The organism is Ramlibacter sp., assembly GCF_036383835.1.
GTDB lineage: Bacteria > Pseudomonadota > Gammaproteobacteria > Burkholderiales > Burkholderiaceae_C > Ramlibacter.
The window spans coordinates 1-54,465 of record NZ_DASVNN010000035.1 but is presented as its reverse complement, the minus strand read 5'-3'; the positions used below and the strand labels follow the sequence as shown (position 1 = coordinate 54,465).

The following is a 54,465-nucleotide window of genomic DNA, read 5'->3' as shown; positions in this document are numbered from 1 at the left end:
GAAAGGCAGCGGCTGCGCCAGGTGCGGCGCGTTCTTCAGCAGCGTGGTGCGCTCGTGCAGGGCCTCCCGCACCAGGGCGACGTTGCCCTGCGCCAGGTAACGCACGCCGCCATGCACCAGCTTCGTGGCGCGCGACGACGTGCCCTTGGCGAAATCGTGCGACTCCAGCAGCACCACGCGCAGGCCGCGTGCCGCCGCGTCCAGCGCCACGCCCAGGCCGGTGGCGCCCCCGCCGACGATCGCGAGGTCCCAGGTGCCGCCCTGCGCCAGGCGCGCCAGCAATTCCTCCCGCCGCGTCGGCGCGGCGCGCTGCTGCGTGCCGCTCAAATCGTCCAGCCCTTGGCGCGGTTGACGGCGTCGCGCCAGCGCGCCAGCTTGGCCAGGCGCTGCGGCTCCGGCAGGCGCGGGTGGAAGCGGCGATCGACCTGCCACTGCCGCGCGATCTCCTCCGGATCGCGCCAGAAGCCGGTCGCCAGTCCCGCGAGATAGGCCGCGCCCAGGGCCGTCGTCTCCGTCACCACCGGACGCACCACCGGCACGCCCAGGAAATCCGCCTGCATCTGCATCAGCAGATTGTTGCGCGAAGCGCCGCCGTCGACCCGCAACTCGGTGAGTGCGAGGCCGGCATCGCGCGTCATCGCGGCGAACACGTCGGCGCTTTGCAACGCGATCGCTTCCAGCGCCGCCCGCGCGATGTGCGCCCGCGTGGTGCCGCGCGTCATGCCTACGATCGTGCCGCGCGCGTGCGCATCCCAGTCGGGCGTGCCCAGGCCCGCGAAGGCCGGCACCAGGTACACGTCGCCGGTGTCGTCGACCTGCTGCGCCAGCGCCTCGACCTCCTCCGCCGACTGGATCATGCCCAGGCCGTCGCGCAGCCACTGCACCGTGGCGCCGGCCATGAACACGCTGCCTTCCAGGCAGAACGCCAGGTTGGTCGGTCCGGCCGGACCGCGCCAGCCCACGGTGGTGAGCAGGCGATTGCGGCTCGGCACGCGCTGGCCGCCGGTGTTCATCAGCATGAAGCAGCCGGTGCCGTAGGTGTTCTTGGCCATGCCGGGCGACCAGCAGGTCTGACCGAACATGGCCGCCTGCTGGTCGCCCGCGATGCCGGCGATCGGCAGTTCGGCGCCCAGCACCGAAGCGTCGGTGTTGGCGACCACGGCACTCGAAGCAACCACCTGCGGCAGCACGTTCGCCGGGATGCGCATCAGCTTCAGCAGGTCCTCGTCCCAACTGCCGGTGCGCAGGTTGAACAGCATGGTGCGCGAGGCGTTGCTCGCATCGGTGACGTGCAGGCGGCCGCGCGTGAGTTTCCAGATCAGCCAGCTGTCCACGGTGCCGAAGGCGAGCTCGCCGGCGTAGGCGCGTTGCCGCGCGCCCGGCACGTTGTCCAGGAGCCATTCGAGCTTGGTGCCGGAGAAGTAGGCATCGATGATGAGGCCGGTCTTCTGCTGCACCCGCGCGGAGTGGCCGCGCGCCCGCAGCTCGTCGCAGCGGCCGGCCGTGCGGCGGTCCTGCCAGACGATGGCGTTCGCGACCGGCTCGCCGGTGGCGCGCTCCCACAGCAGCGTGGTCTCGCGCTGGTTGGTGATGCCGATGGAGGTGATGTTGTGCACCCCGCCGGCGGCCTCGATGGCCTCCTGGGCCACCGCGAGCTGCGTGGTCCAGATCTCGTTGGGGTCGTGCTCCACCCATCCCGCTTGCGGAAAGATCTGCGTGAACTCGCGCTGCGCCTGGGCGACGACCTGGCCGGACCGGTCGAAGACGATGGCGCGCGAACTCGTCGTCCCCTGGTCCAGGGCAAGAACGTATTTCATGGCCCGGCAGCGTAACGCATGGCCGAAGGGTGATGGGCGCTAGACTCCCGCTCCCATGGCCCGTTCGTCGCAGTTCCAACGCTCCCGCCGCACGTTGCTGCGAGGCGCGGGCGCCGCCTGCGTCCTGGGCGTCACCGGATGTATCTCGCGTCCCGAGGTGCAGCCGCGGGCAGATCCGCAACACCTGCGTTTGTTGGGCGAGGCCACCTTGCCCAACCGAATGCAGTTCAAGGACACCACCGTGGGCGGCCTGTCTGCGCTGGACCACGACCCCGCCAGCGGCCTCTGGGTGGCCCTCAGCGACGACCGCTCCGAGCTGCAGCCGGCGCGCTTCTACACCCTGCGCGTGGACGTGTCCGAACGCGGGCTGCGGGTGGAACCGCTGGACGTGGTCACCCTGCGGCAGGCCAATGGCCAACCCTTCCCGCCCCGCAAGAAGGGCGGCGAGGTGGTCGATCCCGAGGGACTGCGCATCCTCCCCGGCGGCCAGCGGCTGCTCTGGACCAGCGAAGGCGACGAGCGCGTCAACCAGCCGCCGGCGCTGCGCGAGGCGCGCATCGACGGCAGCCACGTGCGTGCGTTCGCGGTGCCGTCGATGCTGCAGTTCGGCCGGCCGGGCACCGGCGCGCGCGCCAACCAGACCTTCGAGGGCCTGGCGCTGACGCCCGACGCCCGGATCGCCTGGGTCGCGATGGAAACGGCCCTGCAGCAGGACGGACCGGAACCCGGCATCGGCCGCCCCGGCGGTCCCTGCCGCTTCACCGCGTTCGACGTGGCCGGCGGCCGCGCCGTGCGCCAGATCGCCTACCTCCCCGATGCGATTCCGCAGGCACCGACGATTCCCGGTGGCTACGCCGACAACGGCGTGAGCGAGATCCTGATGCGCGACGCCCACCGCATGCTGGTGCTGGAGCGCGCCTACAGCATGGGCGCGGGCAACTCGCTGCGCCTGTACGAGATCGACACGCGCGCGGGCAGCGACACGCTGGCCGTGGCCGAACTGGAACATGGAAACCACCGCGCGGCGCCCAAGCGCCTGGTCGCGGACTTCTCGCACCTGGGCCTCTCGCGCCTCGACAACACCGAAGGCATGTGCTGGGGGCCGCGCCTGGCGAACGGCCGGCGCACGCTGGTCGTCGTGAGCGACGACAACTTCAGCGCGCGGCAGGTCACCCAGTTCGCCGCTTTCGAATACCTGGAGCCGACATGAGCAAGAACACCGGCCGCATCGCCTTCATCGGCGGCGGCAACATGGCCAGCGCCATCATCGGCGGCCTGATCCGCCAGGGCCTCGCGCCCGCCGACATCGCCGTCGTCGAGCCCTTCGCCGAAGCGCGCGCCCGCCTGCGGCAGCAGTTCGGCGTGGTGGCGGACGAACACGCGGGCGCAGGCCTGGCCTCCGCGGGCCTGGTGGTCTGGGCGGTGAAGCCCCAGACCTTCAAGGATGCGGCGGCGCAGGCGAAGGCGCACGTGCACCAGGCGCTGCACCTCAGCGTGGCGGCCGGCATCCGCTCCGGCAGCATCGCGCAGTGGCTGGGGACGGAACGCATCGTGCGCTCCATGCCCAACACGCCGGCGCTGGTCGGCAAGGGGATGACGGCACTTTTTGCGCGCGCCGCCGTGAACGACGCCGACAAGCAGCGCGTCGAGCAGGTGATCGCGACGACGGGCGAGCACCTGTGGGTCGGCGAAGAGCAGCACCTCGACGCGGTGACGGCACTGTCGGGATCGGGTCCGGCGTACGTCTTCTACTTCCTCGAGGCGATGGTGCAGGCGGGCGCCGAGCTGGGGCTGTCGGCCGAGCAGGCGCGACGCCTCGCCGTCGGCACCTTCGCCGGCGCCTCCGAGCTGGCGCGTGCCTCGAGCGAGCCGCTGCAGGTGCTGCGCGCGCGCGTCACGTCCAAGGGCGGCACGACCCATGCCGCGCTCACCTCGATGGAACAGGACGGCGTGAAGGCGGAATTCGTCAAGGCCCTGCACGCCGCATGCAAGCGCGCGGAGCAACTCGGGGACGAGTTCGGCAAGTGATCAGCCGTTGAGCGCGTAGCCCGCCACCGTCCCCGCGAACAAGGTGAACCCGAACCAGTGGTTCACCCGGAAGGCCCTGAAGCAACCCTCGCGGCTGCGGTTTCGGATCAGCGTGTAATGCCACAGTGCCTGCGCCGCGGCCGCGACGGCGGTCGCGAGAATCAACGCCAGCGAGATCCGCCCGACCAGCGACAGCGCCCAGACCGAAATCGCCGCGCCGTAGCAGGCCATGATCACCGGCACGTCGGCGCGGCCCAGCGTGATCGCCGAGGTCTTGATGCCGATGCGCAGGTCGTCGTCGCGGTCCACCATCGCGTACTCGGTGTCATAGGCCAGCACCCAGAACAGGTTGCCCAGCAGCAGCACCCAGGCCAGCAGCGGCACCTCGCCCTGCACCGCCGCGAAGGCCATCGGGATGCCGAAGCTGAAGGCGATGCCCAGCACCGCCTGCGGCATCGAGACAAAGCGCTTCGCGTACGGGTACGCGATCGCGATCGCCAGCGCGGCGAAGGACCAGGCGATCGCCGCCGCATTCGTCGTGAGCACCAGCACGAAGGCGAGCAGCGCCAGCACCGCGCCGAGCACCAGGGCCTCGCGCACGGACACCGCACCGGTCGTCACCGGCCGCTGCGCGGTGCGCTTGACGTGCCGGTCGAACTCGCGATCGGCCACGTCGTTGACGCAGCAGCCCGCGCTGCGCATCAGGATCGTGCCCAGCGTGAACACCGCGACGAGATGCCAGCCCGGGAAGTGCCCCGCGGCGATCCACAGCGCGTACAGCGAAGGCCACAGCAGCAGCAGCCAACCCGCGGGGCGGTTCCAGCGGATCAGGTCGAGATAAAGGCGAAAGCGCTCTTTCACGTCAGACCGAGGCCCAGGCGGCGCAGGTCGAGCCGGCCGTCGCGCATCGGCGGGCACCAGAAGTAGGCGCCGGTCACCGGCTTCGAGATCCTGAACATCGCGTCGACGATGCCGTCGTCGTGCCCCGCCATGCGGCGCATCTGCTGCTCGAAGGCCTGGTGCGACTTGCCGAAGGCCACGAACATCAGGCCCGCCTGCATGCTCATCATCCAGGGCATGGAGCGGCGCAGCACGAAGGCCTCGGGATCGAAGCTCTCCTGCGCCGTGCGCTTCACGTGCGCCGTCTCCGGCGCGTCCTCGATCTCCTCGTTGTCCGCGAGGCGGCGGCCGAAGTGGTGGTCCCGATCCTCGTCGCCGAGCGCCTCGAAGGCATCGAGGTCGTGCAACCACTGCTGCACGGCGACATAGCTGGAGCCGTCCAGGCCCTCGCCGAGGCCGTGGGCGAAGGCGGCTTCCTCGGCCGCGTCGCCCTCGGGGTTCTCGGTGCCGTCCTCGAAGCCGGTGAGGTCGTGGCCGTGGCCGCCTTCCTTGTAGGCGTGGCGGAAGGCGTCGACCGCATGCCGCACCGCGAACACCGGCGCCAACGCCTTCTGCACCTTGCGCGTGACGTGCAGCAAGTCGCCGAGATCGGAGCCGCGCATCCAGCACCAGAGCGTGCCCGGAGTCACCGCCACCTTCACGCCTTCGCGCGAGAAGTCGGGGAATTCGTGCAGATTGGGGATCTCGGAGCCCAGCGCTTTCAGCAGCGATGGACCGATGCCGACCACGACGTCGCTGCCGTTGACCAGCGGCGTCAGGCGCGTGAGGGCCTGCTGGATGGCCGCTGCATCGGCTTTCGGATCGGCGAGCGCGAACAGCACGTAGCGCGCCACCGGCGGCACGGGTTCGATGATGCCCGGCTGGTAGGGCTTGGAAATGGAAACCTGGCTCTCTTGTCTCATGACAGTCTCGTCACGCCCGGCAGTTCGCAGGCGTAGATGGAATTGCGCAGCGCGGCGATCGCCTCGTAGCGCGTGAAGCTGCGGCGCCAGGCCAGCACCACGCGGCGGCTCGGCGGATCGCCGTCGAAGGGGATGTACTTGACGAAGGCCTGGTCGTCGCTGCGCCGCCTGGGCTTGGACGAGAACGCCTCCTTCGGAACGGACAGCCGCGGCACGAGCGTCACGCCCATGCCGGCCGCCACCATGTGCTTGATCGTCTCCAGCGACGAGCCCTCGAAGCTCTTGCGGATGCCCTCGGCATCGCTGGAGAAGCGGGCGAACTCCGGGCACACCTCCAGCACGTGGTCGCGGAAGCAGTGGCCGGTGCCGAGCAGCAGCATCGTTTCCTGCTTCAGTTCCTCGGCGCGCACCGTCTTGTGCGCGGACATCGGGTGCGTGCTCGGCACCGCCGCGAGGAAAGGCTCGTCGTACAGCGGCGCGATCGCCAGGCCCGTGTCGGGAAAGGGTTCGGCCATGATCGCGCAGTCCATCTCGCCGGTGCGCAGCATCTCCAGCAGGCGCACGGTGAAGTTCTCCTGCAGCATTAGCGGCATCTGCGGCGTGCGGGCGATCGCCTGCCGCACGAGGTCGGGCAGCAGGTAGGGACCGATGGTGTAGATCACGCCGAGCCGCAGCGGCCCGGCCAGCGGATCCTTGCCGCGCTTGGCGATCTCCTTGATCGCGGCGGCTTGCTCCAGCACGCTCTGCGCCTGCCGCACGATCTCCTCGCCCAGGGGGGTGACCGTCACCTCGTTGGCGCTGCGCTCGAACAGCTTGACCTCCAGCTCATCCTCGAGCTTCCTGATCGCGACGGAGAGGGTCGGCTGGGAGACGAAGCAGGCCTCGGCAGCCCGGCCGAAGTGCTTCTCCCTGGCGACGGCGACGATGTATTTGAGTTCTGTGAGCGTCATGGCGTCTGCGGGACATTGTCGTGGAATTGCGCCCGTCGGGCAGCGCGAACCTCAGGCCTTCAGATAGTCCTGCCGCCCACCGAGCCAGCGCGCCACGTGCTTCTCGGCGAGGGCCTGATGCCGGTCCAGCAGCAGCGGCGCGACCTCGCGCGCCCATTCCAGCAAAGCGGTGTCCAGCGTCAGGTCGGCGAAGCGCAGCAGCGGCGCGCCGGACTGGCGCGCGCCCAGGAATTCGCCGGGGCCGCGGATCTCGAGGTCGCGGCGGGCGATCTCGAAGCCGTCGCTGGTTTCGGCCATCGCCTTCAGGCGCGCCCGCGCCGTTTCGCCGAGCCGCCCGTTGTCGCCGGCCGAATAGAGCAGCACGCAGGCCGACGCCGCGGCGCCACGACCGACCCGGCCACGCAGCTGGTGCAACTGCGACAAGCCGAAGCGCTCGGCATGCTCGATCACCATCAGCGACGCGTTCGGCACGTCCACGCCGACCTCGATCACCGTCGTCGACACCAGCACGCCCATCTGCCCGCCGGTGAAGAGCGACATCACGGCCTTCTTCTCGGGCACAGGCATGCGGGAATGCAGCAGGCCCACCATCACGCCGGGCAACGCCGCGCTCAGTTGTTCGTGCGTGGCGGTGGCATTGGTGAGGTCCAGCGTCTCGCTCTCCTCGATCAGCGGACAGACCCAGTACACCTGCCGTCCTTCCGCGAGCTGGCCGCGGATGCGTTCGACCACCTCGTCGCGGCGGCTGTCGGAGATCAGCTTGGTGATCACCGGCGTGCGGCCGGGCGGCAGTTCGTCGATGGTGGAGACGTCGAGGTCCGCGTAGTAGCTCATGGCGAGGGTGCGCGGGATCGGCGTGGCGGACATCATCAGCAGGTGCGGCTCCCAGGATTCGTCATCCCCGCGAAGGCGGGGATCCAGAGCTTCCGCGCCTGAATGCTCTGCCCCCCCGCCTTGGCGGGGGTGACGGTTGTTCATCTTGCCGCGCAAGGCCAGCCGCTGCTCGACGCCGAAGCGGTGCTGTTCGTCGATGACTGCCAGCGCCAGCGACTTGAACTGCACCTGCTCCTGGATGACGGCATGCGTTCCGACCACCAGCGCCGCCTCCCCGCTGGCGACCAGCTGCAGCATCTCCTGGCGTTCCTTCTTGCGCTGGCTGCCCGTAAGCCACGCGACGCGCAGGCCGCGCGGCGCCAGCAGGGGTTCCAGCCAGCCGATCAATTTGCGGAAGTGCTGCTCGGCGAGGATCTCGGTCGGCGCCATCAGCGCGCACTGCCACCCGGCGTCGATCGCGATCGCGGCGGCCAGCGCGGCGACGATGGTCTTGCCCGAGCCGACATCGCCCTGCAGCAGGCGGTGCATGGGCCGCTCGCGCCGCATGTTGTCGGCGATCTCCTCGCCCACGCGCCGCTGCGCGCGCGTGAGCTGGAAGGGCAGCGCCGCCAGCAATTGCTCGTGCAGCCCGCCGACCTTGGGCTGCAACGCGGGGGCGCTCAGCGCATCGTGCGCGCGGCGGCTCTCCTGCTGCGACAGCTGCTGCGCGAGCAGCTCCTCCGCCTTCAGGCGCAGCCAGGCCGGGTGGCTGCGATCCTCCAGCGCGGAGAGCGAGACCTCGGGCGTCGGATGATGCAGGAACTGCAAGGCCTGGCGCAGCGTCCACGCGGTCGCCTGGCCCGGCACCGGGGGCGCATCGGCCGGCACGGTCTCGGACAGGTCGGCATGCTCCAGGCCGCCGGCCACCGCCTTGCGGAGATAGGCCTGCGGCAGGCCGGCAACGGTGGAATAGACCGGCGTGAGCGCCGTCGGCAACTCGCCCCCGGCCGCCCTGTACGTCGGATGCACCATCTGCCAGCCGAGAAATCCGCCTTTCAGCTCGCCGCGGATGCGCAGCCTGGTCCCCACCGGGAGCGCCTTCTGCTGCGAGGGATAGAAGCTGAAGAAGCGCAGCACGCAGGTGTCGCTGCCGTCGTCCACGGTCACCACCAGCTGCCGGCGCGGCCGGTACTGCACCTGCGACTCGGTGACCGTGGCCTCGATCTGCACGGTGTCGCCCTCGCGGGCATCGCGCAACGTGACGATGCGGGTCTCGTCCTCGTAGCGAAGCGGAATATGCAGCGCCAGGTCGATGTCGCGCGCCAGGCCCATCTTCCTGAGGGCTTTCTGCGGTTCCGACAACGCCTTGGTCTCTGCCATGGGACAATTCTGCCCTGCTCTTCATTACTTGGAACGGGTCCGTCCGGCCCTCAAGCGCATGCGCCACTTCACCCTGGGCGATTTCGACTTCGCCCTGCCGCCCGAACTCATCGCCCAGCATCCGGCCGCCGAACGCAGCGCCTCGCGCCTGCTCGATGGCACTGGGCCCGCGCCGGTCGACCGGATCTTCCGCGAGCTGCCCGCGCTGCTGCAGCCCGGCGACCTGCTGGTGTTCAACGACACGCAGGTGGTGAATGCCAGACTGTTCGGTGAAAAACCCACCGGCGGCAAGCTCGAATTGCTGGTCGAACGTGTGCTGGGCGACCACGAAGTCGTGGCCCACATGAAGGTGAGCAAGAAGCCACCCGTGGGCACCGAACTGCGGATGACGGGCGGCTTCACCGCCACCCTGCTGGGACGCTGGCCGGACGAAGACGGCCCGCTGTTCCGCTTTGGCTTCAGCGACGACCCCTATCGCCTGATGGAACAGCACGGCCACGTGCCGCTGCCGCCCTACATCACCCACGCCGACACGGCGGAAGACGCGCGGCGTTACCAGACGGTGTTCGCGAAGAACCCGGGCGCCGTGGCCGCGCCGACCGCCGCCCTGCACTTCGACGAACCGCTGCTGGCCGCCCTCGCGGCGCGCGGCGTGCAGCGCGCCAGCGTGACCTTGCACGTCGGCGCCGGCACCTTCCAGCCGGTGAAGACGGACAACATCGCCGAACACCGCATGCACAGCGAGTGGTACGAAGTGCCGGCGGCGACGCAGCAGGCGATCGCCGACCTGCGCGCGCGCGGGGGCCGCCTCGTGGCGGTCGGCACCACCACCGTCCGCACGCTGGAGTCCTGGGCGAAGAGCGGGAAGGCCAGCGGCGACACCGACATCTTCATCACGCCGGGTTTCCAGTTCCGGCAGGTCGACCTGCTGGTCACCAACTTCCACCTGCCCAAGTCGACGCTCCTGATGCTGGTGAGCGCCTTCACCGGCTACGAACAGATGATGGCGCTGTACCGCCACGCGGTGGAATCGCGTTACCGCTTCTTCAGCTACGGCGACGCGATGCTGCTGGCGCGCACGCGGCACACCGAGGAGTGACACGAACGATGGACAAGTACTGGAGCACCGGCATCGCCGACATCCGGCCCTACATGCCGGGCGAGCAGCCCGCGATCGCGGGGCTGGTGAAGCTCAATACCAACGAGAACCCGTTCCCTCCGTCACCCGCGGCGCTGGAGGCGATCCGGCACCACGCGAATGAGGACCTGCGGCTCTACCCCGATCCGGACAGCACCCGCCTGCGGGAGGCTTTCGCCGGGGTGCACGGTATCGCGCCCGAATGCGTGTTCGCGGGCAACAGCTCGGACGAAGTGCTCGCCCACGCCTTCCTCGGCCTGCTGAAGCACGCCAGCCCGGTCCTGTTCCCCGACATCACGTACAGCTTCTATCCGGTCTACTGCTACCTCTACGGCATCGCGTTCGAGACCGTTCCGCTCGATGCGCAGTTCGGCGTCCGCATCGGGGACTACGCGCGGGCCAACGGCGGCATCGTCCTGCCCAACCCCAACGCGCCCACCGGCCGTGCACTTGCGCGCGGCGACATTCGCAGGCTGCTCGAAAACAACCGCGAGTCCGTGGTCCTGGTGGACGAGGCCTATGTCGATTTCGGCGCGGAATCCGCGATCCCGCTGGTCGAGGAATTCCCCAACCTGCTGGTCACGCAGACGCTTTCCAAGTCGCGCAGCCTCGCAGGCCTGCGCGTCGGCTTCGCGGTCGGCCAGCCCGGCCTGCTGCAGGCACTGGAACGCGTCAAGGGCAGCTTCAATTCGTACCCCCTCGACCGTCTCGCGATCGCCGGCGGCACGGCCGCCTTGCAGGACCAGGCGCACTTCGAGCACACCCGGCGCGAAGTGATCGCCATCCGCGAGTGGCTGGCGGCGCAGCTGACGCGGCTCGGCTTCGAGGTGGTCCCGTCGCAAGCCAACTTCCTGTTCGCGGCCCACGCGTCGCACGCGGGCGAGGGCCTGCTGCGGCTGCTGCGCGAGCGCCGCATCCTCGTGCGGCACTTTGCCGCCCCGCGCATCGACCGCTTCCTGCGCATCACCATCGGAACGCGTGCGCAGTGCGAACTGCTCGTCGCCGCGCTCGAGGACATCCTCCAGACATGCTGAACTTCGAACTCCTGAAGACCGAAGGCCTCGCCCGGCGCGGCCGCCTCACCCTCAACCACGGCGTGGTGCAGACGCCGATCTTCATGCCCGTGGGCACCTACGGCACCGTCAAGGGCGTGATGCCGCGCTCGCTGGAGGAGATGGGCGCGCAGATCATCCTGGGCAACACCTTCCACCTGTGGATGCGCCCCGGCCTCGACGTGCTCCAGCAGTTCGGCGGCCTGCACCGCTTCGAGCAGTGGCACAAGCCGATCCTCACCGACTCGGGCGGCTTCCAGGTCTGGAGCCTGGGCGAGATGCGCAAGATCAGCGAGGAAGGCGTGAAGTTCGCGTCGCCCGTCAACGGCGACCGCCTCTTCCTCACGCCCGAGACGTCCATGCAGATCCAGACGGTGCTCAATTCCGACATCGTCATGCAGTTCGACGAGTGCACGCCCTACGACACCAAGGGCCACATCACCACGGAGGCGGAAGCGCGCTTCTCGATGGAACTGTCGCGCCGCTGGGCGGTGCGCTGCCAGGCGGAGTTCGCGCGGCTGGAGAACCCGAACGCGCTGTTCGGCATCGTGCAGGGCGGCATGTACGAGCACCTGCGCGAGGAGTCGCTGCATGCGCTCGTCGAGATGGACTTCCCCGGCTACGCGGTCGGCGGCGTCAGCGTCGGCGAGCCCAAGGAAGACATGCTGCGCATCATGGCGTACACGCCGCATCGGCTGCCGGCCGACAAGCCGCGCTACCTGATGGGCGTCGGCACGCCGGAAGACCTGGTCGACGGCGTCGCGCAAGGCGTCGACATGTTCGACTGCGTGATGCCCACCCGCAACGCGCGCAACGGCCACCTCTTCACGCGCTACGGTGACCTGAAGATCCGCAACGCCAAGCACCGCAGCGACGAGCGCCCGCTGGACGAGACCTGCACCTGCTACACCTGCCGCGGCACCACGAACCCGGACGGCTCGGTCAGCGGCGGCTTTTCGCGCGCCTACCTGCATCACCTCGATCGCTGCGGCGAGATGCTGGGGCCGATGCTGAACACCATCCACAACCTGCACTTCTACCTGAACCTGATGCGGGAGATCCGCGAGGCGCTGGATGCGGGGACGTTCGCGGCTTACGCGCTGGCCTTCAAGAAGGATCGCGCCCGCGGGATCTAGTGCGTCATTCCCGCGGAGGCGGGGACCCAGGGCGCCCTGGATTCCCGCCTTCGCGGGAATGACGTCACGGGGTCATGAGTGCAGCCACCCGCTGCTGCAGCGCCTCCGGCGCCACCTGTGCCGCCCCGACCGGCGCACCCACGTTCAACCCCACCTTGTTGAACACCCCGCGCCGGAACGGCCGCACCATCGCGCCCTTCTCCTCGATGCGGCTGAAGTACGAGCCCCACAGGTTGGTCAACGCCATCGGCACCACCGGCGGCGCGATGCCGTCGGCACGCGCGCGTTCCAGCACCTTCATGATCCCGCCCTTGAAGGGCTGCAGCGTTCCGTCGCGCGTGATCGCGCCCTCCGGGAAGATCGCCAGCAGATCGCCTTCGCGCAGCACCTGCGCGGCGCGCTCGAAGGCCGCCTCGTAAACCGCCGGGTCGTCCTTCTGCGGCGCGATCGGGATCGCCTTGGCCAGGCGGAACAGCCAGCCCAGCACCGGCTGCCTGAAGATGCGGTGGTCCATCACGAAGTAGATCGGCCGCGGGCTGGCCGCCATCAGCAGCACCGCGTCGACGAAGCTCACATGGTTGCACGCCAGCACCGCCGGACCGGCCACCGGGATGTGCTCCTCGCCACGCACGCGAAAGCGGTAGACGACGTGCGTCGCCACCCAGGCGGTGAAGCGGATCAGGTATTCCGGCACCAGCAGGAAGATGTAGAAGGCGACGACCGCGTTGGCGATGCCCGTGAACAGGAAGATCTGCGGGATCGTGAAGCCGGCCTTCAGCAGCGCGCCGGCGATCACGGAGCTGGCGATCATGAACAGCGCGTTGAGGATGTTGTTGGCCGCGATGATCCGCGCGCGGTGCGTGGGCTGCGCGCGCAGCTGGATGAGCGCGTACATCGGCACCGAGTAGAGCCCGGCGAAGAAGGACAGCAGCGCCAGGTCCGCCATCACGCGCCAGTGCGCCGGCTGCGCGGCGAACTGCGACAGCGTGAGCCCGGCGGCAGGCGCCAGCCCGCGCGAGGCGAAGTACAGGTCCACCGCGAACACCGTCATGCCGATCGCGCCCAGCGGCACCAGGCCGATGTCGACATGGCGGCGCGACAGGCGCTCGCACATCAGCGAGCCCGAGGCGATGCCGATGGAGAACACCACCAGCAGCAGCGAGGCGACCCGCTCGTTGCCGTGCAGCACTTCCTTGGCGAAGCTGGGGAACTGGCTGAGGAACACCGCGCCGAAGAACCACATCCAGCTGATGCCCAGCAGCGAACGGAACACGACGACGTTGGTGCGCGCCAGCTGCAGGTTGCGCCAGGTCTCGGTGAAGGGGTTCCAGTTGATCTTCAGGCCGGGATCGGTCGCGGGCGACACGGGGATCCATTGCGCGGCCAGCCGTCCGATGAGGGCGGCGGCGATGCAACCCGCGCCCACCCACTGCGGGCCGACCTGCGGGATCGCGACGACCAGGCCACCGGCGATGTTGCCCAGGAGGATGGCCACGAAGGTGCCCATCTCCACCATGCCGTTGCCGCCGGTGAGCTCGCGCTCGCCGAGGTGCTGCGGCAGGTAGGCGAACTTCACCGGCCCGAACAGCGTGGAATGCAGGCCCATGAGGAAGGTGCACGCCAGCAGCACCGGCACGTTGGCCGCGAAGAAGCCGAAGGCGGCCAGCACCATGATGCCGACCTCCAGCCACTTCACGAACAGGATCAGCCGGCGCTTGTCGAACTTGTCCGCCAGCTGCCCGCTGGTGGCGGAGAACAGCAGGAAGGGCAGGATGAACAGCGCGCCGATCGCCAGGCCGGCCATCGCCGGCTGCAGCCAGGCCACCTGCAGCTGGTAGGTGACCAGGACCGTGAAGGCGAACTTGAACAGGTTGTCGTTCGCGGCGCCCGCGAACTGCGTCCAGAAGAAGGGCGCGAAGCGGCGCTGGCGCAGCAGCGCGAACTGGTTCGGGTGGGCCTCGGCACGCGCGGCAGGCGCGCCCTCGGCGACGACGGTCTCCATCTTGCTCCTCCCGTCAGGCGACGTGCGCCGCGGATGTGTGCCGGCCATTCTGCCGGGCGGCGCGCTGCGCGACGGCGGACAGCACCGGCCAGGCGGCCAAAGCAGCCACGACGTGCTTGGCCGTGTGGCCGGAGAACAACTCCCCCGTGGCCGCATGGACCACGTGGTCGGCCACCTCGAACAGCTTGGCGAGGGCGTAGGCGGCCACCACCAGGATCCAGCGCACGTCGAGCGCGCCGGGCAGCGGCGATACGGTGACGGGCAGCAGCAGGACCAGCAGCAGCCCGCCGAACTGCACCACGGCCCAGGCGAAGACGTTGCCGGTGAACAGCCACGCCAGCACGCTGAGCGGCGCCAGCACCAGCAGCGCCGAGCCGAGCGCGATGCCGGAGCGGCCGCTGATGCGCGTGGCGGCGACCAGTCCCAGCAGGCCGGCGAAGGCGACGCTCATGGCGATGCGATCCAGCGCGAGTCCCGGATCGTCGGCACGCAGGTGGTACCAGGACGAGCCCAGGGTCGTGACGAGCAGGCCGGCGAAGAACAGGCCGGCGCAGAAGCGCTGCGCGCCGTCGACCGCCTCCCGCGGCAGGCGCGCCAGCTGGAACAGGCCCAGCGCGCCCATCAGCGCAAACGGCAGGTTGGACAGCACGTCCAGCGCGCAGGGAATGCCCCACAGCGCGCGCTGGTCCGCATAGTCGTGGATGTGCGCCGGCTGCGCGATGTGCGGCCCGGCGAGGGCCGCGATCAGCAGCACCGCACAGGCGAGTCCCAGGAGCATCTCGTTCCGGGTGAGGTTCGTTCGCATCGTTTCTCCTTCTCCGTGACAACGAGGCGCAGTCTCTGCCGCACGCTGCCGGATGGTCGCGCGATTTCGGCTACATTGCCATCCTGTCAGTCCATCGGTACAGGAATACGCTACTTCCATGAGCACCACCGCCGACCTGGTCGCCGCCCTGAAGAAGGAACTGAAGTCCGCGCAGATGACGTATGCCGACCTCGCGCAGGGCCTCGGCATGGCCGAATCCAGCGTCAAGCGCATGCTGGCCAAGGGCGACATGGCGCTCTCGCGCATCGACGCGATCTGTCGCGTGCTGAAGCTCGATTTCGGCGAGCTGGCCCGGCGCGTGGCCGACGCGCAGCCGCTGCTCAAGGAGCTGACGCAGGAGCAGGAGAAGGTGGTGGTGGCCGACAAGAAGCTGCTGCTCTGCGCGATCTGCGTGCTCTCCGGCTGGACGCTGGAGCAGATCACCGGCGAATACCGGCTCGGCGAAGCGGAGTGCATCAAGTACTTCGCCCAGCTCGATCGCATCGGCATCATCGAGCTGCGGCCCATGAACCGCTACCGCCTGAAGCTCGCCAAGACCTTCCGCTGGCGCCCGCACGGGCCGGTGATGCACTACTTCCGCGAGCAGGCGGTGCTGGACTACTTCAGCGGCGGCTTCGACGGCCCGGCCGAAGGCTTGCTGCTGGTGCACGGCTCGGTGAGCCGCGCGATCGCCCCGTCGTTCCTGGATCGCCTGCAGCGCGTCGCGCAGGACTTCTCGCAGCAGCACCAGGCCGACCAGAAGCTGGCGGACAAGGATCGCCAGGGCTACACGCTGGTGCTGGGGATGCGCAGCTGGGAGCTGGCGGCATTCACGCAGCTGCGAAGACTGTCATCCCGGGCTTGACCCGGGATCCATGGATTGCGGGTCAAGCCCGCAATGACAATCAACCCGCCCTGAACACCGTCAGCACGCCCGTGTAGCCATACAGGTGGCTGCGCGCGATCTCGCCGCCGGCGAAGAAGCCCACCAGCGGCACGTCGCCCAGCGCGCGGCGCACGATCTGCATCTCGGCGCTCGGTCCGCCGAAGTGCGGGCCGCCGCGGCCGGCGCAGCTGACGTAGATGGCGCCGGCGATGCGCGAAGCGGGATTCGGCCCCGACAGCGGGTCCGGCGCGGCCAGCGCGCTCGCCACCGCCAGCGGCATCTCCTCCGGCTCCAGCTCCTCGCGGATCTCGGCGCAGATCCGCACGAGGTCGGTACGCGCCGCTTCCACATGGCGGCGGCAGAACGCGAGCTGCATGCCTTCCTCCACCTTGTCGGCGATCGCCACGCCGCGGCGGCGCGGATCGAGGCCGATGATGTGGCGCACGACCACGTCGGTGCCGAAGTGCCCGGTGCGGCCCACCACGTCTTCCGACGCCTGCGTGAGGCCCACGAGTGTCTGGCGCAGCGCCGCCATCGCGGCCTGCGGCTGCTCCAGCGTGATGTGCAGGTCTTCCAGCAGCACGTCCAGTGCCGGCTCGCCATCGAGCTCCACCACGAGGTTGCCTTCCGCCTCGGTGATGCTGCGGACCGCGCCCACCGGCTGGCAGCCCTGCGTCACGCGCGACACCAGCTGCACGCCCTCGCCGAAGGCCACGCCGGACAGGCCGCCGCGGAACACGCCGCTGGCCTTGCCGTGGCCCTGCAGGTTGCCGTTGCCGCCCACCGCGAACTGGATCACGTCGCCGCGGCTGGACGCGAGCCCGCCGAACAGGTAGCCGCTGCCGGTGCGGTCCGCCATCTCCGCGATCAGTTCGGCGACGTCGGGCGTGGCCGCGTCCGCGTGCACCAGCGCCGTGTGCGGCGTGAAGGCCGGCGACAGCGGCGCGACGCCGCTGAACACGCGGTACTGGTCCGGAGGCAGCGCGCACAGCATCACCGCCATCGCCGGTTCGTCGAAGTATTCGACGTTGGACGAGGCGATGCCGACGCCGACGGTGCCGGACCAGTCGGTCACGTGCGGCAGTTCGGCGCCGAGATGGTCGAGGATCTCCTCGGCGGCGCCAGCGTAGTGGTCGGTGATGTAGACCAGGCCCAGCGTGGGCGCCGGCGCGTAGCCGTGCAGCGTCATCTGCGCGCGCAACTGCGCCAGCACCAGGCCGGCCGCCATCTGCCACTGCGGATGCGTGGCGTGGGCGTACGGGAACAACTGCATGGCGGCTCCTAGGCCCTGGCGGTCTTGCGCGGGGCCTTGCGCGCCGCGCTCTTCTTCGCGGCCTTGACCGGGTCCCTGGAGACGCCGGCCGCGAGATTCTTCGCGGTGTCCACGGCCGTCTTCTGCGCCACGTCCTTCATCGCATTCGCCGCGATCTCCTGGAACTGCTGCGTGAGCGCGCCCCACCACTGCATCGGATCGACCGGTGCCGCCGCGCCATTGCCGGACCCGGCCGCGGGCTTCGCTTTCGCCTCCGCCTTGCGCTTGAGGGCCTCCGCCGCACCGGACACCTTGCCGGCCGGGTCGCCCGCCTTCTGCACGCCGCCGGCCAGGGTCTCCGCGGTCTTGAGCTTCAGCGCATTGGCGACTTCGCCCATGTTGAAGTTCATGCCCTGCAGCGTGGCCAGCGTCATCTTCTGCACCTCCAGCGCCTGGATGGTGGCGCCGAGCGCCTTGCCGTTCTGGTCCAGCCAGAAGTGCACGGCCTTCAGTTCGGAGATGCGTTTTTCCAGCTCCTCCACGTTGAGCGTGGGGGCGATCCAGTTCGACAGGTTGGGCAGCTGCGGGATGTTCGTGGCGCCCTTGGCGATGTTCTGCAGGAAGTCGAAGCCGGGGACGAACTTGGCAAAGCCGAAGGGGGTGTTGTCGCTCATGGCCGCGCTCCTCGGGAAGTTGTCGAGCAAAGCTTACTCCAAGGAGCCGCGGCGCGGCGAACCTACTTCTTCACTGCGGGCACCTCGCGCGACACGGGCAGCGACACCTTCAGCTCGCGTGCCTTGCCCTTGCCGTCGCGGAACTGCAGCGTGAGAGGAACGTGCGTGCCTTCGCGGAACGCGGCCTTCAGGTCCATCAGCATGAAGTGGTAACCGCCCGGCTTGAACTCCACCGCCTTGCCGGGCGCGAGCGCCAGCGTGTCGACGGCGCGCATCTTCATCACGTCGCCTTCCATCTTCATCTGGTGGATCTCGATGATGCCGGCGGCCGGCGAACTCGCGCCGGTGAGCGTCAGCGGCTCGCGCGCGGTGAACGTCATGTAGGCGCCGCTGGAGGCCTGCCCAGGCAGCACGGCGCGGGCCCAGCCCGCTTCGACGTTCACGGGCGCGGGCTGCGCCCGGGCTGCAACGGCAACGACGACAGCGGCGACGCCGATCAAGAACTTCTTCATGGTGTTTCCTTCAGTGCGAATGGCCGCCGCCGCTGCTGCCGACCGGCAGGGACGAGCACGATGTGGGCGCAGGCGAGGGCAGCGGCGAGTGCGGTGGCCGCCAAGGCACTGCAGCGGAGAAATCGCCCGGGGATTATGGCGGGTCAGCCGAATTTCGGCGGTCGCCGCTCCCGCAAGGAGGCGATGCCTTCCTTCACGTCCGGGCCGCCGAACCCCATGAATTCCAGCGCCAGCGAAGTGTCGAAGGCCGGGCCCGCCTGCCGCAGCCAGTTGTTGAGCGAGTACTTGGTCCAGCGGATCGCGCTCTGGCTGCCCTGCGCGAGCCGGTCGGCGACCTCGTAGGCCCGGGGCAGCAGCTGGTCGCCATCGACCGCGAGCGACACGAGGCCGATGCGCTCGGCCTCCTCGCCGGTCACCGGCTCGCACAGCAGCAGGTAGTACTTGGCTTTCGCCATGCCGCACAGCAGCGGCCAGACGATCGCCGCGTGGTCGCCCGCGGCCACGCCCAGGCGCGTGTGGCCGTCGACGATCTTCGCGTCGCGCGCGGCGATCGAGATGTCGGCCAGCAAGCCCGCCACCAGGCCCGCGCCCACCGCCGGGCCGTGCATCGCGCTCACGATCGGCTTGTCGCAGTTGACGACGTTGTAGACGAGGTCGCGGGCTTCCTTCCACACCCGGCTGCGCACCTCGAAGTCGGCGGCCATGTCCTGCACCAGCGCGAGGTCGCCGCCGCCGGAAAATCCCAGGCCCTCGCCGCGCAGCACGGCGCAGCGCACGCTGTCGTCGGCACCGACGTCGCGCCAGATCTCGGTGAGCTCGCGATGGCCCGCGTGGCCGGCCGTGGGCAGCTTGCCGTTGGCCGCCTTCATCTGGATGTCCAGCACCGTGTCGCCGGGACCGCGGCGCGTGATGCTCAGGGTCTGGTAGCGGCTGTAGTCGGTCTGCATGGCGTCACCGGGTCAGGAGCGGAACGGCCTGCACCTGGTAGCCGCGCGCGCGCAGCAGGACGGGCAGGGACTGGGGGCCGGTCATGTGCAGTGCGCCGACGGCGGCGAACACGCGCTGCCCCTTGGCATGGAGCTTGTCGATGCGCTCGGCCAGGCCGGCGTTGCGCTCGTCGTTGACGCGGCGGAAGAAGCGCTGCTCCGCCTCCGTGTCCAGGCACCCGCACCACTGCGGGTAGCTCGCGAGCGCCGCCGCATCGCCGCGAGCCCAGGCTTGCAGCATGCGGTCGAGCGTGGCGCGGCTTTCGCCCGATTCCAGGTCCTCCAGGCCGCGCTGCATCAGCACGCGTTCGTCGGCCTCGGTCTGCGGGACCAGTGCCGCCATCTGGCCGGCAGCGGTCTCCAGCGGCGCGATCGCCTTGCCCGTGCGCTTGGCCAGCCCATGCAGCACCAGGTCCACCGAAAACTCCGGATGGAAACCGCCGCGGCGGCCCTCCACGAAACCGAGCATCATGAGCTGGAACAGGGGCCGCATCGTGGCCAGCCGTTCCGGCGGCAGGCAGGCGCGGCGCGCAAGTTGCGCGATGCGCGGCTGCAGGCCCTCCACCACGCGCGCCTCGCGGGCGGCATCGCCCGGCTGTTCGAGCAGGCGGGCCAGGTCGGGATCGCCCGGATCGAGCTCGAGCGCGAGCACGTCGCTGCGGGACAGGGCTTCCTGCACGCCCGGACCCGGCACGACCCATTCGACGCGGTTGACGTGCACCGTGCCATACAGCCAGGACGTGCGACCGCCCTTCTCCACGCGCCAGAGCAGGCCGCGGTCGCGCACGTCGCGGTGGAGGTCGTCTGGCCGCAGGCTCTCCTGCGAGGGCGGCGGCGGCGGGCAGGCACCCTCCTGCTGCGCCCGGGCGGACGCAGCCGGCAGCAGGAGCCCAAGAACGCAGAAAAGACGGAGCATGTGCATGGCCGGGCATCGTACGCCAGCACGGTATGCTCGCCGCATGCCCGCGCTGTTCCATCTCGCCTTCCACGTCACCGACCTCGACACCGCGCGCCGTTTCTACGGCGACGTGCTGGGTTGCCGCGAGGGCCGCAGCACCGACACCTGGGTGGACTTCGACTTCGAGGGCCACCAGCTCTCGCTGCACCTGGGCGAGCCCTTCAAGACCGAGCGGACCGGCCGCGTGGGCCAGCACCTGGTGCCGATGCCGCACTTCGGCCTGGTGCTGGAACTGCCGGCCTGGCAGGCGATGGCCAGGCGGCTGGAAGGGGCCGGCACCGATTTCGTGCTGGCGCCTCAGGTGCGCTACCCCGGCGAACCGGGCGAGCAGTGGACCATGTTCTTCTGCGATCCCTTCGGCAATCCGATCGAGGTCAAGGGCTTCCGCTCGCTCGACGGCCTGTACGCCACCTGATTCCCCCGCCGCCGTGTAGGCACGCTCCTACGCGGAGCGGCGGCCGGGCGGTCTGGCGGGGCGCGTCCGGCTTTGCTACGGTGCGGTTGCATGACGCTTGCGGAGATCCTCTATCCCTCCTGCGCCCTGTTCCTGGACTTCGACGGGACCATGGTGGACATCGCCCCCCAGCCGAACGCGGTGGAAGTTCCGCAACCGCTGCTCGGCGTGCTCCAGGACCTGAATGACTATCTTCAGGGCGCAGTGGCCATCATTTCGGGCCGGCCGATCGCTCAGATCGACGAATTCCTCCATCCCCTGAAGCTGGCGGTGGGCGGCGTGCACGGCGCCGAGCGCCGCGATGCCGACGGCCGGCTGCACCTGCTCAACACCCATCCGCTCGACCACGTCGAGGAAGCCGCCTGCACGCTGGCGGCCGAGCATCCGGGCCTGCTGGTGGAAGCCAAGCGCGGCTCGCTCGCGCTGCATTACCGGCAGCGGCCCGAGCTGGAGGACCTGTGCCTGCTCGCCATGCAGAAAGCGGTGGAGGAATCGCCCGGCATCACGCTGCTGCGCGGCAAGATGGTGGCCGAAGCCAAGCCCGGCGGCGCCAGCAAGGGCCGCGCCATCGAGGACTTCCTGGGGGAGGCGCCCTTCGCGGGACGCACGCCGGTCTTCATCGGCGACGACGTCACCGACGAAGTCGGTTTCTCCACCGTGCAGCGCCTGGGCGGCATGGGCATCAAGATCGGCGACGGCCACAGCGTCGCCTGGCGCCGCGTGGCCGATCCCCGCACGCTGCGCCGTGAACTGGAGGCGGCCGTCGCCGCCCGCATGACGAGAAACCCATGAACAACAACGCCAAACTGGTGACTCCCAACACGCTGCAGGTCGGCATGATCGGCAACTGCGCGTACAGCGCGCTGGTCGACCAGCAGGCGCGGATCGTATGGTGCTGCCTGCCGCGCTTCGACGGCGACCCGGTGTTCAACGCCCTGCTGGATCCCTCGGAGAACGGCAGCCTCTGGGCCTTCGAGCTGGAGGATTACGAGCGCAGCGAGCAGCACTACGAACCCAACACCGCGGTGCTGCGCACCCGCATGTACGACAGCAAGGGCCAGGGCATCGAGGTGACCGACCTCGCGCCGCGCTTCTGGAGCCGCAACCGCATGTTCCGGCCGCTGTCCCTGGTGCGGCGCGTGAAGGTGCTCTCCGGTTCGCCGCGCATGCGCGTGCTGCTGCGCCCGCGCTTCGACTACGGCCGGATCAAGCCGGCGATCACGCAGGGCAGCACGCACATCCGCTACGTGGCCGGCAACAACACGATCCGCATCAACACCGATGCGCCGATCTCGTACGTGCTGGCGGAAACCTTCTTCGTGGTCGACCGGCCGATGAACTTCATCATGGGCCCGGACGAGACGCTCGCCAGCGGCATCGAGGACACCGCGCGCCTGTTCGAGCAGGAAACGGTGTCGTACTGGCGGCAGTGGTCGCGCGCGCTGGCGCTGCCGCTGGAATGGCAGGACGCGGTGATCCGCGCGGCCATCACGCTGAAGATGTCGCTGTTCGAGGACACCGGCGCGATCGTGGCGGCGATGACCACCAGCATCCCGGAGGCGCCGCACAGCGGGCGCAACTGGGACTACCGCTACTGCTGGCTGCGGGACGCCTTCTTCGTCGTGCGCGCGCTCAACTCCATCTCCGAAGTGGCGACGATGGAGGAGTACCTGCGCTGGCTGATGAACGTGGTGATCCGCTCCGGCGGCGGCCACATCCAGCCGCTGTACGGCATCGGCCAGGAGGAGAAGCTGCCCGAAGCCATCCTGGAGCACCTGCCCGGCTACCGCGGCATGGGGCCGGTGCGCATCGGCAACCAGGCGCAGGAGCACTTCCAGCACGACGTGTACGGCAACATCATCCTGGCCGCCGCCCAGGCCTTCCACGACCACCGCCTGTTCAAGCGCGCCGGCCGCGCCGAGTTCGCGCACCTGGAAGCGGTGGGCGAGCAGGCCTTCAAGATCTACGACTCGCCCGATGCCGGCATGTGGGAGCTGCGCACGCGCGCGCGCATCCACACTTCCTCGGCCCTCATGAGCTGGGTGGCCTGCGACCGCCTCGCCAAGGTCGCGTCCTCGCTGGGCCTGCCCGAGCGCATCCGCTACTGGCGCGAGCGCGCCGACGTGATCCGCAACCGCATCCTGAAGGAATCGTGGAGCGAGGAGCGCCAGGCCTTCGCCGAGAGCTTCGGCGGCCGCGACCTCGACGCCAGCGCGCTGCTGATGGCCGAAGTGAACATGATCGACCCGAACGACGCGCGCTTCGTGTCGACCGTCGACGCGCTGGAGAAGTCGCTCTGCGACGGCCCCTACATGCGCCGCTACGAGGCCGCCGACGACTTCGGCAAGCCGGAGACCGCCTTCAACATCTGCACCTTCTGGCGCATCGACGCGCTGGCGCGCATCGGCCGCAAGGCGCAGGCGCGCGAGATCTTCGAGGTCATGCTCAAGAGCCGCAACCACCTGGGCCTGCTGTCGGAGGACACGCATCCGGTCACCGGCGAGATGTGGGGCAACTTCCCGCAGACCTATTCGATGGTGGGCACGATCAATGCGGCGGTGCGACTCTCCGCGCCATGGGACACGGTGATCTGAAGGAATGACCAATGACGGATGACAAATGACCTTTTCCGCTTTTGTCATTCGTCATTGGTCATACGTCATCTGCGAATGAAATGAGCCGCCTCGTCGTCGTCTCCAACCGCATCGCCGACCCGCGCAAGACGGCGGCCGGCGGACTCGCCGTGGCGCTCGGGGAGGTGTTGAACAACACCGGCGGCATGTGGTTCGGCTGGAGCGGCAAGATCGTCGACGCGGCCGAAGGCGACGACGTGCAGTTCGAGCAGGCCGGGCCGGTGCGGCTGGCGACCGTGCACCTCTCGCAGGTGGACCACGACGCCTTCTATCTCGGCTACTCCAACGGCGTGCTGTGGCCGGTGTTCCACTACCGGCTCGATCTGGCGGACTTCGACGCCGGCTACATCGCCGGCTACCGGCGCGTGAACCAGCTGTTCGCGCGCAAGCTGCTGCCGCTGCTCAAGCCCGACGACGTGCTGTGGGTGCACGACTACCACCTGATCCCGCTGGCCGCCGAACTGCGGGCCCTGGGCTGCCAGCAGCGCATCGGCTTCTTCCTGCACATCCCGCTGCCGCCGCCGCTGATCCTGGCGGCCATTCCCGGACACGACTGGCTGATCCGCGCCCTGTTCGCCTACGACCTGGTGGGCTTCCAGAGCCGCACCGACCTGGAGCACTTCGAGCGCTACGTCGAGACGGAAGCGCACGCGCAGGCGCTGGAGGACGGCCGCTGGCGCGCCTTCGGCCGCACGGTGAAGGCGGGCGCCTTCCCCATCGGCATCGACGTGCAGGAGTTCGACCAGCTGACGCATGCGCCGGAGGCGATGGAGATGTACGAGCGCATGAAGCGCGAGTACTCGCGCCGCAAGCTGCTGGTGGGCGTGGACCGGCTCGACTACTCCAAGGGCCTGCCGCAGCGCATGCGCGCCTTCCGCGAGTTCCTGCAGAAGAACCCCGACCTGCGCCAGAGCGCCACGCTGATCCAGATCGCGTCGCCCAGCCGCGAGAACGTCAGCGCCTACACGGACCTGCTGCACGAGCTCGAAAGCCTCTGCGGCGCCATCAACGGCAACTTCGGCGAGCTCGACTGGATGCCGGTGCGCTACATCCACCGCACGGTGGCGCGGGCGCGGCTGCCGGGCCTCTTTCGCGCGAGCCGCGTGGCGCTGGTCACGCCGCTGCGCGACGGCATGAACCTCGTGGCCAAGGAGTACCTCGCCGCGCAGAACGCGGACGATCCCGGCGTGCTGATCCTCTCGCGCTTCGCCGGCGCCGCGGAACAGCTGAAGGAAGCGCTGCTGGTCAACCCCTACGACACCGAGAACACCGCGGCGGCCATCCTGCTCGCGCTGCAGATGCCGGTGGAAGAGCGGCGCAACCGGCACCAGGCCATGATGCGCACCATCCGCGCGTACGACGTGCACTGGTGGTGCGACAGCTTCCTGGACGCGCTGGCGGAAACCGACGCGGAAGAGTCGGGCGCGTCCTGGCTGCGGCTCTAGCGCGGCGCATCGCAATCTCCTGAATCCGGAATCGCGGACCGCGCGTATCCGCATCCGAGGGCCGGCACGGCGCCGGCCCCGAGCCCCAGGAGAGATCACATGCAACGCCACCTTCTCGCGGCCTGCGCCGCCACCCTGCTCGCGTCCGCCACCGCGTCCTTCGCGCAGGACTTTGTCACCGGCACCCACGCCGACGTGAACATCCCGGTCACCCGCGCCACCATGGGCGCCTCAGGCGCCACCAAGATGGTGGGCGGCGCACCGATGTATCCCGGCAAGGACATCATCGACAACGCGATGCATTCGCGCGACCACACCACGCTGGTCGCCGCCGTCAAGGCCGCCGGCCTGGTCGACACGCTCAAGGGCAGCGGCCCCTTCACCGTGTTCGCCCCGACCAACACCGCCTTTTCCATGCTGCCCGCCGGCACGGTGGACATGCTGCTGAAGGCGGAGAACAAGGCCATGCTCACGCAGGTGCTGACCTATCACGTGGTGCCGGGCCGCATCGACGCGGCGGTGCTCGCGGACCAGATCCGCGCCGGCGGCGGCCACGCGATGCTGAAGACCGCGAGCGGCGGCATGCTCACCGCCGCGATGCGCGGCAAGGACGTCGTGATCTGGGATGCGAAGGGGAATGCCGCGGTGGTGACCACGGCGGACGTCTACCAGTCGAACGGCGTGATCCACGTGGTCGACAAGGTGCTGATGCCGGGCGGTTGAACCGGTATCGGGGTTCGTAGGGCGGGGTGAGCCCGCAGGCGAACCCCGCCGTCAAAACACAGTGGCGAGCAACCCCGTCACCCCAAGCGCCAGCGCCGCGATCGCGTCCCCCGCGATCAGCCCGCCGCCGAACAGCGACGTCCCGCTCATGTCCGGCGGCCGATCCTTGGGCCCCTTCGCCCGCGCCCCGATCGCGCTCGCCACCACCCCGCCCGCCCCCAGCCACAGCGACGTCGGCAAGTTGACGAACCCGCCGAACGACATCGCGTACGGCGATGGCAGCAGCACCGCGTCGACCACGAAGGACTTCGGCCGCAGCCACTTGCGCAGCAGCTCGATCACCAGGCCGAGCGCCGCGCCCACCAGGATCGCGGTGCGCTGGTACGGCTTGTCGTCGGTGAGGCTGCGCAGCACGCCCACGAACTTGTAGGTCATGGCGGAACTCCACTCCGCCGGCTGCTGGCCGGCCTTCATCACGGTCTGGTCCTGCGCCAGCACCGGATACGCGGCCATGAACAGGCGCGCGAACACCACCGCGAGCACGGCCCCGACCAGGATGCCGAGCACCTGGTAGCGGAACTGCAGCACGCGCGGCGTGCCGAGGCGCCAGCCGGTGGAGCGGTCCTGCTGCATGTCGCAGGCGACGCTGGTCGACACCAGCAGGATCGCGCCCGCCATCAGTCCCACGCCGGGATCGGTGAGCCCCACCAGCGCCATCACGACGACCGACACGACGAAGGCCGACGAGATCGGGTTGGAATCGCTGATGCCCACCGAGATGCCGTTGACCATCGCGAACAGGAACACGAGGGCGATCGCGAGCGCGAGGAACGGCAGCGGCTGCCCGAGCAGCACGCTGCCGGTGACGAGAGTCGCCGCGCCCCAGGCCACGACCCACAACCAGAGCCGGCCGCGATGCACGCGCCGCCATTGCGCGTCGTCGGCTTGCGGCTCCCCGGCTGCCTGCCGTCGCGCGCCCGGCAGGGCCCGCCAGAAGATCAGCGCGAGATCCACCAGCGCCGCGCCCATGATCATGCCGAGCGCGATCAGGAAGGTGATCTTGCGGAAGGGATCGCCCGGCTGCAGCCAGCCGATCGCGACGAAGAAGGGCTGCAGCGCCCAGCTCAGCACGCCGCCGACCACCGCCGCGACGCCGATGCGCGCACCGATCACCATGCCGGCGCCGAAAGTGGAAGCGGACAGTTCGACGGCACCGAGCAGCGCCACGCGCGAGGACGCGAGGCCGATCGCCAGTCCCGCGAGCGCGCCGCTTCCGAGCTGGCGGATCGACTGCCGCAGCAGCGCCGTGTCGGTGAGCGCGCGCAGGATGTTGGCCACCGCCAGCCCGGAAGGAAAGGCGAGGCGCAGGCGATCGACCAGCACCGGCGTGTAGAGCATGCCCACGCCCACGCCGAACATGCCGATGCAGGCGAAGTAGGCGACCAGCTGCCAGGCCGGCGGCTGCGGCAGTCCCATCCACACCATGGCCTGCACCAGCACGCCCATGCCGCTCATGCTGGCGACCGAGGCCGCCGCCGTCTGGATGTAGTTGGCGCCGTGCCTGCCCTGCGCGCCGTAGCCCGCGGTGACGGCGGAGCCGAGCAGGCCGGCGAGCACCTGGCCGCCGACGAAAAAGCCCAGCGAGAAATTCATGTAGGCCGCCGTCACGCCGGCGAGCGGCCCGAGCACCAGCATGCCGGTGGCGGCGAGCAGGACGTAGTAGGCCCAGGAGCCTTCACGAGGGAGCCAGCGCCAGCGGGGAGCCGTCATGGCGCGAGTATCCCGTCATTCCCGCGGAGGCGGGAATCCAGGGCATCCATGAGAGCGCGCTGCGCGCGCGTCCTGGGCCCCCGCCTACGCGGGGGTGACGTTGTCGGCCGGAGCCTCGCCCTTCGGCCCCACCACGCGCTGCTCGATCGCCCCGAACACGCTCTGCCCGTCCTGGCCCTTCATCTCGATGCGGATCGTGTCGCCGAAGCGCATGAACTCCGTGGAGGGCTTGCCGTCCTGGATCGTTTCGATCGCGCGCTTCTCGGCGATGCAGCTGTAGCCCTTGGGCCATTCCATGCGGCCCTTGGCGCCTTCGACGCCGCGGTTGCTCACGGTGCCCGAGCCCACGACGGTGCCGGCGCGCACGTTGCGCGTCTTGCAGATGTGCGCGATCAGCTGGCCGAAGTGGAAGGTCATGTCCGGGCCGGCGTCGCACAGGCCGACCTTGCGGCCGTTCCAGTTGCTTTGCAGCACCAGGTTCACGCGGCCGCCTTCCCAGGTGTCGCCCAGTTCGTCGGGCGTCACCGCCACCGGGCTGAAGGCCGTGGCCGGCTTGCTCTGGAAGAAGCCGAAGCCCTTGGCGAGCTCGTTGGGGATCAGGTTGCGCAGGCTCCAGTCGTTGGCCAGCATCAGCAGGCGCACGCCGTCGAGGGCCTCGTCGGGCGTCGCACCCATCGGCACGTCGGCGGTCACCACGGCGATCTCCGCCTCGAAGTCGATGCCCCACTCCTCGCTCGGGAACTTCGCCTGCTCCCGCGGGCCGAGGAAGTCGTCGCTGCCGCCCTGGTACATGAGCGGGTCCTCGTAGAAGGTCTTGGGCACTTCGGCATTGCGCGCCTGCCGCACCAGCTCCACGTGGTTGATGTAGGCCGAGCCGTCGGCCCACTGGTAGGCGCGCGGCAGCGGCGCCATGCACTGCGCGGGATCGAAGGGGAAGGCGTGGCGCGCCTTGCCGCTGTTCAGGGTCTCGTACAGGTCCTGCAATTGCGGGGCGACGAAGTTCCAGTCGTCCAGCGCCTGCTGCAGCCTGGTCGCGATGTGGGTCGCATAATGCGCCGACTGCAGGTCGCGCGAGACCACCACCAGTTGCCCGTCGCGCGAGCCATCCCTGTACGTCGCCAGCTTCATTCGATTGCCCCCGGAAAGCGGATGCGCTAGAGTCCGCCGGACCGTTACGCATCGTGAAATGAGTTTACCTAATCGTAATTCTATAGGACTGCCTTGCCCATGAAGGAGCGGGCGGGGATCCAGTCCGTGGAGGTCGGTTTCGGCCTGCTGCAGGCCCTCGGCGAGGCGGACGGCCCGCTGATGCTGCGCGACCTGGCGCGCGCCGCCGACATGAGCGCGGCCAAGGCCCACCGCTATCTCGTGAGCTTCCAGCGGCTGCAGCTGGTGGTGCAGGACGCGGCGAGCACGCGCTACGACCTCGGGCCGGCGGCGCTGAAGCTCGGCCTGGCCTCGCTGTCGCGGCTCGACGCGATGAAGCTCGCGCGCGGCCGCGTCGCCGCCCTCATGGAGCAGGTCGGCCACACGCTGGCGCTCGCCGTGTGGGGCAACCACGGACCGACCATCGTGCACTGGGAGGAATCGCCTTCGGCAGTGACGGTGAACCTGCGCCTGGGCGACGTGATGCCGCTGCTGTCGTCCGCCACCGGACTGTGCTTCGCCGCCCATGCGCCCAAGGAGGCGATCGCGCCCATGCTCAAGGAGGAGATGGCGCTGGCGCAGAAGCAGGGCCGCAAGGACGTGCCCACCACCCTGGCCGAAGTGCGCTCCGCGCTCGACGAAGTGCGCAGGCGCGGCGGCTCGCGCGTGGTCGACACGCTGCTGCCCGGCATCGTCGCCTTCTGCGTGCCGGTGTTCGATTCCGACGGCCACATGGCGCTGGGCATCGTGGCGCTCGGGCCCGCCGGCACCTTCGACGCCGACTGGGACGGCGCGGTGGCGAAGCCGCTGCGCGCGGCGGCCACCCAGCTGTCCAGCGACCTGGGCTACCGCGCATGAAGAACGGGCCGGCGCCGCTGTGGCGGCGGCTCTGGCCGCTCGCGGGACTCGTGCTCGCGGCGCACCTCGCGCTGCTGCACGGCGGCTGGCGCACGTTGACGCCGACGAAGGACCGCTGGGTGCAGCAGTTCACCACGCGCATCGTCAGCGTGCCGACGCAGGCGCCCGCGCCCAGCCCGGCGCCGCCGCAGGCGGTCGCGGCGGCTCCAGCGAAGCCGCGGGCCACGCGACCCGCACCACCCGCTGCGCCTTCGACCGGCGCTGCGGCCGCACCCGAAGCAACACCGCCACCGGCCGCCGCACCCGCCGCGGCCCCCGTGCTCGATCCCGCGGCCGCGCCCACCGCGGCAACTCCCTTCGTGCCCCAGGTGCTCGGCGTGCCGCAGCCTTCGGTGATGCGCTACGAAGTCAGCGCCACGGTGCGCGGCTTCCCCGTCCACGGCCAGGCCCGCCTGGACTGGTGGCACAACGGGCAGCAGTACGACCTGCGGCTGGAACTCACCGGGCCCGGCCTGCGCGATCGCGTGCAGCAAAGCAGCGGCCAGATCACCGAGGAAGGACTGGCGCCCACGCGCTTCTCCGACAAGGCGCGCGGCGAACAGGCGGCGCATTTCGACCGCACGCGCGGCCGCGTCGTCTTCAGCAACAACCGCCCCGACGCGGCGATCGCGCCGGGCATGCAGGACCGTTTGAGCGTGGTGGTGCAGTTGTCGATGCTGTTCGCCGGCGACCCCGCGCAGTTCCCGCCCGGCACGCAGCTCGCCATCCCCACCGCGAGCACGCGCGAGGCCGAGGACTGGGTGTTTCGCGTCGAGGGCGAGGACAACCTGGAGCTGCCCGGCGGCCGCCTGCGCGCGCTCAAGCTGGAACGCCTGCCGCGCAGGGAGTTCGACCAGAAGGTCGAACTGTGGCTCGCGCCCGGCAAGGATTACGCCCCGGTGCGCCTGCGTCTGACAAACCCGGACGGTACGGTGATCGACCAGCGCTGGTCCTCAACCGACAGGCCCTGACCTGCTCCCCACCTACATTGGTTCCATGGCCGATCCGGCCGGCCCCTGCGACATTCGGGTTTGAGTGCCACACTTGAATCGGAGCTCCTCGCAGCCAGCTACAAGGCAAAAGGAACAGATCATGCAAATGCTTTACGACTCCGATTCTTTCGTGGTGGTGCACCTGCAGGCCAACGAGCCCGTGGACGGCGAGGCGCCTCCCTCGACCGTGCGCCACGGATTCGAGATCGTCGACAAGCGCTCGAACAAGGAGGTCTACCTCGACGGTTCCTGGGCGGACGCCTTCCAGCGGCAGATCAACGCCTGGCAGCTCAACACGCCCACCCAGGAAGAGGTGGAAGCCACGCTCGACGGCTACGCCGAACTGGCGCAGAACCCGCTCGTCATCCACTGACGGGCTATCCGGGCGCGCCGCCGGTTCCGCGCGGCCCGACCCAGCGGTAGAGCGGCTCGACCAGCACGAGCACGGCTACCAGCCGGCAGACCTGGAAAGCGGTCACCACCGGCACCCCCAGCTGAAGCACCTTGGCCGTGATGGCCATCTCGGCGATCCCGCCCGGCGAGGTCCCCAGCACCAGCGTGGCCGGATGGATCTTCGTCGCCCAGCCCAGCAGGAAGGCGAACCCGGCGCACAGCAGCACCATCCCCACCGTTCCCATCACCACGTCGAAGAGCCAGCGCGGCGCCGCGTGCAGGAACTCCCGCTGGAAGCGCACGCCCAGGCTCACGCCGATCAGGAGCTGCGCCGCGTTGGACAGCGGCGCGGGCATCGCCGACAGCTCCATGCCCGCCACCGTGATGCCCATGCTCGTGAGCAGCGCACCCATGAACCAGGGATTGGCGCGCCCGGTGCGGGCCAGCAGCCAGGCACCCGCGGCCGTGGCGGCGCCGAGCAGCGCCAGCCCGCCCCAGTTCACGGTGCGGGCGCCCGGCAGGCTGGGATCGATGCCGTGCAGGCCGCTGTACAGGAACACGAAGGGGACCAGCAGCGTGACGATCACCAGGCGCAGCGTGTGCGCCGCGGCCACCAGGTCGCTGCGGCCTTGTTCGCGTTCGGCCAGCAGCGTCATCTCGGAAGCGCCGCCGATCGCGCCGGAAAAATAGGTGGTGGCCCAGCGCCCGAGCGGATCGCCGCCGATGCGCTCCGCATGCCGGTGGTGCAGCCAGCGGCCGAAGCCCCAGCCCAGCGCGAGGGCCCACACCACCGCCAGCAGGATGGCCCACCAGACGCCCGCGATCAGCGCCGTCACCTGCGGCGTGAAGTAGAGGCCCAGCGCGCTGCCGATCACCCACTGCGACGCATTGCGCAGCGGCGGCCAGCTGCGCGTGGGCGCGCCCAGCACGGAGGCGAGGGACGTGGCCAGCAACGGGCCGATCATCCACGGAATGGGGGTGCGCAGCCACGCGCACAGGAGCGCGGCGGCCAGCGCCAGCACCAGGGTCGCCGTGGTGCGCAGCAGGTCGGGGAAACGCATCGGAGCGCGTAGTATCGGTCCATGCGCCTGAACGCCCTTCTTGCGGCGAGCCTGCTCGCCGGCTGCACGGCCGCCGGCCCGCTGGGGGAAGTGCCCACCGTCGACGCCCTGCTGCTCGGGGAACAGCACGATGCGGGCGCCCATCCGGGACTGCAGGAGCGCTACGTGCGCACGCTCGCGCAGCAAGGACGCCTCGCCGCCCTCACCCTGGAAATGGCGGAACGCGGCGCCAGCACGGCGGGCCTGCCGGCCGCGGCCGGCGAGGCCCAGGTGCGCGAGGCGCTGCGCTGGAACACCGACGCCTGGCCCTGGGAGCGCTACGCGCCGGCGGTGATGGCGGCGGTGCGCGCGGGCGTGCCGGTGCTTGGCGCCAACCTGCCGCGCGGCGACATGCGCGCGGCCATGGCCGACGGCACGCTCGACGCGCTGCTGCCCGGCCCCGCGATCAAGGCGCAGCAGCAGGCGATCCGCCAGGGACACTGCGACATGCTGCCGGAGCCGCACGTGCAGCCCATGACGCGCGTGCAGATCGCGCGCGACCGCGCGATGGCGCAGACGCTCGCCTCGGCCGCCGCGAACGGCAAGACGGTGGTGCTGATCGCGGGCGCGGGACACGTGGAGCCCGGCGTGGGCGTGCCGCAGCATCTGCCGCGGGCGCTGCGCGCGGAGTCGCTGGTGCTGCCGCGGGAGGAGACGGGGAAGGATTACTGCGCCGAGTTTCGCCGGCAGATGGAGAGGAAGCCGGTCTGATCGTCATTCCCGCGCAGGCGGGAACCCAGTGCTTCCAGGAAAAAAGCCCCGCACTGCGGGGCTTCTCTCACGCTCTGGATCCCCGCCTGCGCGGGGATGACGGGGTTCAGGCGTGCGCCTTGATCGAATCCGCCAGCGTGTTCACCAGCCTCGAGATGTGCTCCTTCTCCACGATGTACGGCGGCGCGATCACCACCACGTCGCCGGCAGGGCGCACCAGTGCGCCCTTCTTGAAGCAATCGACGAAGATGTCGTAGGCGCGCTTGCCCGGCTTGCCGGCCAGGGGCGCCAGTTCCACCGCCGCCGCGAGGCCCAGGCTGCGGATGCCGATCACGTTGGGCAGGCCCTTGAACGTGGAGTGGAAGGCATCGCCCAGCACCTTGCCCATTTCCGCCGCACGCGGGAACAGGCCTTCGTTCCTGTACACGTCCAGCGTCGCGATCGCCGCGGCGCAGGCGACCGGGTGGCCCGAGTACGTGTAGCCGTGGAAGAACTCGATGACGTGCTCCGGCGCATCGGTCTTCATCATCGCGTCGTACAGCTTGTCGCGGCAGATCACGCCGCCCATGGGGATCACGCCGTTGGTGACGCACTTGGCGAAGTTCAGCATGTCCGGGACCACGCCGTAGAAGTCGGCGCCGAAGTTGGTGCCCATGCGGCCGAAGCCGGTGATCACCTCGTCGAAGATCAGCAGGATGCCGTGCTTGTCGCAGATCTCGCGCAGCCGCTGCAGGTAGCCCTTGGGCGGCAGGTACCAGCCGGCCGACCCCGCCACCGGCTCCACGATGATCGCGGCCACGTTGCTCGGGTCGTGCAGCGGCAGGATGCGGTTCTCCAGCTCCGCCAGGAAGTCCTCGTTCGACACCGGCTCCTGGTTGTGGATGTACGCATTCGCCGGGTCGTGGATGAAGCGCATGTGGTCCACGCGCGGCAGCAGCGCCGTGCCGTACGCCTTGCGGTTGGCGGGGATGCCGCCCACGCTCATGCCGCCGAAGCCGACGCCGTGGTAGCCCTTCTCGCGGCCGATGAACACGTTGCGGTGGCCTTCGCCGCGCGCGCGGTGGTAGGCCAGCGCCACCTTCAGCGAGGTGTCCGCGGCCTCGGAGCCCGAGTTGCAGAACAGCACCTTGTTCAGGTCGCCGGGCGCCATAGCCGCGATCTTCTCGGCGGCCAGGAAGGCCTGGTCGTTGCTCGCCTGGAAGGCGGTGGCGTAGTCCAGGGTATCGAGCTGCTTCTTGATCGCGTCGTTGATGGGCTTGCGGTTGTGGCCGGCGCCCACGCACCAGAGGCTGGAGATGCCGTCGACGACCTCGCGGCCGTCGTGCGTCCTGAAGATCATGCCGTCCGCGCCCACGAAGATGCGCGGATCCTTGCGGAAGTGGCGGTTCGGCGTGAAGGGCAGCCAGTGGCTGTCCATGTTGAAGTCGTTGAAGGCCATGGGTACTCCTCTGCGGAGCTCCTATTCTGCCGCGCTCCTACCGCAGAGCGCCAAAGACCTTCTGCAGGATGGCGCTGCCGGTGCCGATCGGGTCGCGGCGGATCTTCTTTTCCTCCTCGCCGATCATGAAGTACAGGCCGTCGAGGGCCTTGCGCGTCACGTAGTGGTCCACCGTGGGGTCCTCGGGCTTGTACAGGCCCAGGCCCTGCGCCTTGGCGGTGACGCGGTCGTATTTCTTCACCAGGCCCACCTGCGAGGTCGCCTGGTGCACCACGGGCAGGAAGGTACCGCCCAGGGGCGTGCGCGTCTTGTCGGCGAAGAATTCGGTGACGGAGGTGTCGCCGCCCGCGAGGATCTTCTTGGCGTCGGCCACGGTGATGTGGCGCACGGCGTCGACCAGCAGGTTCTTCGCCATCGGCACCGCGGCTTCGGCGGCGCGGTTCAGCGACACCTCGAGGTCGTCCAGCTGCTGGCCCATGCCCAGCGAGCGCAGCAGCCTCGCGACATCGAGCATCGCCTTGGGCAGCGGGATGTGCACCTGCGGATTGGCGAGGAAGCCGTCCTGCCGCCCGAGCAGCTTGACCGCGGCCAGCGCGCCGGTCTCCAGCGCCGTCTTCAGGCCCTTGTTCGCATCCAGGTCGCTGATGCCGGCCAGCCCCTGCGGGGCCTGCGCTCCCTGCTGCCTCGGTTGCACCGAGGGCAGGAGCAGTTCCTGCAGTTCGCGCAGGCCCTGGCCACGGGCGGGCAGCGCCAGCACGGGCAGGATGAGCCCCGGCAGGGCGGCGGAAAAATGACGGCGTCGCATGCGTCCCCCAACTGTCTTTGTATGGCCGAGCATGATGCCTCGGCCCGCGCCGGAGCGTCAACTCGGCCGCCTGCGACAATTGCACGGATATGTCCCACGCCTACATCCTGACCCTGTCCTGTCCGGACCGCCCGGGCATCGTCCATGCCGTCTCCGGTTTCCTGCTCGAACGCGGCGGCAACATCGAGGAAGCCGCGCAGTACAACGACCACGACACCGGCCTGTTCTTCATGCGCGTGCGCTTCGCCTGCGGGCAGCTGGCGCAGGAGGACCTGCGCGCGCAGCTGAAGGCGTTCGGCGAGGGCTTCCAGATGCAGTGGAAGCTGCACGCGACGACGCAGCCGATGAAGACGGTGATCTTCGTGAGCAAGGAAGGCCACTGCCTGAACGACCTGCTGTTCCGGTGGAAGAGCGGCCTGCTGCCGCTGGACATCCGCGCGATCGTCTCCAACCACCGCGAGTTCTACCAGCTGGCGGCGAGCTACAACGTGCCCTTCCACCACATCCCGATGACCGCGGCCACCAAGGCGCAGTCCGAGGCGCGCCAGTTCGAGGTGATCGAATCCGAGGGCGCGGAGCTGGTGGTGCTGGCGCGCTACATGCAGATCCTGTCGGACGACATGTGCCGCAAGCTCTCGGGCCGCGCGATCAACATCCACCACAGCTTCCTTCCGAGCTTCAAGGGCGCCAAGCCGTACTACCAGGCGCACGACCGCGGCGTGAAGCTGATCGGCGCCACCGCGCACTACGTGACGGCCGACCTCGACGAAGGCCCGATCATCGAGCAGGACGTGGCGCGCGTGGACCACTCGTACTCGGTGGAGGACCTCACCGCGACGGGCCGCGACACCGAGAGCATGGTGCTGGCGCGCGCGGTCAAGTGGCACAGCGAGCACCGCGTGCTGATCAACGGACACAGGACGGTGATCTTCAAATGATCGTCACCCCCGCGCAGGCGGGGGCCCAGGACACGCGCGCAGCGCGCTGTTTCGAATGCCCTGGGTCCCCGCCTCCGCGGGGATGACGGAGGCACCATGAGCACCCGCATCCCTCCCATCCAGTGCCTCCTCACCTTCGAGGCCCTGGCGCGGCTGCGCTCGGTGTCGCTGGCGGCCGATGAACTGTGCGTCACGCCCAGCGCGGTGAGCCACCGCGTGCGGCAGCTCGAACAGATCATCGGCACCAAGCTGTTCGGCCGCTCCGACTTCTCGCTCACCACCGAAGGCAGCGAATACCTCGCGCACGTGCGCGAAGGCCTCGCGGTGCTGGGCCGTTTTCCGGGGCGCGACGCCGGCGCCAAGCGCAAGCTGCGCGTCGCCGTCACGCCCACCTTCGCGCGCTCCATCCTGATGCCGCGGCTGCGCGGCTTCATCGAGGCCTATCCGGAGGTGGACCTCACGCTGCAGGTGTCGATCCCGCTGCTGGACGTCGTCGCCGAGGATGCCGACCTGATGATCCGCTTCGGCACCGGTCGCTATGCCGACGTCGAGCACCTGTGCCTCATGACCGACGAAGTGACGCCGCTCGCCTCGCCGGCCTACCTGCGCGAGCACGGCCCCTTCGACACGCCCGAGGACCTGCTGGCGGCCAAGTTGATCAAGAGCCCGCTGGAGCCGTGGCGCACCTGGTTCCTGGCCCATGGCATCGACGTGCCGGAACCGCCCGAAGGTTCGTCCTTCAACGACATCGGCCTGATGTGCGACGCGGCGGCGCAAGGCCTCGGCGTGGCGCTGGTGCGCCTCAAGCTCGGGCAGCCCTGGCTGGACAACGGCACGCTGGAGCGGGTCTCGCCGCGCAACGTGCCGAGTCCGCACGCGCATTACCTGTGCTGGCGCACCGGGACCATGGACCGGTGGGAGTGCGCGGCCTTCGCGGACTGGCTGCGCAAGAGCCTGCACTAGCTTTTTCAGGCGGCGCCGGAAAAATCTTCATCCGCGCCGGCTCGCTTCCCGGCCGCGATCCTGCAAAGATACGACCCATGAACGCCCCGACCGATCCCGACGTCCTCGCGCGTGCCGAACGGCAGGCCGCAGTGGTGGCCGCCCTGCAGAAGGTGCTGCCGCAAGGCGCCTTGCTCTGGCACAACGAGGACACGACGCCGTACGAGTGCGACGGCCTCACGGCCTACCGCCAGCGGCCGCTGGTGGTGGCGCTGCCGGAGACCGAGGGCCAGGTGCAGGCGGTGCTGAAGGCCTGCCACGCCCTGCAGGTGCCGGTGGTGGCGCGCGGCGCCGGCACCGGGCTGTCGGGCGGCGCGATGCCGCATCGCCTGGGCGTGACTCTGTCGCTGGCCAAGTTCAACACCATCAAGAAGGTGGATCCGGTCTCGCGCACGGCGGTCGTGCAGTGCGGCGTGCGCAACCTCGCGATCAGCGAAGCCGCGGCGAGCTACGGCCTGTACTACGCGCCGGATCCGTCCAGCCAGATCGCCTGCACCATCGGCGGCAACGTCGCCGAGAACTCGGGCGGCGTGCACTGCCTGAAGTACGGCCTCACGGTGCACAACGTCCTGAAGGTGCGCGGCTTCACGGCCGAAGGCGAGCCGGTCGAATTCGGCGGCGACGCGCTCGACGTGCCCGGGCTCGACCTGCTGGCCGTGATGGTCGGCAGCGAAGGCATGCTGGCGGTGGCCACCGAAATCACGGTGAAGCTGGTGCCCAAGCCCCAGCTGGCGCGCTGCATCATGGCGTCGTTCGACGACGTGCGCAAAGCGGGCGACGCGGTTGCTTCGGTGATCGCCGCCGGCATCATTCCCGCCGGCCTCGAGATGATGGACAAGCCGATGACGGCGGCGGTGGAGGATTTCGTGCACGCAGGCTACGACCTCACGGCCGAAGCCATCCTGCTGTGCGAGAGCGACGGCACGCCGGAGGAAGTGGAGGAAGAGATCGGCCGCATGTCGCAGGTGCTGCGCGACGCCGGCGCCACCGCCATCGCGGTGAGCCGCGACGAGGCCGAGCGCCTGCGCTTCTGGAGCGGCCGCAAGAACGCCTTCCCGGCCTCGGGCCGCATCAGCCCCGACTACATGTGCATGGATTCGACCATCCCGCGCAAGCGCCTGGCCGACATCCTGCTGGCGATCCAGGAGATGGAGAAGAAGTACGGGCTGCGCTGCGCCAACGTCTTCCACGCGGGCGACGGCAACCTGCATCCGCTGATCCTGTTCGACGCCAATGACGCCGACCAGCTGCACCGCTGCGAGCTGTTCGGCGCCGACATCCTGGAGACCAGCGTCGCCATGGGCGGCACCGTCACCGGCGAGCACGGCGTCGGCGTGGAGAAGCTCAACTCGATGTGCGTGCAGTTCAGCAGCGATGAACTGGAGCAGATGCGCGGCGTGAAGCACGCCTTCGACCCGGCGGAGCTGCTCAACCCGGGCAAGGTGGTGCCCACGCTGAACCGCTGCGCCGAGTACGGGAAGATGCTGGTGCGCGGCGGCCGGATCGCGCATCCGGACCTGCCGCGCTTCTGAGCGCGCCGCCTACTGCGGGCGGCAGCCGGTGTCGGTGACGACGATGTCGTCCTTGCCGATGCGCTTCACTTCGTCCTGCCGCTCGGCTTCCTGGACGAACAGCCTGGCGAAGGTCACGAGCTGGTCGTTCACCTGCAGCGCGTCGCCCGTGGCGGTGGTCGTGGGGACGGGCGCCGGCGCGGGTGCAGGCGCAGGCGGCGCGCCGGCCGTGATGATGTAGGGCGAAACGGTGGTGATGGGCGTCACGAACCAGTTGGCGGGCACCGTGAACGCGATGTCCGAACCCTGGCCCGCCGACACCGGCGAGAACGAGCCGGCCAGCGTGCCGCCGCTGCGGTCGACCACCTGCAGCGCGGTGGTGGTCGCCGTGCTGACCGTGCCGCCCGCGACCAGCCGGTCGAACACGCTGAGCGAAGCCACGTCGAACTGCATCGTGCCGGTGGCGCCGAAGAACAGGTCGCCCGAAGCGCGCACGGTGCCGATGCCGCCGGCACCGCCGGGTTGCAGCGTGCCGAACACCGTGGTGAGCGGCGCCACCAGGCTGATGCTGGGCGCGGTGAGGGTCGCCGTGTCCTGCACCACCACGTTGGTCCCGCTGGTCAAGGCGATCGAATTGCCGGCCGTGACGCTGCCCTGCACGTCGAGGTCGCCGGTGCCGGTGGCCGTCGGCACCGAGGCGAGCAGCTGCGACGGCGCCGTCAGGGCCGCGGGACGCGCGCCGGTGTCCGCCGTCAGGCTGATGTCGCCGCCCGCGGACAGCCCCGCCGTCGCGACGCCGCGCACGCCGTTCATGAGGATGTTGCCGCCCGCCGAGCCGCTGACGTAGCCGAGCACGTTGGGAAAGGAGCTGGCCGGATTGCCGGGCAGGCTGATCGAACCCTTCACGCTGGCGGCGATGCCGCCGGGCGTGTTGACGTAGGAGGAGTTCAGCGCGTCCTGCGTCAGCGAGCCGGCGAGGTTCGCGGTCATCGACCCGGCGTCTATCGTGCCCAGCGTCACGTTGCCGGCGTTGGCGAAGTCCAGGTTGCCGCCGGCCGAGACGTAGCCCGGCCCGATGTCGATCGTGCTGGCGCCGCCGGTGCCCCGGAGCCAGACGTTGCCGGTGGCGAAGATGCTGCTTTCCACGCCCATGCCGATGTTCGGGGCCTGCAGCTTGACGTTGGTGCCGCTGGCCGCGCCGACGTCGAGGTTGTTCGCGCTGGACACGAAGACGTCGCCGGTCGCGGAGACCGAGACGGAATCGATCTTGTTGCCGGCGTTGAAGAAGGTGAGCCCGCTGCCCGGTGCGTTGGTCACCGACGCGAACAGGGTGCCGGCCTCGATCGCCGTGCCGGACTTCTGGGTGACGGTGGTGGGCGTCACGCCGTCCGAGCCGCCGAAGAAGAACACGTTGGGCGCGCGGATGTTGCCCACGCTGAAGCTGCCGTTGCCGCCGATGTCCACGTAGCCGTCGCTCACCAGCGTGCCCGCGATGTCGTGGGCGCCGGTGCCGGTCACGTCGATCAGCAGGCCGGTGCCGCCGGCGCTGCTGACGGTGACGCCGGATGCGACGGTCACCGTGCTGCCCTCGAGATCGAGGGTGCCGCCGCTGACGTCGGCATCGATGGCCAGCTTGCCGGCGGCCAGGACCGTGACGCTGCCCTTGTTGCCGGCGGCGTCGATCGCGTCGATGCCGTTGCCGGCGCGGCCGTAAGGCGAGACGACGTTGCCGATCGAAAGGGCCTGCGCGTTGTGGAACTGGAACAGGTTGCCCACGCCCCCCATGTTGGCGCCGAGGGTACTGACCAGGTTGTTGCCCAGCATCACCGCGCTGCCGTTGTCCACGTTGACCTGCAGCCGGGGCACCTGGATCACGCTGGTGGTGGAATCCTGCGTGATGTTGCCGTTGATGGCGTGCAGCGAGAGTACGGCCGAGCCGGTGGCGTCGCTGGCGGTGAAGCTGCCCAGCAGGTTGATGTTGCGATCGGACTGCAGGCCGAGCGCGTTGGTGTTGGACCACTGGACGTTCACGCCGCTGGCCACAGTGATGTCGCCGTTGCCGCCCGCACTGCCGTTGGTGGCCACGATGACGCTGCCGGAGCCCAGCGCGCGCTCGAGGTCGCTTTCGCGGATGTACGAGAGCGCGGGGCCGCCGGAGAACACCGCCCCCTGGCTGGTGTCCGTCACCGACACGTTGTTGTCCGTGTCGATCACGATGTCGTTCGGGTCCAGCAGCAGCGTGCCGCTGCGGCCCCTGGGCGCGCGCGTGTCGACGCTGCCCGTGAACTGCAGGGCCTGCTTGCCCGAGACCTCGACGAAGCCGCCGTTGCCGCCCTGGGCGCCGCCGCGGGCCGTGATCGTGCCATGCATGCCGGCGGCCTCGTCGGCCCACACGATCACCTTGCCGCCGTCGCCCTGTTCCGTGGCATCCGCATGGATCGTCGCCGTGGCCGCCACGAAGGTGCGCTTCGCGTTCGGCACCTCGGGGTTCCTGCCCTGGTAGTCGCCGCCTACGCGCACCTGGCCGCCGCCGGTGCGGCCGCTGGCATCCAGCTTCGCGCCGTCCTGCAGCGCCACGCGCTCGCCGAACACGTCGATGCTGCCGCCCTTGTCGCCTGCCTTCGCGATCACGGTGCCGTCGACCAGCGCGTCGCCGCCGATCGCCTTGAGCACCACCTTGCCGCCCTCGGTGCTCACGGCGTTCGCCGCCACCAGGCCGCTGTGGCGCAGGGTGTGCGCGAACACGCCGACCGCATCGCCCTGCAGCGTGCCGAGGTTGCGGGCCTCGTTGCCGGCCTGCACTTCCAGCTGGATGCCTTCCAGGCCGCGCCCGGTGAGCGCCACCTTGTGGCCCGCCGCCAGCACCACGGCACCGCCGTCGGCCTGCACCAGCGCGTCGGGACCGGTCTGGACGTTGGTGCCGACCAGCACGACGTCGCCGCTGCGCGCCAGGATCTTGCCGTCCACCTGCAAGGCCGCGCCGGTGCCGCCCTGGAACAGCAGGCGGCCGGCGATCGCATCGGCATCGCTCATGCGCAGCGTCGAGGCGATGAAGCCGGGGGCATCCACCACGCCGCCCGCGCCCACCGTGATGCCGGCCGGATTCACCAGCACCAGCCGGCCGTTCGAAGTGAGCGTGCCGAAGATCGCCGACGGATCCGGTCCGAGCACGCGGTTGATCGAGGTGCTGGTGATCGAGGGCTGGATGAACTGCGTGGTGCTGCCCGCGGGGACCGAGAAGCTCTGCCAGTTGATCGTCGAATGGCTGGTGCCGATGCCGTTCTGCGTGCGCACCACCAGGTTGCTGCCGCTGCTGGTGAAGCTCGCCTGCCCTTGCACCGCCTGGCCGCCCACCGGCTGCGCCAGCGCCGGCTGCAGCACGAACGCCGCGGCCACGGCCGCCGCGGCCGCATGCGGACGGAAACCGGCGACGGCGGGACGGACTGGTTGCCTGGACATGTGTTCTCCTGCCTGCTGAACGCGGTTGCCGCACGCGCACGCAGCGTGCGGCATGTTCCATGGTGAGTGCGATGCACGGTAGCACAGCGTTACAGGGGTCGCAATGCACCGCCCGGAAGAGCGCCGGCCCGGTCGCCGGCCCGGCCACCGGCCCCTTGCTACCATCCGTGAAAAAGTGCCATGCGCCTCTTCGCCAGCATCGCGTCGTACTGCGATCCCGTCCTGCCCTTCACCCTCGAGCGCGCGGTGGCGCTCGCCGCCGACCCCGCGCGCCTGCATTTCGGCGTGGTGGAACAGTCGCCCGCGGGCACGGCACGGGTCGCCGCGCCCGGCGGCGGCGCGCGACTGAGCCAGGTCCACGTCGACGTGACCGACGCGCGCGGCCCGTGCTGGGCGCGGGCCATCGCCATGTCGCTCTACGACGGCGAGGACTGGTTCCTGCAGCTCGACTCGCACATGGACTTCGACCCCGGCTGGGACGAGCGGCTCATCGCGCAGGCGCAGTCGCTGGGCGCACCGCAGCGCGATCTCGTGATCTCCACCTATCCCGATGCCTTCCGTTTCGTCGAGGGCCGGCCGGTGCGGCAGGCGACGACCACCGGCGTGCTGGCGCAGGTGCTGAAGCCGGGCACGTCCTTCGCGGCGGACCATCCCGTCCTGTCCTTCGAGGCGCATCCGGTGGACTCCGCCGCGTGCGTGCCGGCCTTCCACGTCGGCGCCGGCTGCCTGTTCGCGCCCGGGCGCATCGCGCAGCGCTTCCCCTACGACCCCTGGCTGTACTTCCACGGCGAGGAGCAGGCGCTCGCGCTGCGGCTGTGGACGCACGGCTGGGACCTGTTCCACATGCCCGCCCTGCCGGTGCACCACCTGTACAACGACGCGGCCTCCGGTGCGCCGCCACGGCCGCTGCACTGGGACGAGGCGCACGAGAGCGCGCGCGACGTCGACTGGTGGACGCTGGAGCAGCGTTCGCGCGCGCGGCTGTCCGCGCTGGTCGGCGGCGGGGATCTCGGCATCTACGGGCCGGGCCGCGCGCGCAGCCTGGCCGACTACGCGGCCTTCAGCGGGATCGACTACGCGGCGCGCACGCTGGCGCCGTCCGCGTTCACGCCACGAGCGGGCTAGGCGTCGCCGCGCACCAGCGACTGCGCCAGGCACAGGTCGGCCCAGGCGCGGGCCTTGTCGGCCGGGGTGCGCAGCAGGTAGGCCGGGTGGTAGGTGACGACCACCGGCACGTCGCCGAAGCGATGCACCCGGCCGCGCAGCTTGCCGAGCGGCTCCGTCGGCTGCAGCAGCATCTGCACGGGAAAGCGGCCCATCGCGAGGATCACGCGGGGCTGCAGCAGTTCGACCTGCCGCTGCAGGAAGGCGAGGGACTGGGCGGTGTCTTCGGCTTCGCGGCTGCGGTCTTCGGGCAGGCGGGCCTTGAGCGCCGAGGCGAGATAAGCCCCGCGCTGGCGGCTCGCGCCGACCGCGGCGAGCATGTTGTCCAGCAGCTTGCCGGCATCGCCGGTGAAGGGCAGGCCCTGGCGCTCTTCCTCCTCGGCCGGCGGCTCGCCGATGCACAGCCACTGCGCGCGCCGGTCGCCGGTGCCGAACACCGCCTTGCGGCGGCGCGCCGCGGCCCACTGCGCGACGGCGGCTTCCAGTTCGTCCCAGCCGAGATCGCCAAGGCTGCCGGTGGCTGCGCGCGCGGGCGATGCGGGCGCCGGGACCGGTCGAGGCTGCGGCGCAGGCGCGGCCTGGGGCGCCGCAGCGGGGCGCGGCTGCAGGGTCGGCGCCGCTTCGACGAAAGCTTCTTCCACCGGCGCTTCGGGCCAGAACACTCGCACCCCGATCTCTTGCAAGATTGCGCGCTGGCGCGCATCGAGTTGCAGGCTCATAGCTTGTAGCTCATCACGATCGCATCTTCCCGGCCCTTGTCGGCGGGATAGTAGTGCCGGCGCTCACCGACCCGCCGGAAGCCATAACGCTCATAGACCTGCTGCGCCCGTGCATTGCTCGTGCGCACCTCCAGCCAAAGCCACTGGGCGCCCTGGCCGCGCGACCATAGCGTGAGCGCCTCCAGCATGAGGCGGCCCCAGCCCTCGCCCTGGTGGACCGGATCGACCGTGATGTTCAGCAGGTGGACCTCGTCGACGCCGCGCATGGCGACGAAGTAGCCGAACACCGCCTCGCCGGCGCACAGCAGCTGCGCCTGGTAGCCCGAACGCAGCGAATCGGCGAAGTTGCCGCGCGTCCACGGATGGCCGTAGGCGCGGCACTCGATGGCCACCACCTCGTCCAGCCGGGCGTCGGTCATCGGCTCGAAAGCCGCTTCCAGGGACTTGAAGACTGCGCTCATTTCGGTTCCGCCACGCGGAGCGACTCCTTGCGCGCGCGGTCGGCCGCGCGCTCCTCGGTCGTCTGCGCCACTTTATCCCGGATGTAGAGCGGCAGGGCCTGGGCGGCGCCATGACCCTCCGCGGCCGCGAGGGCGGCGGGTGCGAGCCGCACCAGCGCCCGCGCCGTCGGCAGCGCCTCGACCCGATCGGCACCGGCGGGCAGCCGCGCCGCATGGAGCTGCAAGGCATTGCCGGCGAGCGTCCAGCCGGGCAGCCCCGGCACGTCTTCCGGCCGGCCCAGCGCCGGTGCCTGCCGCACCTGCCACAAGCCATCCTGGCGCTCGTAGGCGGCGAAATAGACCTCGCCCATGCGCGCGTCCAGCAAGGCAACGATGCGGGTGGCGCCGCACAGGCCGTGCGCTTCCTCCGCCACCGCCAGCAGGGTATCGATCGCCAGCACCGGCACGCCGGCGCCGAAACCGAGGCCCTGCGCCACCGCGGCGGCCGTGCGCAGGCCCGTGAAGGAGCCGGGGCCGCGGCCGAACGCAATGGCATCCAGCTGCTGGAGGGCCAGGCCGGCCTTGCCCAGCAGGTGCTGGATCTCCGGGATCAGCCCGGCCGACGCCTGCGCCCCGCCCGCGCCCGTGTGCTCCAGGAGCGGGGCGTCCGCCCCGGGGCGGACCGCGATGGAAAGCGTTTCGGTGCTGGTGTCGAAGGCGAGGAGTTTCACGAAGGTCCCGGACTGCCCCCGATTATCGAAGGTTCGCCCACCCATAATGGCGCGATGCCGCGCTGGTTCCGCTTCGCCTGTTGCCTGCTCGCCGGGTTCTCGCTGCACGCCGCCGCGCAGGGGCTGCCGCCGGAAGTGGAAACCGCGCTCGCCGAGGCCGGCCTGCCGCGCGACGCCGTCGTGATGCTGGTCGCCCCGGCCGAGGGTGGCGCGCCCAAGGTCGCCCACCGCATCGACGCGGCGATCAATCCGGCCTCGGTGGCCAAGCTGGCCACCACCTACGCGGCGCTGGAGCTGCTCGGGCCCGCCTTCACCTGGACCACGCCCGTCTACTTCGACGGGCCGGTGCGCCAGGGCGTGCTGCAGGGCAACCTGGTGATCAAGGGCCAGGGCGACCCCAAGCTGGTGGTGGAGCGCCTGTGGCTGCTGCTGAAGAAGGTCCGCGCGCTGGGCGTGCGCAGCATCGGCGGCGACATCGTGCTGGATCGCAGCGCCTTCGCCCTCCCGCCGCGCGATCCCGCCGCCTTCGACGGCGAGCCCCTGCGGCCCTACAACGCCGCGCCGGACGCGCTGCTGGTCAACTTCAAGACGGTGACGCTCACTTTCGCGCTGGACGGCGGGCAGGCGCGGGTGCGCGCCGAGCCCGCCCTGGCCGGGGTGCAATGGCCCACGCACGTGCCCCTGGTCTCCGGCGAATGCGGCGACTGGATCACGCCGCTGAAGGCCGACTTCACGAACCCGGCGCGGCCGCGCTTTCCCGGCACCTTCCCGGCCGCCTGCGGCGAGAAGACCTGGCAGCTGGCCTTTCCCGAACCCTCGACCTATGCGGCGCGTGCCATCGCCGCCCTGTGGGAAGACGTCGGCGGCCAGCTGGGCGGCCAGGTGCGCGATGGCGTGGCGCCGGCCGGCGTCAAGCCCGCCTTCGAGTTCGCCTCGGAGCCGCTGGCCGAAGTCGTGCGCGACATCAACAAGTACAGCAACAACGTGATGGCGCAGCAGGTGTTCCTCACCCTGAGCCTGCAGCAGCGCGGCAGCGGCACCTTCGAGGGCTCGCGCGAGGTGCTGCGCAACTGGTGGCGCGAGCGCATCGGCGGCGAGCCGCCGGTCACCGAGAACGGCGCGGGCCTGTCACGCACCGAGAGCTTCACGGCGCGCCAGCTGGCGCAATTGCTGCAGGCCGCGTGGGCCTCACCCTTGATGCCGGACCTGGTGTCGTCCCTGCCTGCGCTGGGCCTGGACGGGACGCTGCGGCGCCAACGCCAGAACGTGGGTCTCGCGCATCTGAAGACCGGCAGCCTGAACGAGGTGTCGGGCGTCGCCGGCTACGTGCACGGCGCGCAGGGCCGACGCTGGGTGCTGGTGGCGATCGCCAACCACCGCCGGGCCTCGGCGATCCGCCCGGCCACGCAGGCGCTGATCGAGTGGGCGGCGCGCCAGCCCTGAGTGAATGTCCTTACCAGCGTTCGCGGATGCGGCCGGCGGCGTGCTCGCCGAACAGGCGGTGGCCGCGCGGCGTCGGATACACGCGGTCGGCAAACAGGAAGCTGTCGTAGCTCGTGGACGTCAGCGTGGCCGTGGTGCACTCGGAGGAATCCACCTGGCCGACGCCGGTGCCGATGCCCTCGCCCGCATCCACCGAGTTGCACACGGGGTTGGTCGCGTCGGTCAGGTTGAAGGAGGCCGGGTTCGACTCGTACAGGTTGAACTGCTGCGCCGCGTCGAGGTACAGCACGCGCGCGCCCAGGTCGACCACCGACACCAGGAACTTGGTGTTGAACTCCAGGCTGGCGGCTTCCAGCAGGGACTGCTGGCCGGTCTGCTTGGCCCAGGCCGAGCGGGCCAGGTTGTAGGAGCCCGCAACGACCACGTGCGCCGCGCCGGCATCGACCAGGCGGCGCACCTGGGCGCCCAGCTGCGTGCCGGCCTGGCCCACGGCGAGCAGCATCTGCTCGCGCGTCTGCGTCCCGGTGATGGCGGCCTGCGCCTGCACGATCACGTCCGACGTGCCGGCGCTCACCAGCACGAGGTCGTTCGGCCCGAAGCTGCTGACCGCGCGGAAGGCATCGATCTGCTGCGCGACCGGAAGCGCGGCCGCGTCGCCGCCGGCGCCGGGCGTGCCGGTCACGCGCGCATTGCCCATCGCATAGGAGGTGCCGCCGCCCTTCGCCGGTCCGAGGGCCACCCCGAAGCGGACCGCCACGTGCTGCGTCCAGTTGTTGACCGAGCCGTCGTTGACCGTGAAGCGCTGGCCACTCGCGTTCTGCCCGAGGTCCGCCATCCCGTCGCCGAACGCCACGATCCGCGTCGGCGCCAGCTGGGACACGACAGTCCCGCCGCCGCAGGAGGCGAGCACCAGCATCGAGGCGCCGGCGGCCAGCAGGCAGGCGCGGCGCAACCACTGAGTTGCCATGAAATCTCTCCGGATGAAAGCGGCGAGTGTACCGACGGCGAGCGAGCCGCCGGTAAAGCGGGCTATCCGGCCGCGGCGCGCCGCAGGCGGTCCCGCACGCCGTCCCATTCCGGCGTGCCGGGCGGTGTCTCCACCCAGATGAGCTTGACGCCCGCCGCATCGAAATCGCGCAGCACCGAGAACAGCTGGCGTGCCGTTTCCACGGCGTCGTCGGGCATGCGGCGGTAGTGCCTCGTGCGCGTGCGCAGCGGGGCGCGGGCATACACCGCGATCGCGTCGGCGTCCGTGCCGAGGAGGTCGAGGGCCGTCTGCAGGCTCTTCGCGTCCATCAGCCGCACCCGGGCGTTGGGCGCATAGTGCGATTCCAGCGTGCCGGAAGCGCGCGGCGCCGCGCCGGGCAGTTCCTCGGGCAGCCACAGGCGCTCGCCGCTCGCCGCCTCGATCTGCGCGCGCGTGAGCGTCCCCGGCCGCAGCAGCACCGGCACGCCGCGGGTGCAGTCGACGATCGCCGATTCGATGCCCACGTGCGTCGCGCCGCCGTCGAGCACCAGCAGGTGGTCGTCGAATTCGGAAGCCACGTGCTGCGCGGTGGTGGGGCTCACGCGGCCGAAGCGGTTGGCGCTCGGGCCGGCCAGGCCGGAGACCGGCGGATCGAGCGCGGCGCAGGCCAGCAGCAAGGCGTGGGCCACGGGATGGGCCGGGCAGCGCAGCCCGATAGAATCCTGTCCGCCCGCGGCCGCCGTGCCCACGTCCGGCTTGCGCGGCAGGATCAGCGTCAGCGGTCCCGGCCAGAAGGCCTGCATCAGGCGCCGGGCCACCGGCGGCACCTGGGCGGCGAAGCGCGTGACCGCGCCGGCGTCGGGTACGTGCACGATCAGCGGATGGTCGCTGGGGCGTCCCTTGGCGGCGAAGATGCCCCGCACCGCGGCGTCGCTGCCCGCATCGGCACCCAGGCCGTAGACGGTTTCGGTCGGAAAGGCCACCAGCCCGCCCGCCGCGAGCACGCGGGCAGCCTGGGCGATCGCTGGGTCCTGCCGGCCGTCGAGGATCATCGCGGCTTCAGAAGGCAGGGATGCCCAGCAGCTGCGCGGCCTGCAGCGCGGTGGCGCGCACGGCTTCGGGCGTGGCGCCGGTGAGGGTGAGGTGGCCCATCTTGCGGCCCTTGCGCGCGCTGAGCTTGCCGTACAGGTGCAGGTGCGTGCCGGGGAGCGCGAGGATCGCCGCCCAGTCGGGCGTCGCCTCGTCCGCGCCGCGCGCGAACCACAGGTCGCCCAGCAGGTTCAGCATGATCGAGGGACTGTGCTGCCGCGGCTGCACCAGCGGCAGGCCCGCCAGCGTGCGCACCTGGAGCTCGAACTGCGACACGTCGGCGGCGTCCATGCTCCAGTGGCCGCTGTTGTGCGGACGCGGGGCCATCTCGTTGACCACCAGCGAGCCGTCGGCGAGGCCGAAGAACTCCACGCACAGCACGCCGACGTAGTCGAGCCCCTTGGCGATCGTGCGCGTCGCCTGCACCGCGCGCTGCGCCAGTGCTTCGGGCACGCAACCGGGGTGCACTTCGGTGACGGCGAGGATGCCGTCGCGATGCAGGTTGCGCTGCACCGGCAGGTTGACGACCGTGCCGTCGCGGCCGCGCGCCACCACCACCGAGCACTCGAAGGCGAGCGGCAGCATCTTCTCCAGCACGCAGTCGGCGCGGCTGAGGCCTTCCCAGGCGGCGCGCAGGTCGTCGCGGGTCTTCACGCGGACCTGGCCCTTGCCGTCGTAGCCGAGGCGCGCGGTCTTCAGGATGCCGGGCAGCAAGTCGTCGGCGACCGCCGCGAGCTCCTCTTCGTTGGTGATCACCGCGTTCGGCGCGACCGGCACGCCGCAGCGCGTGAAGTGCGCCTTCTCCAGCGCGCGGTCCTGCGCGATCGACACGGCCGCCGCGCCGGGCGCGACGAAGCGGTGCTCGGCGATGCGCGCCAGCGCGTCGGCCGGCACGTTCTCGAACTCGGTGGTGATCGCGTCGCTGTGGCCGCACAGCCTCGCCAGGCCGATCTCGTCGAGGTATTCGGCCTGCACGTGGTGGTGGCTCACGCGCCCAGCGGGACTGCTCTCGTCGGGATCGAGCACCGCCGTGAAATAGCCCATGCGCTGGGCCGCGTGCACGAACATGCGACCGAGCTGGCCGCCGCCCATCACACCCAGCGTGGCACCCGGCAGGAGCACGGTCATTGGGAAACCTCCCCCAGGCTTGTCCGCTTCGCGGTCTGCGCCTCCCCCCTCCGCAAACGGAGGGGGCGAGCGCCTTCGGGCGGCCGTGCGGCGCTCATGCTACGTCTTTCGGGGGCAGGGTCATGGCGCGCGCGGCCTCGGTCTGGCGCGTGCGGAAGGCGTCCAGCTTCTGGCGCAGACCGGCGTCCTCGTTGGCGAGCATGGCGACGGCGAACAGGGCCGCGTTGGCCGCGCCGGCCTGGCCGATCGCGAAGGTGGCGACCGGGATGCCCTTGGGCATCTGCACGATGCTGTGCAGCGAATCCACGCCCTGCAGGTGGCGGCTCGCCACCGGCACGCCCAGCACCGGCACGGTCGTCTTGGCCGCGAGCATGCCGGGCAGGTGGGCCGCGCCGCCCGCCCCGGCGATGATTGCCTTCAGGCCGCGGCCGGCGGCCGCTTCCGCGTACGCGAACATGTCGTCGGGCATGCGATGGGCCGAAACCACCCTCGCCTCGTGGGCGATGCCGAATTCCTGGAGAATCTGCACCGCGTGCTGCAGGGTGTCCCAGTCGCTGCTGGACCCCATGACGACTCCGACCTTCACGGCGCTCATGTCCATAGAATTCCTGTAAGAAGCCCCCAATTTTACTTTTTACGAACAGAGGGACCCGGGCAATGATCGACGTCACCATCGATAACTTCGAACAGGAGGTGATCGCCGCCTCCATGGACCAGCCGGTGCTGGTGGATTTCTGGGCCCCCTGGTGCGGCCCCTGCAAGGCGCTCGGCCCGATCCTGGAGAAGCTGGAGGTCGACTACGCCGGCGCCTTCAAGCTGGTGAAGATCAACTCCGACGACGAGCAGCAGCTGGCCGGCGCCTTCGGCATCCGCAGCATCCCGACCGTGATCCTGCTCAAGGAAGGCCGGCCGGTGGACGGCTTCACGGGCGCGCTGCCGGAAGGCAAGGTGCGCGAATTCCTCGACAAGCACGTGCAGGCGCTGGACGGCGAGCCGGAAGAAGCGGAAGTGCCGCCCGTGGAAGAGCCGGGAGCGGCCGACCCGCAGGCCCAGCTGGAAAAGCTGCAGCACGCCGTGGCGACCGATCCCGCCAACGACGACGCCCGCTTCGACTACGTCAAGGCGCTGCTGCTGGGGGGCCGGCTGGACGACGCCCGCCGCGCCTTCGAGCCGGTGGCCAGCAAGACCGGCCTGTCGCGGCGCATCGACGCGCTGTCCCGCTGGCTGGATGCGCTGTCCTTCCAGGGCAACGCCGCCGAACTCGAGACGAAGATCGTCGCCAACAAGCGCGACTTCCAGGCGCGGTTCGACAAGGCGCGGCTGCTGATCGGGAAACAGCAGTGGACGGCCGCGATGGACGAGCTGCTGGAGATCCTGATGCGCGACAAGGCCTGGAGCGAGGACCTCGCCCGCAAGACCTACATCGCGATCCTGGAGATCATCGAGCCGCCCAGGCCCAAGGTGGCCGAAGGGCAGATCCCGCCGGACGACCCGACTGTGGCGACGTACCGCCGGCGGCTGTCGAGCGTGGTGTTGAGTTGATCGTCATCCCCGCGCTGGCGGGAATGACGGATTCACCGCGTCACCATCACGACGCGTTCCGCCGGCACCCGCACCCGCAGCTCGACGAGCTCGCCGCCGGTGCGCAGCTTCGGGTAGCCCACGCCTTCCACTTCGACGGTGCCGCGCGCGAGCGCCGGCACCTCGGTCTTGCGGCCGGGGGCTTCGCCGTCGCCGATGAACAGAGCCTTGTCGCCGTCGCACCGGGACAGCAGCGCCGGCTGGTCCAGCGTCGCCCGGCGCACGTTGGCGAGGGCCGTCTTCGTGGGCGTGGCGATCGGCTTGCCGTCGGCGCCGAACAGGTGGATCGTTCCGTGCTTCGGCGCCCAGAGGCCGCCGCTCAGGCGGCCCGCGACGATGCATTGCGCTTCGGATTGGGCAAAGGCCGGCGCGGCGAGCACCGCGGCGGCGGCGAGGACGAGGAGCGTGGCTTTCATCGGGCCAGCATAGCGCGCGCCCTTCGCCGGCGGCGCGCCTTTACAAGCGGTCTCAGGCCGTGAGCCGCTGCAGCGCTTCGCGGTACTTGGCCGCGGTCTTCTCGATCACTTCCTTGGGCAGGCGCGGCGCCGGCGGGGTCTTGTCCCAGGGCTGGCCGTCGATGCGCACGCCCTCCAGCCAGTCGCGCACGAACTGCTTGTCGTAGCTCGGCGGGTTCTCGCCTTTCGCGAACGCGGCCTCGTAGCCTTCCACCGGCCAGTAGCGCGAGGAGTCCGGCGTGAGGACCTCGTCCATCAGCACCATGTTGCCCTGCTCGTCGAGACCGAACTCGAACTTGGTGTCCGCGATGATCAGGCCCTTGGTCAGCGCGAAGTCGGCCGCCTCCTTGTAGATGCGGATGCTGGTGTCGCGGATCTTCGCCGCCAGCTCGGGGCCGACCTCTTCCACGACCTTCTCGTAGGGGATGTTCTCGTCGTGGCCCGAGGCCGCCTTGGCCGCCGGCGTGAAGATCGGCTGCGGCAGCTTGCTGGCGTTCTTCAGGCCCGGCGGCAGCTGCACGCCGCACACCGACTGCGATTCCTGGTACTCCTTCCAGCCGCTGCCGGCGAGGTAGCCGCGCACCACCGCCTCCACCAGGATCGGCTTCAGGCGCTTGACCAGCATGGAGCGGCCCTGCACCTGCGGCACTTCCGCCGGCGTCACCGCGCTTTCCGGCGCGTCGCCGGTGAGGTGGTTGGGGCAGACGTGGCCCAGGCACGCGAACCAGAACAGCGCCATCTTCGTGAGGATCTCGCCCTTGCCGGGGATCGGCTCGCCCATGATCACGTCGAAGGCCGACAGCCGGTCGCTCGCCACCATCAGGATGCGGTCGTTGCCGACGGCGTAGTTGTCGCGCACCTTGCCGCGCGCCAGCAGCGGCAGGGAGGTGATGTTGGAGGTGTGGAGGGCGGAAGTCATAGGGCGACGGCACTGCGAGATTCGGTTCCCCGATTGTGACTTAGCCCGGAAACAGCTTTTCCAGCCCGGAGATGAAGTTGCGCTTGGCCTTGTAGGCGCCACGGGAATGCGCGGCGCTGGTCCTCCGCCTGCTCGGCCCAGCGGTACAGCCGTGGCGCCCATAAGCCGGCAGCAACGCGTCTTCGAGCCGATGGTCGCGCGGACCGCTTCGGCGTCGCCATGCTGGCGCCGGTCGGCGAGGTAGCGGCTGCGCAGCCGGAAGCCTTCGAGCGCAGGTGATGCGTGGTTCACGCAAACCTCAGGCGCGGTTCCACGGCGGCGATTCGTTCGAAGTCGCGATCGGCGTGAAGCAAAGGCGCATCCGCCTCGACCGCGCAGCAGGCGATGAGGCAGTCGTTGGGGCTGCGCAGCGTGACTCCCGCCCAGCGACATTTCGCATAGATCCATGCGGCATGGCGCGCGGTCTCACGAGGCGCTGCCAGCGTCAAGGGCGTCACCGCCTCCAGTTGCTCCTGGAGAATGAGGAAGTGCTGCGTGTCACTTGCGCCCTGCAACACTTCCTGGAACACGATGTCCGGCATCAGGATGGTCTCGGACGCACGCAATGCGCCCTCCAGTCGCCGGGCCGCGGCGCTGCGGCGTCCGCGCAGGAACTCGATCCAGGCCGAAGAGTCGGCGATCACCGCCGCGCCGGCGTCTTGCGGCCGCCCCCGCCGCGGCGCGTCGAAGCGCCGGGCGATCGGACCGTGGGCTCGGCGACGTGGTTCACCCGCGCAAACAACTCCTTCGGGTCATAGCCGTCGGCGATCACACCGCTGCCCGCCAGCGCCAGCAGGCCGGCGTAGTCCGGCTTGCGCACGTACGCGCGCAGCGCCGCCTCGACGGCTGCCTTCTTGGTGTTGACACCGGCACGGGCCATCGCCTGCGCGATGAGCTCGTCGTCCAGCACGATGTTGGTTCGGCCCATGGATACACCTCGCGTGTGTATGAAGATCATACGCCGTCGAAAACGAGAAAGCCGCCCAAGGGCGGCTTTCATCGGCGCAGGGAGCCGTTCACACCACCGTCTGCGCCAGCTCGCCCTTGGCGTATTTCGCCGCCACCACCTGCAGGCTGTCGCTCTTGATCTTGCTGCCCTGCCCTTCGCAGCCGAACTCGATGTAGCGCTGCTTGCAGATCTGCCTGGCGGCCTCGCGCGCGGGCTTCATCCACTCGCGCATGTCGAACTTCTCGGGGTTCTCGGCCAGGAACTTGCGCACCGCGCCGGTCATCGCCAGGCGGATGTCGGTGTCGATGTTGATCTTGCGCACGCCGAACTTGATCGCTTCCTGGATCTCCTCCACCGGCACGCCGTACGTTTCCTTCATGTTGCCGCCGTGCTGGCGGATGATCGCCAGCAGGTCCTGCGGCACCGAGGAGGATCCGTGCATCACGAGGTGGGTGTTGGGGATGCGGCGGTGGATTTCCTTGATGCGGTCGATCGCCAGGATGTCGCCGGTGGGCTTGCGGGTGAACTTGTAGGCGCCGTGGCTGGTGCCGATGGCGATCGCGAGGGCGTCGAGCTGCGTCTTCTTCACGAAGTCGGCGGCCTGCTCCGGATCGGTCAGCAGCTGCTCGCGCGTCATCGTCGCTTCGGTGCCGTGGCCGTCTTCCTTGTCGCCCTTCATGGTCTCCAGGCTGCCCAGGCAGCCGAGCTCGCCTTCCACCGTGATGCCCAGCTTGTGCGCCATGTCCACCACCTTGCGGGTGACGTCCACGTTGTAGTCGTAGCTGGCGATGGTCTTGCCGTCGGCTTCCAGCGAGCCGTCCATCATCACGGAGGAGAAGCCCAGGTCGATCGCGCCCTTGCAGACGTCGGGGCTCTGGCCGTGGTCCTGGTGCATCACCAGCGGGATCTTCGGGTAGGCCTCGACGGCCGCCTGGATCAGGTGCTTGATGAAGGACTCGCCCGCGTACTTGCGCGCGCCGGCGCTCGCCTGGAGGATCACCGGCGCGTTCGTTTCCCTGGCCGCTTCCATCACGGCCTGGACCTGTTCGAGGTTGTTGACGTTGAAGGCCGGGATGCCATAGCCGTTGGCGGCGGCATGGTCCAGCAGTTCGCGCATGGAAACGAGGGGCATGGCAGTTCCTGGAGTACTACGGGGTGCGGCCGTAACCGCGTGGTAACTCCGCGGATTCTACCGGCTGAGGCTCGCGGCGGAATGGGGATCCCATGGTGGGC

At 70.0% G+C, this 54,465-nt stretch carries 52 protein-coding genes (1 of these 52 only partly in view); 21 read left to right on the top strand and 31 right to left on the bottom strand.

The window, feature by feature from the left end; all coding sequences use genetic code 11:
- Both VF522_RS05915 and glpK read right to left on the bottom strand, forming a co-directional pair.
- Window positions 1-327, bottom strand: the beginning of a protein-coding gene (locus VF522_RS05915; protein WP_330907310.1) for a glycerol-3-phosphate dehydrogenase/oxidase. Its footprint begins 1,272 nt before the window's first position; only the first 327 of its 1,599 coding nucleotides appear in the window; its start codon is at window positions 325-327; the stop codon falls past the left edge of the window.
- On the bottom strand, window positions 324-1,817 hold the full coding sequence (gene glpK, locus VF522_RS05910) for a glycerol kinase GlpK (protein WP_330907309.1): 1,494 nt from the start codon (window positions 1,815-1,817) through the stop codon (window positions 324-326). The genes VF522_RS05915 and glpK overlap by 4 nt, the downstream gene beginning before the upstream one ends.
- 220 nt (window positions 1,818-2,037) lie before the next feature.
- Here glpK and VF522_RS05905 point away from each other — a divergent pair, with 220 nt between their 5' ends.
- Both VF522_RS05905 and proC read left to right on the top strand, forming a co-directional pair.
- Window positions 2,038-3,027, top strand: coding sequence for an esterase-like activity of phytase family protein (locus VF522_RS05905; protein WP_330907308.1), 990 nt, complete (start codon window positions 2,038-2,040; stop codon window positions 3,025-3,027).
- On the top strand, window positions 3,024-3,845 hold the full coding sequence (gene proC, locus VF522_RS05900; protein ID WP_330907307.1) for a pyrroline-5-carboxylate reductase: 822 nt from the start codon (window positions 3,024-3,026) through the stop codon (window positions 3,843-3,845). The genes VF522_RS05905 and proC overlap by 4 nt, the downstream gene beginning before the upstream one ends.
- Here proC and ubiA read toward each other — a convergent pair whose 3' ends face one another.
- Genes ubiA through recG form a run of 4 tightly spaced genes read right to left on the bottom strand, consistent with a single transcriptional unit; the run spans window position 3,846 to window position 8,790 of the window.
- Window positions 3,846-4,706 (bottom strand): 4-hydroxybenzoate octaprenyltransferase, encoded by an 861-nt coding sequence (ubiA, locus tag VF522_RS05895; protein WP_330907306.1) that lies wholly within the window; start codon window positions 4,704-4,706, stop codon window positions 3,846-3,848.
- A complete protein-coding gene (locus VF522_RS05890) occupies window positions 4,703-5,647 on the bottom strand; it encodes a Dyp-type peroxidase (protein ID WP_330907305.1) in 945 nt (314 codons plus the stop codon). Before VF522_RS05890 ends, ubiA begins: the two co-directional genes overlap by 4 nt.
- On the bottom strand, window positions 5,644-6,597 hold the full coding sequence (locus VF522_RS05885) for a LysR substrate-binding domain-containing protein (RefSeq protein WP_330907304.1): 954 nt from the start codon (window positions 6,595-6,597) through the stop codon (window positions 5,644-5,646). The genes VF522_RS05890 and VF522_RS05885 overlap by 4 nt, the downstream gene beginning before the upstream one ends.
- A 51-nt stretch (window positions 6,598-6,648) precedes the next feature.
- Window positions 6,649-8,790, bottom strand: coding sequence for an ATP-dependent DNA helicase RecG (gene recG, locus VF522_RS05880; protein ID WP_330907303.1), 2,142 nt, complete (start codon window positions 8,788-8,790; stop codon window positions 6,649-6,651).
- A gap of 58 nt (window positions 8,791-8,848) precedes the next feature.
- On the opposite strand from recG, the gene queA reads away from it, so the two are divergent.
- From queA to tgt, 3 genes are read left to right on the top strand one after another with little or no spacing between them, the layout of a single operon-like run.
- A complete protein-coding gene (gene queA / locus VF522_RS05875; RefSeq protein ID WP_330907302.1) occupies window positions 8,849-9,889 on the top strand; it encodes a tRNA preQ1(34) S-adenosylmethionine ribosyltransferase-isomerase QueA in 1,041 nt (346 codons plus the stop codon).
- A gap of 8 nt (window positions 9,890-9,897) precedes the next feature.
- On the top strand, window positions 9,898-10,962 hold the full coding sequence (gene hisC, locus VF522_RS05870) for a histidinol-phosphate transaminase (RefSeq protein WP_330907301.1): 1,065 nt from the start codon (window positions 9,898-9,900) through the stop codon (window positions 10,960-10,962).
- Entirely contained in the window at window positions 10,956-12,116 is a 1,161-nt protein-coding gene (gene tgt / locus VF522_RS05865; protein WP_330907300.1) for a tRNA guanosine(34) transglycosylase Tgt, read from the top strand. The genes hisC and tgt overlap by 7 nt, the downstream gene beginning before the upstream one ends.
- Window positions 12,117-12,180: 64 nt before the next feature.
- On the opposite strand, the gene VF522_RS05860 is transcribed toward tgt, so the two are convergent.
- Both VF522_RS05860 and VF522_RS05855 read right to left on the bottom strand, forming a co-directional pair.
- On the bottom strand, window positions 12,181-14,118 hold the full coding sequence (locus VF522_RS05860) for an MFS transporter (protein ID WP_330907299.1): 1,938 nt from the start codon (window positions 14,116-14,118) through the stop codon (window positions 12,181-12,183).
- 13 nt (window positions 14,119-14,131) lie between these two features.
- The gene (locus tag VF522_RS05855; protein WP_330907298.1) at window positions 14,132-14,923 is read right to left on the bottom strand and encodes a hypothetical protein; all 792 of its coding nucleotides are present in this window, start codon (window positions 14,921-14,923) and stop codon (window positions 14,132-14,134) included.
- A gap of 118 nt (window positions 14,924-15,041) precedes the next feature.
- Here VF522_RS05855 and VF522_RS05850 point away from each other — a divergent pair, with 118 nt between their 5' ends.
- The gene (locus VF522_RS05850; RefSeq protein WP_330907297.1) at window positions 15,042-15,788 is read left to right on the top strand and encodes a helix-turn-helix transcriptional regulator; all 747 of its coding nucleotides are present in this window, start codon (window positions 15,042-15,044) and stop codon (window positions 15,786-15,788) included.
- A 40-nt stretch (window positions 15,789-15,828) separates the two neighbouring features.
- Here the strand turns inward: VF522_RS05850 and VF522_RS05845 are convergent, their stop codons facing one another.
- The 5 genes from VF522_RS05845 to VF522_RS05825 all read right to left on the bottom strand — a co-directional run bounded on the left by VF522_RS05845 (window position 15,829) and on the right by VF522_RS05825 (window position 20,149).
- On the bottom strand, window positions 15,829-17,082 hold the full coding sequence (locus VF522_RS05845; RefSeq protein ID WP_330907296.1) for an FIST signal transduction protein: 1,254 nt from the start codon (window positions 17,080-17,082) through the stop codon (window positions 15,829-15,831).
- 8 nt (window positions 17,083-17,090) lie between these two features.
- Entirely contained in the window at window positions 17,091-17,735 is a 645-nt protein-coding gene (locus VF522_RS05840; protein ID WP_330907295.1) for a PhaM family polyhydroxyalkanoate granule multifunctional regulatory protein, read from the bottom strand.
- 62 nt (window positions 17,736-17,797) lie between these two features.
- Window positions 17,798-18,247 carry a copper chaperone PCu(A)C gene (locus VF522_RS05835; RefSeq protein ID WP_330907294.1) on the bottom strand — a complete coding sequence of 150 codons (450 nt, stop codon included), beginning with the start codon at window positions 18,245-18,247 and terminating at the stop codon, window positions 17,798-17,800.
- Between the two features lie 143 nt (window positions 18,248-18,390).
- Window positions 18,391-19,194: an enoyl-CoA hydratase/isomerase family protein gene (locus tag VF522_RS05830; protein WP_330907293.1), complete on the bottom strand. Its 804-nt coding sequence runs from the start codon at window positions 19,192-19,194 to the stop codon at window positions 18,391-18,393.
- Between the two features lie 4 nt (window positions 19,195-19,198).
- Complete coding sequence (locus VF522_RS05825; protein WP_330907292.1) at window positions 19,199-20,149, bottom strand: TraB/GumN family protein; 951 nt, start codon at window positions 20,147-20,149, stop codon at window positions 19,199-19,201.
- A gap of 43 nt (window positions 20,150-20,192) precedes the next feature.
- Here VF522_RS05825 and VF522_RS05820 point away from each other — a divergent pair, with 43 nt between their 5' ends.
- The 5 genes from VF522_RS05820 (at window position 20,193) to VF522_RS05800 (ending at window position 25,446) form a co-directional block, all read left to right on the top strand.
- A complete protein-coding gene (locus VF522_RS05820) occupies window positions 20,193-20,606 on the top strand; it encodes a VOC family protein (protein WP_330907291.1) in 414 nt (137 codons plus the stop codon).
- A 90-nt stretch (window positions 20,607-20,696) separates the two neighbouring features.
- On the top strand, window positions 20,697-21,437 hold the full coding sequence (gene otsB / locus VF522_RS05815) for a trehalose-phosphatase (protein WP_330907290.1): 741 nt from the start codon (window positions 20,697-20,699) through the stop codon (window positions 21,435-21,437).
- On the top strand, window positions 21,434-23,239 hold the full coding sequence (locus tag VF522_RS05810; protein ID WP_330907289.1) for a glycoside hydrolase family 15 protein: 1,806 nt from the start codon (window positions 21,434-21,436) through the stop codon (window positions 23,237-23,239). The genes otsB and VF522_RS05810 overlap by 4 nt, the downstream gene beginning before the upstream one ends.
- A gap of 80 nt (window positions 23,240-23,319) precedes the next feature.
- A complete protein-coding gene (gene otsA / locus VF522_RS05805; RefSeq protein WP_330907288.1) occupies window positions 23,320-24,723 on the top strand; it encodes an alpha,alpha-trehalose-phosphate synthase (UDP-forming) in 1,404 nt (467 codons plus the stop codon).
- Window positions 24,724-24,822: 99 nt separating this feature from the next.
- Window positions 24,823-25,446 carry a fasciclin domain-containing protein gene (locus VF522_RS05800; RefSeq protein ID WP_330907287.1) on the top strand — a complete coding sequence of 208 codons (624 nt, stop codon included), beginning with the start codon at window positions 24,823-24,825 and terminating at the stop codon, window positions 25,444-25,446.
- A gap of 51 nt (window positions 25,447-25,497) precedes the next feature.
- On the opposite strand, the gene VF522_RS05795 is transcribed toward VF522_RS05800, so the two are convergent.
- Together VF522_RS05795 and VF522_RS05790 are read right to left on the bottom strand one after the other, a co-directional pair.
- The gene (locus VF522_RS05795; RefSeq protein WP_330907286.1) at window positions 25,498-27,216 is read right to left on the bottom strand and encodes an OPT/YSL family transporter; all 1,719 of its coding nucleotides are present in this window, start codon (window positions 27,214-27,216) and stop codon (window positions 25,498-25,500) included.
- Between the two features lie 84 nt (window positions 27,217-27,300).
- Complete coding sequence (locus VF522_RS05790) at window positions 27,301-28,344, bottom strand: fumarylacetoacetate hydrolase family protein (RefSeq protein WP_330907285.1); 1,044 nt, start codon at window positions 28,342-28,344, stop codon at window positions 27,301-27,303.
- Window positions 28,345-28,443: 99 nt separating this feature from the next.
- On the opposite strand from VF522_RS05790, the gene VF522_RS05785 reads away from it, so the two are divergent.
- The 3 genes from VF522_RS05785 (at window position 28,444) to VF522_RS05775 (ending at window position 30,624) form a co-directional block, all read left to right on the top strand.
- A complete protein-coding gene (locus VF522_RS05785; RefSeq protein WP_330907284.1) occupies window positions 28,444-29,220 on the top strand; it encodes an IclR family transcriptional regulator in 777 nt (258 codons plus the stop codon).
- The gene (locus VF522_RS05780; protein WP_330907283.1) at window positions 29,217-30,230 is read left to right on the top strand and encodes a DUF3108 domain-containing protein; all 1,014 of its coding nucleotides are present in this window, start codon (window positions 29,217-29,219) and stop codon (window positions 30,228-30,230) included. Before VF522_RS05785 ends, VF522_RS05780 begins: the two co-directional genes overlap by 4 nt.
- 121 nt (window positions 30,231-30,351) lie before the next feature.
- Complete coding sequence (locus tag VF522_RS05775; RefSeq protein ID WP_330907282.1) at window positions 30,352-30,624, top strand: BTH_I0359 family protein; 273 nt, start codon at window positions 30,352-30,354, stop codon at window positions 30,622-30,624.
- 4 nt (window positions 30,625-30,628) lie between these two features.
- Here the strand turns inward: VF522_RS05775 and VF522_RS05770 are convergent, their stop codons facing one another.
- Window positions 30,629-31,705 (bottom strand): AbrB family transcriptional regulator, encoded by a 1,077-nt coding sequence (locus VF522_RS05770; protein WP_330907281.1) that lies wholly within the window; start codon window positions 31,703-31,705, stop codon window positions 30,629-30,631.
- 21 nt (window positions 31,706-31,726) lie between these two features.
- Between VF522_RS05770 and VF522_RS05765 the strand changes: the two genes are divergently transcribed.
- The gene (locus VF522_RS05765) at window positions 31,727-32,455 is read left to right on the top strand and encodes a ChaN family lipoprotein (RefSeq protein ID WP_330907280.1); all 729 of its coding nucleotides are present in this window, start codon (window positions 31,727-31,729) and stop codon (window positions 32,453-32,455) included.
- Between the two features lie 106 nt (window positions 32,456-32,561).
- Here VF522_RS05765 and VF522_RS05760 read toward each other — a convergent pair whose 3' ends face one another.
- Window positions 32,562-33,893: an aminotransferase class III-fold pyridoxal phosphate-dependent enzyme gene (locus VF522_RS05760; RefSeq protein ID WP_330907279.1), complete on the bottom strand. Its 1,332-nt coding sequence runs from the start codon at window positions 33,891-33,893 to the stop codon at window positions 32,562-32,564.
- 37 nt (window positions 33,894-33,930) lie between these two features.
- Complete coding sequence (locus tag VF522_RS05755; protein WP_330907278.1) at window positions 33,931-34,698, bottom strand: DUF4197 domain-containing protein; 768 nt, start codon at window positions 34,696-34,698, stop codon at window positions 33,931-33,933.
- A gap of 89 nt (window positions 34,699-34,787) precedes the next feature.
- On the opposite strand from VF522_RS05755, the gene purU reads away from it, so the two are divergent.
- The 3 genes from purU (at window position 34,788) to VF522_RS05740 (ending at window position 38,170) form a co-directional block, all read left to right on the top strand.
- The gene (purU, locus tag VF522_RS05750; protein ID WP_330907277.1) at window positions 34,788-35,636 is read left to right on the top strand and encodes a formyltetrahydrofolate deformylase; all 849 of its coding nucleotides are present in this window, start codon (window positions 34,788-34,790) and stop codon (window positions 35,634-35,636) included.
- A 96-nt stretch (window positions 35,637-35,732) separates the two neighbouring features.
- Window positions 35,733-36,599 carry a LysR substrate-binding domain-containing protein gene (locus VF522_RS05745; RefSeq protein ID WP_330907276.1) on the top strand — a complete coding sequence of 289 codons (867 nt, stop codon included), beginning with the start codon at window positions 35,733-35,735 and terminating at the stop codon, window positions 36,597-36,599.
- Between the two features lie 77 nt (window positions 36,600-36,676).
- Window positions 36,677-38,170, top strand: coding sequence for an FAD-linked oxidase C-terminal domain-containing protein (locus VF522_RS05740; RefSeq protein WP_330907275.1), 1,494 nt, complete (start codon window positions 36,677-36,679; stop codon window positions 38,168-38,170).
- Between the two features lie 9 nt (window positions 38,171-38,179).
- On the opposite strand, the gene VF522_RS05735 is transcribed toward VF522_RS05740, so the two are convergent.
- Window positions 38,180-41,608 (bottom strand): filamentous hemagglutinin N-terminal domain-containing protein, encoded by a 3,429-nt coding sequence (locus tag VF522_RS05735; RefSeq protein ID WP_330907274.1) that lies wholly within the window; start codon window positions 41,606-41,608, stop codon window positions 38,180-38,182.
- 180 nt (window positions 41,609-41,788) lie between these two features.
- Here VF522_RS05735 and VF522_RS05730 point away from each other — a divergent pair, with 180 nt between their 5' ends.
- Window positions 41,789-42,733: a GlcNAc-transferase family protein gene (locus tag VF522_RS05730; protein WP_330907273.1), complete on the top strand. Its 945-nt coding sequence runs from the start codon at window positions 41,789-41,791 to the stop codon at window positions 42,731-42,733.
- Here the strand turns inward: VF522_RS05730 and VF522_RS05725 are convergent.
- Genes VF522_RS05725 through tsaB form a run of 3 tightly spaced genes read right to left on the bottom strand, consistent with a single transcriptional unit; the run spans window position 42,730 to window position 44,662 of the window.
- The gene (locus VF522_RS05725; RefSeq protein ID WP_330907272.1) at window positions 42,730-43,491 is read right to left on the bottom strand and encodes a uracil-DNA glycosylase; all 762 of its coding nucleotides are present in this window, start codon (window positions 43,489-43,491) and stop codon (window positions 42,730-42,732) included. The genes VF522_RS05730 and VF522_RS05725 overlap by 4 nt on opposite strands.
- On the bottom strand, window positions 43,488-43,952 hold the full coding sequence (rimI, locus tag VF522_RS05720; RefSeq protein ID WP_330907271.1) for a ribosomal protein S18-alanine N-acetyltransferase: 465 nt from the start codon (window positions 43,950-43,952) through the stop codon (window positions 43,488-43,490). Before rimI ends, VF522_RS05725 begins: the two co-directional genes overlap by 4 nt.
- Window positions 43,949-44,662, bottom strand: coding sequence for a tRNA (adenosine(37)-N6)-threonylcarbamoyltransferase complex dimerization subunit type 1 TsaB (tsaB, locus tag VF522_RS05715; RefSeq protein ID WP_330907270.1), 714 nt, complete (start codon window positions 44,660-44,662; stop codon window positions 43,949-43,951). Before tsaB ends, rimI begins: the two co-directional genes overlap by 4 nt.
- Before the next feature lie 54 nt (window positions 44,663-44,716).
- On the opposite strand from tsaB, the gene dacB reads away from it, so the two are divergent.
- The gene (gene dacB, locus VF522_RS05710) at window positions 44,717-46,105 is read left to right on the top strand and encodes a D-alanyl-D-alanine carboxypeptidase/D-alanyl-D-alanine endopeptidase (protein WP_330907269.1); all 1,389 of its coding nucleotides are present in this window, start codon (window positions 44,717-44,719) and stop codon (window positions 46,103-46,105) included.
- A 10-nt stretch (window positions 46,106-46,115) separates the two neighbouring features.
- Here the strand turns inward: dacB and VF522_RS05705 are convergent, their stop codons facing one another.
- The 4 genes from VF522_RS05705 to purE form a co-directional block, all read right to left on the bottom strand.
- Window positions 46,116-47,072 (bottom strand): SGNH/GDSL hydrolase family protein, encoded by a 957-nt coding sequence (locus VF522_RS05705; protein ID WP_330907267.1) that lies wholly within the window; start codon window positions 47,070-47,072, stop codon window positions 46,116-46,118.
- Between the two features lie 62 nt (window positions 47,073-47,134).
- Entirely contained in the window at window positions 47,135-48,124 is a 990-nt protein-coding gene (locus VF522_RS05700; protein WP_330907266.1) for an L-threonylcarbamoyladenylate synthase, read from the bottom strand.
- Between the two features lie 7 nt (window positions 48,125-48,131).
- Window positions 48,132-49,289 (bottom strand): 5-(carboxyamino)imidazole ribonucleotide synthase, encoded by a 1,158-nt coding sequence (locus VF522_RS05695; protein ID WP_330907265.1) that lies wholly within the window; start codon window positions 49,287-49,289, stop codon window positions 48,132-48,134.
- Window positions 49,290-49,383: 94 nt separating this feature from the next.
- Window positions 49,384-49,884, bottom strand: coding sequence for a 5-(carboxyamino)imidazole ribonucleotide mutase (gene purE / locus VF522_RS05690; RefSeq protein WP_330907264.1), 501 nt, complete (start codon window positions 49,882-49,884; stop codon window positions 49,384-49,386).
- Between the two features lie 62 nt (window positions 49,885-49,946).
- On the opposite strand from purE, the gene trxA reads away from it, so the two are divergent.
- Window positions 49,947-50,831 (top strand): thioredoxin, encoded by an 885-nt coding sequence (trxA, locus tag VF522_RS05685; protein ID WP_330907263.1) that lies wholly within the window; start codon window positions 49,947-49,949, stop codon window positions 50,829-50,831.
- 32 nt (window positions 50,832-50,863) lie between these two features.
- On the opposite strand, the gene VF522_RS05680 is transcribed toward trxA, so the two are convergent.
- The 5 genes from VF522_RS05680 to fba all read right to left on the bottom strand — a co-directional run bounded on the left by VF522_RS05680 (window position 50,864) and on the right by fba (window position 54,364).
- Window positions 50,864-51,286: a hypothetical protein gene (locus tag VF522_RS05680; RefSeq protein ID WP_330907262.1), complete on the bottom strand. Its 423-nt coding sequence runs from the start codon at window positions 51,284-51,286 to the stop codon at window positions 50,864-50,866.
- 52 nt (window positions 51,287-51,338) lie between these two features.
- Window positions 51,339-52,244, bottom strand: coding sequence for a phosphoribosylaminoimidazolesuccinocarboxamide synthase (locus VF522_RS05675; protein ID WP_330907261.1), 906 nt, complete (start codon window positions 52,242-52,244; stop codon window positions 51,339-51,341).
- A gap of 287 nt (window positions 52,245-52,531) precedes the next feature.
- On the bottom strand, window positions 52,532-52,927 hold the full coding sequence (gene vapC, locus VF522_RS05670) for a type II toxin-antitoxin system VapC family toxin (RefSeq protein WP_330907260.1): 396 nt from the start codon (window positions 52,925-52,927) through the stop codon (window positions 52,532-52,534).
- Complete coding sequence (locus VF522_RS05665) at window positions 52,924-53,211, bottom strand: type II toxin-antitoxin system VapB family antitoxin (RefSeq protein ID WP_330907259.1); 288 nt, start codon at window positions 53,209-53,211, stop codon at window positions 52,924-52,926. The genes vapC and VF522_RS05665 overlap by 4 nt, the downstream gene beginning before the upstream one ends.
- 88 nt (window positions 53,212-53,299) lie before the next feature.
- The gene (gene fba / locus VF522_RS05660; RefSeq protein ID WP_330907258.1) at window positions 53,300-54,364 is read right to left on the bottom strand and encodes a class II fructose-bisphosphate aldolase; all 1,065 of its coding nucleotides are present in this window, start codon (window positions 54,362-54,364) and stop codon (window positions 53,300-53,302) included.
- Window positions 54,365-54,465: the final 101 nt, after the last annotated feature.

What these genes read in the sequence shown, in the direction of transcription:
- dacB (WP_330907269.1), top strand. Translation starts at nt 44,717, where the DNA reads ATGCCGCGCTGGTTCCGCTTCGCCTGTTGCCTGCTCGCCGGGTTCTCG.
- VF522_RS05755 (WP_330907278.1), bottom strand. Translation starts at nt 34,698, where the DNA reads ATGCGACGCCGTCATTTTTCCGCCGCCCTGCCGGGGCTCATCCTGCCC.
- VF522_RS05735 (WP_330907274.1), bottom strand. Translation starts at nt 41,608, where the DNA reads ATGTCCAGGCAACCAGTCCGTCCCGCCGTCGCCGGTTTCCGTCCGCAT.
- VF522_RS05795 (WP_330907286.1), bottom strand. Translation starts at nt 27,216, where the DNA reads ATGACGGCTCCCCGCTGGCGCTGGCTCCCTCGTGAAGGCTCCTGGGCC.
- purE (WP_330907264.1), bottom strand. Translation starts at nt 49,884, where the DNA reads ATGAGCGCCGTGAAGGTCGGAGTCGTCATGGGGTCCAGCAGCGACTGG.
- VF522_RS05835 (WP_330907294.1), bottom strand. Translation starts at nt 18,247, where the DNA reads ATGAAGAAGTTCTTGATCGGCGTCGCCGCTGTCGTCGTTGCCGTTGCA.
- VF522_RS05740 (WP_330907275.1), top strand. Translation starts at nt 36,677, where the DNA reads ATGAACGCCCCGACCGATCCCGACGTCCTCGCGCGTGCCGAACGGCAG.
- recG (WP_330907303.1), bottom strand. Translation starts at nt 8,790, where the DNA reads ATGGCAGAGACCAAGGCGTTGTCGGAACCGCAGAAAGCCCTCAGGAAG.
- VF522_RS05760 (WP_330907279.1), bottom strand. Translation starts at nt 33,893, where the DNA reads ATGGCCTTCAACGACTTCAACATGGACAGCCACTGGCTGCCCTTCACG.
- tgt (WP_330907300.1), top strand. Translation starts at nt 10,956, where the DNA reads ATGCTGAACTTCGAACTCCTGAAGACCGAAGGCCTCGCCCGGCGCGGC.
- otsB (WP_330907290.1), top strand. Translation starts at nt 20,697, where the DNA reads ATGACGCTTGCGGAGATCCTCTATCCCTCCTGCGCCCTGTTCCTGGAC.
- VF522_RS05840 (WP_330907295.1), bottom strand. Translation starts at nt 17,735, where the DNA reads ATGAGCGACAACACCCCCTTCGGCTTTGCCAAGTTCGTCCCCGGCTTC.
- VF522_RS05680 (WP_330907262.1), bottom strand. Translation starts at nt 51,286, where the DNA reads ATGAAAGCCACGCTCCTCGTCCTCGCCGCCGCCGCGGTGCTCGCCGCG.
- VF522_RS05790 (WP_330907285.1), bottom strand. Translation starts at nt 28,344, where the DNA reads ATGAAGCTGGCGACGTACAGGGATGGCTCGCGCGACGGGCAACTGGTG.
- VF522_RS05775 (WP_330907282.1), top strand. Translation starts at nt 30,352, where the DNA reads ATGCAAATGCTTTACGACTCCGATTCTTTCGTGGTGGTGCACCTGCAG.
- VF522_RS05700 (WP_330907266.1), bottom strand. Translation starts at nt 48,124, where the DNA reads ATGATCCTCGACGGCCGGCAGGACCCAGCGATCGCCCAGGCTGCCCGC.
- VF522_RS05825 (WP_330907292.1), bottom strand. Translation starts at nt 20,149, where the DNA reads ATGCTCCGTCTTTTCTGCGTTCTTGGGCTCCTGCTGCCGGCTGCGTCC.
- VF522_RS05695 (WP_330907265.1), bottom strand. Translation starts at nt 49,289, where the DNA reads ATGACCGTGCTCCTGCCGGGTGCCACGCTGGGTGTGATGGGCGGCGGC.
- VF522_RS05830 (WP_330907293.1), bottom strand. Translation starts at nt 19,194, where the DNA reads ATGCAGACCGACTACAGCCGCTACCAGACCCTGAGCATCACGCGCCGC.
- otsA (WP_330907288.1), top strand. Translation starts at nt 23,320, where the DNA reads ATGAGCCGCCTCGTCGTCGTCTCCAACCGCATCGCCGACCCGCGCAAG.
- VF522_RS05890 (WP_330907305.1), bottom strand. Translation starts at nt 5,647, where the DNA reads ATGAGACAAGAGAGCCAGGTTTCCATTTCCAAGCCCTACCAGCCGGGC.
- VF522_RS05745 (WP_330907276.1), top strand. Translation starts at nt 35,733, where the DNA reads ATGAGCACCCGCATCCCTCCCATCCAGTGCCTCCTCACCTTCGAGGCC.
- VF522_RS05725 (WP_330907272.1), bottom strand. Translation starts at nt 43,491, where the DNA reads ATGAGCCTGCAACTCGATGCGCGCCAGCGCGCAATCTTGCAAGAGATC.
- VF522_RS05730 (WP_330907273.1), top strand. Translation starts at nt 41,789, where the DNA reads ATGCGCCTCTTCGCCAGCATCGCGTCGTACTGCGATCCCGTCCTGCCC.
- VF522_RS05845 (WP_330907296.1), bottom strand. Translation starts at nt 17,082, where the DNA reads ATGCAGTTGTTCCCGTACGCCCACGCCACGCATCCGCAGTGGCAGATG.
- VF522_RS05820 (WP_330907291.1), top strand. Translation starts at nt 20,193, where the DNA reads ATGCCCGCGCTGTTCCATCTCGCCTTCCACGTCACCGACCTCGACACC.
- VF522_RS05785 (WP_330907284.1), top strand. Translation starts at nt 28,444, where the DNA reads ATGAAGGAGCGGGCGGGGATCCAGTCCGTGGAGGTCGGTTTCGGCCTG.
- VF522_RS05905 (WP_330907308.1), top strand. Translation starts at nt 2,038, where the DNA reads ATGCAGTTCAAGGACACCACCGTGGGCGGCCTGTCTGCGCTGGACCAC.
- trxA (WP_330907263.1), top strand. Translation starts at nt 49,947, where the DNA reads ATGATCGACGTCACCATCGATAACTTCGAACAGGAGGTGATCGCCGCC.
- queA (WP_330907302.1), top strand. Translation starts at nt 8,849, where the DNA reads ATGCGCCACTTCACCCTGGGCGATTTCGACTTCGCCCTGCCGCCCGAA.
- VF522_RS05675 (WP_330907261.1), bottom strand. Translation starts at nt 52,244, where the DNA reads ATGACTTCCGCCCTCCACACCTCCAACATCACCTCCCTGCCGCTGCTG.
- fba (WP_330907258.1), bottom strand. Translation starts at nt 54,364, where the DNA reads ATGCCCCTCGTTTCCATGCGCGAACTGCTGGACCATGCCGCCGCCAAC.
- VF522_RS05810 (WP_330907289.1), top strand. Translation starts at nt 21,434, where the DNA reads ATGAACAACAACGCCAAACTGGTGACTCCCAACACGCTGCAGGTCGGC.
- VF522_RS05800 (WP_330907287.1), top strand. Translation starts at nt 24,823, where the DNA reads ATGCAACGCCACCTTCTCGCGGCCTGCGCCGCCACCCTGCTCGCGTCC.
- glpK (WP_330907309.1), bottom strand. Translation starts at nt 1,817, where the DNA reads ATGAAATACGTTCTTGCCCTGGACCAGGGGACGACGAGTTCGCGCGCC.
- VF522_RS05885 (WP_330907304.1), bottom strand. Translation starts at nt 6,597, where the DNA reads ATGACGCTCACAGAACTCAAATACATCGTCGCCGTCGCCAGGGAGAAG.
- VF522_RS05665 (WP_330907259.1), bottom strand. Translation starts at nt 53,211, where the DNA reads ATGGGCCGAACCAACATCGTGCTGGACGACGAGCTCATCGCGCAGGCG.
- VF522_RS05780 (WP_330907283.1), top strand. Translation starts at nt 29,217, where the DNA reads ATGAAGAACGGGCCGGCGCCGCTGTGGCGGCGGCTCTGGCCGCTCGCG.
- VF522_RS05850 (WP_330907297.1), top strand. Translation starts at nt 15,042, where the DNA reads ATGAGCACCACCGCCGACCTGGTCGCCGCCCTGAAGAAGGAACTGAAG.
- VF522_RS05705 (WP_330907267.1), bottom strand. Translation starts at nt 47,072, where the DNA reads ATGGCAACTCAGTGGTTGCGCCGCGCCTGCCTGCTGGCCGCCGGCGCC.
- purU (WP_330907277.1), top strand. Translation starts at nt 34,788, where the DNA reads ATGTCCCACGCCTACATCCTGACCCTGTCCTGTCCGGACCGCCCGGGC.
- rimI (WP_330907271.1), bottom strand. Translation starts at nt 43,952, where the DNA reads ATGAGCGCAGTCTTCAAGTCCCTGGAAGCGGCTTTCGAGCCGATGACC.
- VF522_RS05770 (WP_330907281.1), bottom strand. Translation starts at nt 31,705, where the DNA reads ATGCGTTTCCCCGACCTGCTGCGCACCACGGCGACCCTGGTGCTGGCG.
- hisC (WP_330907301.1), top strand. Translation starts at nt 9,898, where the DNA reads ATGGACAAGTACTGGAGCACCGGCATCGCCGACATCCGGCCCTACATG.
- VF522_RS05860 (WP_330907299.1), bottom strand. Translation starts at nt 14,118, where the DNA reads ATGGAGACCGTCGTCGCCGAGGGCGCGCCTGCCGCGCGTGCCGAGGCC.
- proC (WP_330907307.1), top strand. Translation starts at nt 3,024, where the DNA reads ATGAGCAAGAACACCGGCCGCATCGCCTTCATCGGCGGCGGCAACATG.
- VF522_RS05855 (WP_330907298.1), bottom strand. Translation starts at nt 14,923, where the DNA reads ATGCGAACGAACCTCACCCGGAACGAGATGCTCCTGGGACTCGCCTGT.
- VF522_RS05765 (WP_330907280.1), top strand. Translation starts at nt 31,727, where the DNA reads ATGCGCCTGAACGCCCTTCTTGCGGCGAGCCTGCTCGCCGGCTGCACG.